Source organism: Maribacter sp., assembly GCA_020629415.1.
Taxonomy (GTDB): domain Bacteria; phylum Bacteroidota; class Bacteroidia; order Flavobacteriales; family Flavobacteriaceae; genus Maribacter; species Maribacter huludaoensis.
The window spans coordinates 189,942-247,612 of record JAHDDL010000001.1 but is presented as its reverse complement, the minus strand read 5'-3'; the positions used below and the strand labels follow the sequence as shown (position 1 = coordinate 247,612).

The window sequence follows — 57,671 nt, the reverse complement described above, 5'->3', positions numbered from 1 at the left end:
AAAATTTAAGCTGCAAATATACGATTTTGAAAAGCTAATTAAAACGGTTTATCGAATACAAATTGTAATAGTTATCAAAGACGAATTGTTGATATAAAATGCCAATTATTTCCTACCAAAATCGGCAGGAATTTCTCCCCAGGCTTTCGTCTCCCATTTTACAATAACGGTAGTATAGGTGTTCTTCTTAAGCCAATCTTCAGCCCTTGTTATAAGTTCAAAAAGGTTTTTATTTTTAGTAGATGCCGTTAGCTTGGTGTTACATTTCTTTTTTCGCACCCAGCTCATTGCGGTTCTGGAATCTGTGTAGATAATACGATCGCTATTTCGTTCTTTTAAAAATGCCAATCCGTGCACCAAGGCTAAAAACTCCCCAATGTTATTGGTGCCCTGCGGAAAAGGACCCTGTTTAAATAGTTTTTTACGTGTTTTGGTGTCTACACCCTGATATTCCATAACGCCGGGGTTACCGCTAGAAGCAGCATCAACAGAAATAGAATGATAATTTGGCAGGCCTATTTTTAAAAGTTCTTCTTTGGATAAAGTAGATGTTGTTTTTTTCTTTCCCTTAAAATCTGCGTAAGTACCGTTATATGCCTTTTTGGCTACCTCAAAAGATTCAAATGATTTGTATTCGGCACCGGCATGGCCGTCGATGGATTTTTTACATTCTTTCCATGTTTCATAAATACCCGGCTTTTTACCCTTCCAAACAACATAGAACTTTTTCTTTTTACCCATTACTGTTTAGATAATAATTCGTCTATGACCTTTGGAAAAAATTCATATTCCAACAGGTGTACTTTTGATGCGATATCCTCAGGGGCATCTTTTGGATCTACTACGGTTTTTGCCTGTTGTATAATAGCACCCTCATCATAATGTGCATTAACGTAATGGATGGTAATACCGGTTTCCGTCTCTTTGGCCTCTTTTACGGCATTATGAACATGCATACCGTACATGCCTTTGCCGCCGTATTTTGGTAATAGGGCAGGGTGTATGTTTATAATCTTATTGGGGAAGGCATTGGTAATGGCTTCGGGTATTTTCCATAGAAAGCCGGCCAACACTATTAGGTCGGGTTCTAATGACCGTAGCATATCTAGAATAAAATTACTGTTTGAAAACGCTTGCCTGTTAAAAAATAAAGCATTGATTTCAAGTCTGTTACAGCGTTCAATGACTTTGGCATCGCTTTTGTTGGTAAGTACACAGCATATAGTAACATCTTTGCGAAGCTTAAAATAATTGGCAATGTTTTCAACATTAGATCCAGAACCTGAGGCAAAAAGAATAATTTTCTTGGTTTTCAATAGAAAGGGTCTTTATAAGATAACGAACAATGAAATTAAGTTTGGCAAATAAAGCAAATTTAAAGCTTGTCAGAATTTAGAAAAAAACGATTAAATAGTATAGTTCTAATACCTCACTACTTTTCAATACCTTTTATCAACGTTACCGAAACAAAATATTAATACGGCAAAATTACAGCACATGTCTTTAATTTTATTAAATTACCATACATTTTAACCACAATTAGTGTAATTAAACCAAAGTTTTTTATTTTTGCCTTCAATTTAAATTTTTAAAACAAATATTATTATGTCAGACATTGCATCAAGAGTTAAAGCTATCATCGTTGATAAATTAGGAGTTGATGAGAACGAAGTGGTAACCGAGGCTAGCTTTACTAACGATTTAGGCGCAGATTCATTAGACACGGTAGAGTTGATAATGGAGTTCGAAAAAGAATTTGATATTCAAATTCCAGACGATCAAGCTGAGAATATCGCAACTGTTGGTCAAGCCATCAGCTATATAGAAGAAGCTAAGTAAAACATGTTTTCTTAAATAGAATTCAAATTATCCATGTGGTAAATGCTCCGCATGGATAATTTTTTTTAATTTACGCTTGGTTTAGATTTAAACAAATACAAAGTTAAATGCAGTTAAAGCGAGTTGTAGTTACAGGTTTGGGGGCACTTACCCCAATAGGTAATAATATTGAAGAGTATTGGGATGCTTTGGTAAACGGTAAAAGTGGATCAGCGCCCATTACTTATTATGATACAGAAAAGTTCAAAGTAAAATTCGCTTGTGAGCTTAAGAATTACAAGACAGAAGATCACTTTGATAGAAAAGAAGGCCGTAAGCTGGATAGATTTGCGCAGTACGCACTTGTATCATCAGATGAAGCTATTCGTGATTCTAAATTAGATTTAGAGAAACTAGATAAATTTCGCGTAGGTGTTATTTGGGGAGCGGGTATTGGAGGTTTGGAAACTTTTCAGAACGAGGTAATGAATTTTGCCAACGGAGACGGTACACCAAGATTCAATCCGTTCTTTATTCCAAAAATGATCGCTGATATTGCCCCGGGTAACATATCCATTAAGCATGGTTTTATGGGACCTAATTATACCACCGTTTCCGCTTGTGCATCATCGGCAAATGCAATGATAGATGCATTGAACTATATACGATTGGGTCATTGTGACGTCATTGTAACAGGTGGTAGTGAAGCTGCGGTAACTATTGCTGGTATGGGAGGTTTTGGTGCAATGCACGCATTATCAACAAGAAACGATAGTCCTGAGACAGCTTCTAGACCTTTTGATGCAACCAGGGATGGTTTTGTTCTAGGTGAAGGTGCAGGAGCCTTGGTTCTTGAAGAGTATGAGCATGCCGTTGCCAGAGGTGCTAAAATATATGCGGAAGTTGCAGGTGGCGGTATGTCAAGTGATGCTTACCATATGACGGCTCCGCACCCAGATGGTATTGGGGTTGTTAGAGTAATGGAAAACTGTCTAAGGGATGCAGGTATGTCCATTGAAGATGTAGATGCTATTAATACACATGGTACTTCAACACCTTTGGGCGATGTTGCGGAACTTAAGGCAATAACCAAAGTTTTTGGTGAGCACGCAAAGAAAATAAATATTAATTCTACAAAATCTATGACCGGTCACCTGCTAGGAGCAGCGGGCGCTATCGAAGCAATAGCATCGATATTGGCTATGGAACATGGTATGGTGCCACCAACTATAAACCACACCACGGTAGATGAAAATATAGATCCTAGTTTAAACCTAACATTGAACAAAGCTCAAAAACGAGATGTAAAAGTTGCCATGAGCAACACATTTGGCTTTGGCGGACACAATGCATGTGTGGTTTTCAAAAAAATAGATTAATTAGTTTTATGTCATTTCCCTCAAACTTATTTAATTCCCATCCAAAGGAGGATGGGGATTTTTTTTGGGGAATAACTAAAATTTTAGGTTTTAAACCTAAGACCTTGTCCATATATAAAAAAGCCTTTCTTCATAGGTCCATGAATAAAAAGGACGACAAAGGTAATCCTATGAATTATGAGCGTCTAGAGTTTTTGGGAGATTCAATGCTAGGCACTATAATATCTAAACATTTATATAGCGAGGTACCTGCAGGTGATGAAGGTTATTTAACTAAAATGCGTTCTAAAATTGTAAGTAGGGAGCACTTGAACGAGTTAGGAAAAGATCTTGGACTTATAAATTTTGTGGAAAGTAGAATACCAAAATCTCACTTTGGTCAAAATATCCATGGCAACGTCTTTGAAGCTTTAGTTGGCGCAATTTACTTAGATCGTGGCTATAAGTATTGTGAAAAATTTATTTACAAGAGAGTAGTAGATCCTTATGTTGATATTGAGCAACTAGAAGGTAGGGTCATTAGTTACAAGAGTTTGGTAATCGAATGGTGTCAAAAGAAAAAGAAATCTTTCGATTTTGATGTTTATGAAGATACGGGCAATGATCCCCTTAAGCATTTTGCCGTAAAACTCTCCATAGGTGGAGATGTAGTTGCCAAGGCAAGGGCAACCTCAAAAAAGAAAGCTGAAGAGAGAGCGTCAAAAAGAGCATTTTTTGCCTTACAGGATAAAATGGGTAGCTAATCATTTAACAAAATGATAAAAAGCTAACATTTTAATAACTTTTAATGTGTTTTTATCAATTTATCTAACTAGGCTTTATAGCATAGAAGTTCTATATTTACCGTTTTGTTGAGGTATGGCTACGACTTATAAAATAAATGAGGATTTTTATGATGAATCTTTTAGCCTTATAGCTTTACACACTACCTTAGAAGATTTTTCATTGGCCTATGGCTTGAACAAAACTCTAAAGGCAAAATTTGTAAGAGCAAAAAAAAATTATATTCTTGATGAAAACAAATCGTTTCCCATTTTTGAATGGGAAGATGAGTATAATGATATGTATTGGGTATTGATTGCCAATCATAGTACTGAAAAGGAACTCATAGTTCATGACGATTTATTTAAGAATGAAACAACATATAAAATGCCAAGGCTCATACCTGAGTATAAGGATGTTGATTACCTTATAAAAATTGAAACGGATAAGGAAGTTGATATAAACTCCTTCATAAAAAATATACTAATGTTGCCTAGGGTCATGGCAGCATATGAAATAAGTACTGACAAACTAAAATCAAAGAACAATCTAATTTTTTAAATATGCCAACTGTAAAAAAGACGAAAATTGTAGCGACCCTGGGTCCTGCAACTAGCAAAAAAGAAGTGCTCAGAAGCATGATTGATGCAGGAGTAGATGTATTCAGGATAAACTTTTCCCATGCAGATTATGAAGATGTTAAGGAGCGTGTAAATATGATACGTGAATTAAATGCCGAAATGGAAACCAACACTTCTATTTTAGCTGATTTACAAGGTCCTAAATTACGTGTAGGCGTAATGGCAGGTGACGTTGTAGTAAGTCCTGGTGATGAAATAACATTTGTAACCGGTAAGCCTTTTGAAGGTAATGCAGAACGCGTTTACATGAACTACAAAGAGTTTCCAAGAGATGTAAAAGCTGGGGAACGTATTCTTTTAGATGATGGTAAATTAATGTTCGAGGTTGTTAAAACTAATGGTGAAGATGAAGTTTTGGCAAAGGTTATACAAGGAGGTCCATTAAAATCTAAAAAGGGTGTTAACTTACCTAATACAAATATCTCTTTACCGGCACTTACCCCAAAGGATATTAAAGATGCTGAATTTGCCATTTCTTTAGAGGTAGATTGGATCGCACTTTCTTTTGTACGTTTTAGTCAAGATTTAATTGATCTGCAGAATATTATAAATAAACATTCTGAGCATAAAATTCCAATAATAGCTAAGATTGAAAAACCGGAAGCTGTAGAGAATATTGATAAAATTGTTGCGTATTGTGATGGTTTAATGGTGGCACGTGGTGATTTGGGTGTTGAAGTTCCTGCACAAGAGGTTCCATTAATTCAAAAGCAATTAGTATTAAGAGCCAAAAAAGCTAGAATACCTGTAATTATAGCAACCCAAATGATGGAGACTATGATAACTAGTCTTACACCAACAAGGGCAGAGGTAAACGACGTTGCCAATTCCGTAATGGATGGTGCGGATGCGGTAATGCTATCAGGTGAAACCTCTGTGGGTAATTACCCTGTACAGGTTATTGAAAAAATGTCTAGTATCTTGGAGAGTGTAGAAGGTTCTGATTTAATTCATGTACCACATGATCCACCACATATTCGTACCAAAAGATTTATTACCAAGTCTATTTGTTATCATGCCGCAACAATGGCAAACGATATTAAGGCGAAAGCAATTTCAACTTTGACAAATAGTGGTTATACCGCTTTTCAAATTTCAGCATGGAGACCAAGTGCGCATATCTTGGTGTTTACATCAAACAGAAGAATACTTACACAACTTAATTTATTATGGGGTGTAAAAGCTTTTTATTATGACAAATTTGTATCTACCGATGATACAGTTGATGATGTTAACCGCATTGCCTTCAATAAAGGTTATTTACAGGTAGGGGATATGATAATTAGTCTTGCAGCAATGCCTATTAAGGATAAAGGTATGGTAAATACCTTAAGGGTAAGTGAAATAGAGTCGGGCGATATTTAGTCTGTTTCAATATAATGTATAAAAAAAGGGTCGCTAATAGCGACCCTTTTTTTATAAACACTTACATCTTAGGCAACTTCTTTTTCAAAGGCAATAAAGTTGACAATTTTACCTTTTTTGTCAAATATTGGATGCCCTTGTATCCAACAATGGTATGTTGAACCGTCTTTTCTATAATTGACTACCGTAACTTCAAAAGGCTTTTGTTCTTTAACTGCATCAGAAACTATTTTTAAGGTAGATTTGGATGTTAAGTTACCTTGGAACATTTTAGGGCTTTTACCAATAATTTCTTCTGGGTAGTATTGACTCATATTCCACATATTCTTGGTTGCAAAAACAATGTTTAATTGAGCATCTGTAACTACCACAATATTCTTATCGGACTTTAACTTGGTATCAAGAATATTTGTATCAAAATCCCAAGAATTGTTAGAAACCAAATTTAAAAGTGTAACCGAATCTTCTTCCGTTTGTTTTATTACTTCGTAATTAGGCGCGTAAAAGTCCCAGGAAAGAACTGGCAATAAATTGTAGTTTAAACTTTTTCTAAACTTAATCACGGCATTATCGTAATCCTTTAATTCTATCATTCTGTGTAGTTTAGAGAGATAAATAATTTTTTTTTCATAGCAATTTGTGATAAAGCTAAAAATTTACTTTTCAGGATTAAAATTTTAAGACAGGATTAGCATTAATGTTTAAGACTTCGTAACTAATACTTTAGAAAGTAAATGTAAAGGTTGAACATTAATAAAGATGTTTTTCTCTAAAAATGCACTATTTTATGAGAAAAACGTGTATTTGAAAGTTGTTTTTAGTCTATAGATATGCCAGTTTTGTTTTATACAACGGATATCATTAATATGCTAAAAGCTTAGTTTAAGAAATTGTTTTTGTTAAGTATGATAGTAATTAAAAATCAAACTTTAATTGCACTAAAATTGATTTATCATCAACTTTTTTAGTCTTCTTATTTTCTGTATTTAAATTGGATAAAGAGATGCCTAATAGTCGAACAGAGTTTTGTAATTCCTCTTGATAGAGAAGGTCTTTAGCCGTTTCTAAAATAAGGTCTTTGTCCGCAATAAAATAGGGCATAGTTTTACTTCTGGTGTTTAAAGTGAAATCGCTGTATTTTATTTTTAGCGTAACAGTTTTTCCTGCTACCTTAGATTTCGTTAGTCTTCTTTCTAGTTCTTGAGCAATATGCTCTAACCTTTCCAGCATAAAAATTTCACTGCTGAGGTTTTCGTTGAATGTACGTTCCGCTCCAACAGATTTTGGTATGCGGTGCGGTTTAACTTCACTATTATGAATGCCACGTACTACATGATAATAGTATGGACCGCTTTTGCCAAAATTTTCGGCTAGAAATTCAATGGATTTTGATTTTAAGTCCTTACCCGTAAAAATGCCCAACTTGTACATTTTTTCAGCAGTGACTTTACCTACACCGTAAAATTTACGTATATCTAATTCTTCTAAAAACGGAATTACCTCTTCTGGATTTACTGTTTTTTGTCCGTTAGGTTTATTGATATCACTGGCGACTTTGGCAATGAATTTATTGATCGAGATTCCTGCGGATGCATTTAAGCCTGTTTTTTCTAGAATACGTTGCCTAATTTCTGTGGCAAGCATAGTGGCAGAAGGGTTTCCTTTTTTATTTATGGTTACATCTAGGTATGCTTCATCTAGCGACAATGGTTCTACCAAATCTGTATACTCAAAGAAAATAGATCGTATTTGTTTTGAAATTTCTTTGTACCGTTCAAAACGAGGTTTTACAAAGGTTAAGTGCGGACAGTTTTTTCTAGCTTGAAATCCGCTCATAGCACTTCGCACACCAAACTTACGGGCTTCATAATTTGCTGCCGATACCACGCCTCTTTTCTCACTGCCACCAACGGCCAAGGGCTTGCCCTTTAATTCTGGGTTGTCCAACTCTTCTACGGACGCATAAAAGGCATCCATATCAACATGAATAATTTTTCGAAGAGGCATTTCATTGGGCATAAGCAAATTTAAGACTTATCTTAGTTTATGGATAGTAGTTTTAACCATTCATATGATAGAAATAGAGCGTAAGTTTTTAGTAAAATCTGATGATTATAAATCTGAGGCAAGGTCTAAAACACGAATTGTTCAAGGTTTTTTAAATACAGATCCTGATAGAACGGTAAGAGTAAGAATAAAGGGCGAAACCGGATTTATTACCGTAAAGGGGAAATCCAATACTTCAGGCACATCTAGGTTTGAATGGGAAAAGGAAATTTCTGTAGTAGATGCCGAAAATCTATTGAAGTTGTGTGAAAAAGGAATTCTAGATAAACATAGATATGAAGTGCCGGTAGGGAACCATGTGTATGAGGTAGATGAATTCCATGATGAAAATGAAGGGTTGACAGTAGCTGAAATTGAATTGAACGATGAGAATGAATTATTTGAAAAACCAGCTTGGTTGGGGGTAGAGGTCACCGGTGAGGTAAAATATTATAACTCCCAATTAAGTAAAACACCTTTTAATCTATGGTAGTCCTTTATATTATATACGTCTACTTATAAATTAAAAAAGATGCCAAGGGTCTTTGCGACATCATCAATTTTGACCCTTTGGCATCTATTTTAAAGCATTGTATTCATGCTCATCTATACAATTTATACTTCGCAATAATATTCTTATCAAATGATTTATTGCCATCCACCACCAAGAGAACGGTATAATTCAACTGTTGCGGACAATTGTGATAATTTGTTGTTTACTAAATTCAATTCTGCATTCAAAGAATTCTCTCTTGCGGTCAACAAATCTAAATAGGTTAGGTAACCACTATTCAATAATTCTTCAGAATTACTTTCGGCTCTTTTTAAAGCCGAAACCTGTTTAGAGATATATGTCTCTTTTTCAATAGCAATATTGTAATCATATAAGGCTTCAGAAACTTCTTTGCCAGCATTTAAGAGCATTTTTTTGAAGCTTAATAAAGATTGTTCTTGTTGCACTTTTGCCACTTCGTAAGCTGTTCTAATTTTTCTACCGTTAAATATTGGCTGTGTTAAACCACCAACTAGATTAGCGAATATTGAACTGGAATCTATCCAATTATCAAAATCTAAACTTTGAAATCCACCTTGTGCAGATAGCGTTATGGATGGATAAAAATTACTTCTGGCAACGTTCGTTAATTCAAAACTATTTACTAAGCTATATTCCGCTTGCATAATATCTGGTCTGTTACGAAGTAAAAGCGCAGGTACGCCTAATTGCATTTCGTTAGCTAAAGACTGCTCATCTAATGAACTGCGTTCATAAGTTTGTGGTTCTTCACTTAATAAAATACTTAAGGTATTTTCCGCTTGATAAAGTAAATTTTTAAGGTCTAACAATTGACTTTGTGCACTATATAATTGTGCTGCAGTTTGGTCAACACCAACCTGATTTGCTTGCCCAGCCTCTTTTAGTGCAGAAATGGTCTCTAAACTTTTTGCACGGTTTTCAATGGTTTCTTCAGTAACTGAAATTTGCTTATCCAAAGCCAATATTTGATAGTAGGTAGTAGCAATTTGCGCCACCAAACTAGTTTTTACAGCTTTATGTGCCGCTACGGTTTGTAAATAATTGGCATCGCTGGCACGTTTGGTACTTCTTATTTTTCCCCAAATATCCGCTTCCCAAGAAGCTGTTCCAGAAGTTTCATATTGATTAAAAGGCTGAGTGAAAAAACTACCAAACTGTCCGTTTTCACTTGTTCTAGCGGTTCTAGTGGCACTTGCGGCACCGTTAATTGTAGGTAAATAACCAGCTTTTCCCTGTTTAACATAAGCCTCTGCAGCCGAAATACTCTGTAGAGCAATGCGGATGTCAAGGTTATTTTCCAATCCTTTTTGAATATATGTTTTCAAATAAGAATCTGTAAAAAGGTCTTGGTAAGAAACCGAAGCAAAAGATATGCTGTCCTGAGGCAGATTATCTGTTCTGTAAAGTTTTTCGGTTTCTACATTTGGTCGTTCATATGTTTTAGCGGTAAAACAAGACTGCAACAAAAGTGGCAGAAAGACGACCAATATTATTTTATTGGATACTAATTTATTCATGATTTCTTTAGTTCTTAGATTCTTCAATAACTTCTTGTGGAGCACCTGTAATACGTTCCTGTATTGTTTGGAAAATAACATACAATGCCGGTATAACGAATACACCGAATATGGTGCCTATTAACATACCCCCAACGGCACTCATACCAATAGAGCGGTTACCTACTGCGCCTATACCAGATGATAGTGCCAACGGCATTAAACCAAGTATAAAGGCAAATGAGGTCATTAAAATTGGTCTAAGCCTAGCTTTTGCACCATCTATGGCAGAATCTATAATAGACATACCGTGCTTTCTACGTTGTAATGCAAACTCTACAATAAGAATGGCATTTTTGGAAAGTAGACCAATAAGCATGATCAATGCAATCTGGAAATAGATGTTATTTTCAAGTTCGGCCATGCTTACGAAACCAATAGCACCTGCAATACCAACCGGTAATGAAAGTAAAATTGCCAATGGTAAAATATAAGATTCATACTGGGCACTTAACAAGAAGTATACAAATACCAAACTCAAAATGAATATGATAATAGTTTGGCTACCTGCGCTATTTTCTTCTTTGGTAAGACCGGAATATTCAAACGTATAGTTATTCGGTAAAACTTCTGCGGCTACTTCTTCTATTGCCTTAATGGCATCTCCTGTAGAATAGCCAGGGTTCATTGCACCGTTTATTTTTACAGAGCTTAATAGATTAAATCTACTAACAACTTCAGGGCCATAAATTTTCTTCAACGATACAAACTGTGATACTGCAACAGATTCACCGTTCGCGTTCGTTACAAATATATGGTTCAGTGAATTTTCATCTGCTCTATCTTCTGGTTTAGCTTGGATCATAACACGATATTGCTTACCAAACTTATTGAAGTCAGTTGTATACAATCCTCCATAGTATCCTTGCATAGCACTGAAAACATCGGTAACCGCCAAACCTGCCATTTTTGTTTTTTCAACATCCACATCTAATTCATACTGAGGGAAATTTGCGTTGAAGTTTGTAATGGCATATTGTACCTCTGGCCTTGCGTTTATGGCACCTAAAAACTCATTGGTAACTTTATTTACGGTCTGCCAATCATCGGCATCTTTACTTTGCAGGTTCATTTCAAAACCGGTAGAATTACCAAAACCACGAACACTTGGCGGAGTAAAGAAGAATATTTTGGCATCTTTTAGTCCCGCTGTTTTTGCAAATAGGCTTCCTACTACTTCTTGGACAGATTCTCCTTCCCCTTCTCTTTTTCCCCAATCTTTAAGACGAAGTACGGAGAACCCGTAAGAACCACCGTTCACGCTGTTCAAAATACTGAAACCTGTAATGTTCATACGAGCTTCAATGATATCCATAGATTGGTAGATAGAATCTAATTTCTTTACCGTTTTCTGCGTCTGTTCCAAAGTAGTGCCAGGAGGCATTGTTACATCGGCAAATACAATAGCTTTGTCCTCATTTGGAATAAAACCTGTAGGGGTTGATTCGAACAGCAAAAAGGCAATAACAGCAAAAACGGCAAGAGATCCCCATGTTATCCATTTTCTTTGGGTAATATATTTTACGGAACCAATATACTTATCCGTAACAGCATCAAAACCGGTGTTGAAAGCAGAGAAAAAACGTTTTACCACGCTTTTTTTCTTTTCTTCGGAATTATGATGTGGTTTTAATAAAAGTGCGGCCAATGCCGGACTTAAAGTCAACGCATTAACGGCAGAAATAAGAATTGCGATTGCCAATGTTATACCAAACTGTTGGTAGAACACACCCGACGAACCACTAATAAATGATACCGGAATAAATACCGCAGACATAACCAAAGTGATGGAAATTATAGCACCTGATATTTCTGACATAGCAGATTTAGTCGCCGTTTTTGCATTGGTAGCACCTTCTTCCATCTTGGCATGTACCGCTTCCACAACAACTATGGCATCATCTACCACAATACCAATTGCCAGGATCATTGCGAACAAAGTTAACATGTTGATCGAAAATCCGAATAAGGATAAGAAGAAGAACGTACCAACAATTGCCACCGGAACGGCAATAGCAGGAATTAAAGTAGATCTAAAATCTTGAAGGAATATAAAAACTACTAGGAATACCAATAAGAATGCCTCTATCAATGTTTGTACAACATGCTCAATAGATGCGCTTAGGAAATCTTTAGTATTGTACGGGATCACGTAGTCCAATCCTTTAGGAAAATCCTGACTACTCTCATCTAGTATTGTCTGAATTTCATCAATTATGGCATTTGCATTAGACCCGGAAGTTTGAAAAATACCGACTGCTGTACCGGGTTTGCGCATACCTTCGTTCTTGGTACCATAATTAAAGGCGCCCAGCTCAACATCGGCAACATCCTTTAGGCGTAGGAATTGACCATTTTCTTGAGCTCTTATAATGATATTTTCATATTCGGCCTCATTAGAAAGACGACCTTTATATTTTAATACGTATTCATAAACACCATCGGCATTCTCACCAATTTTACCGGTAGCGGCTTCAAGGTTTTGTTCGTTAAGTGCAGCCTGTATATCTGATGGCATAAGTTTATAAGCAGCCATCTTTTCAGGATTTAACCAAATACGCATAGAGTAATCTTTAGCGCCAAAAACGGTTACGTTACCTACACCTTCTATACGTTGAAGTTTAGGTACAAGATTAATTCTGGCATAATTCTCTACAAATGTTGCATCATATTCCTCATTATCTGAAAACAGGGAAAAGAATAATAGCGCACTAGTTTGAGATTTTTGGGTAATGACACCAGTTTGTACAACGGCCTGTGGCAAAACACTATTAGCCCTGGCAACCCTGTTTTGAACGTTTACGGCGGCAATATCTGGATCTGTACCTAGTTTAAAAAAGACATTTATGGTCGCAGCACCGTCGTTACTGGCATTAGAAGTCATATACAACATGTCTTCAACACCGTTGATCTGCTCCTCTAATGGTATAACAACACTTTTAAGTACGGTCTCTGCATTGGCACCTGTATATGTACTGGTTACCTGCACCGTAGGCGGTGCTATTTCCGGATATTCTTCAATAGGTAAGGTCGATAACCCTAAAACACCTAAAATGACGATAATGATCGATATGACCGTAGAAAGAACGGGTCGATCTATAAATTTTTGAAACATTGTTCTTTATTTGTATGTTATGTTTATTGGTGGATGCTTACTTGATCGGATCAATGGTCATTCCGTCCCTTAGTTTAGAGGCCCCTTCTAATACAATATATGTACCCTCATCAATTCCATTTTCAACAATAAATCCTTTTTGTGTAGTAGTGATAATGTTTAATGGCATTGTTGTTACCGTATTATCATCTTTGACTACGTAAACCAATTTTTTACCTTGAAGGTCTATAGTTGCTGTTTGCGGTATTTCATAAGCACCTTCATACACAGTTGGTATTCTGATTTTACCGGTACTACCGCTGCTGAGTAAATTGCCTTCATTGTCAAAATCTGCCCTTGCGGTAACACTACCCGTGGTGCTATTGATTATTGTATTGATCATGGCAATTTTTCCGGGTTCGGCATATTCTTCGCCATTGATCATAATAAGTGAAACTTTTGGAGCTTTATCAAGGTCTATAACATTTTTGTCATTTTTTGGCATTGATTCCTTAAGCTTCAATAATTCTTTTTCATTCATAGAAAAATAGGCACGAACTTCACTAACATCAGATACCGTAGTTAAAGGTTTACTCATGGCAGAACTTACCAATGCACCTATTTTATATGGTATTTCTCCTATATAACCGTCTACCGGACTAGTAATACGTGAGTAGCCTATATTAGATGCCACACTCTGGTAATTGGCCTTGGCCTGCTCTAATTGTGCCTTTGCGGTTTCTAATTGTACATTACTAATTATATTCTTTTCTACAAGTGGCTTCAGTTTATCTACTTCTACTTGCGCTACGTTTACAGATGCTTTGGCCGCATTGGCATCTTGGTTCAACGTTTGTGTTTCCAGTTTAAAAAGTAATTGGCCCTTTTTAATTTTTTGACCTTCCTCAACATACACTTCTTGTACAAATCCCGAAACTTTAGGCCAAATTTCTACATTTTGCTTCCCCTCAAGGGTAGTAGAAAATTCATTATAAACAGTTAGGTTCTGTTTGGTCAATTGAGCAATTTTTAAGCTTGGTGGTGGAGGTGCCGCTGCCGCTTGTGCCGGTTTTTCAGATGAACCAAAGCATGAACTCAAAAGAAGAGCTGCACTTATTATTCCTATAATTGATAACTTTCTCATTTTAATTGGATGTTTACGTATATAAATCGTTGTTGTTTTCTGTTAAGGTTTTGTTAATTCAGTAAGTTCGGTAAAAAACGAACTATGTGTTCAAATTTTTTTATATTAATTTTTTTAAAGCTTCTATCGTTTCTTTGTACGTAGTTTCATTTTCACTTAAGCAATGCATATAAGCGTCTATTTTAGCTTTGTTAGAATTATATTTTTCAGTATTAAATTCTTTATCGTATGCAGCTACCTTTTGTATCATTTTAGATTCGTTAGCAGCCTTTTTAAGTGCCTGCTCTAATTTTTTAATAAAAAAAGTGCTCTTGTCAGAAATTTGAAAATATCTTCTTCTATCTCCAGATTTTGTGAAATAGGTAATCATACCTAATTGTAAAAGCAAATTTAGAGAGGTTGAAATTGAGCTCTTACTGGCACCTCTTTTATTTTGACAATCATCAAAAGTTAAACCTACTTCCTCTGTAACTACTAGATTTCCAAAAATTCTGGCTGCCAAAGGGGGTAAATTATATTCAGCTTCAAAATGAACACCTAGTTCCTCTATTAACTTTTGTTTACGTTCTTCTTTCTCCATAATTCCTAATTTGAGGCTACAAAGGTATAGTTAGTTCGGTAGTAAACAAACTAAAAGAACTTAAATTTTGTTAAATCTTTTTAAACTATGATTTACTGTGTAAAATTAAATCATAACTAATTGAAAATTAATTCAATAGAAACAATTTTTAACGGTATTTTAAATTTGAAGGTGCAATTATTTTTGTGAAGTATGATAGAATTTTAAATTCTAAACATTTTAAAAAAAAGTCTATTTGGCAAGAATACCCTCTTTCTCAATCAAAAGAATTTGTGTTAAATTGGTTTCCCTAACTGTGTTCTTTTCGAATAAAAATCGTTTCTCAAACAATTTGTTGTCCGCAAAGAAAGTGACAAAAAACTCATTGTTCAAGGCCAAAACATCTTCTTGAACCACCTCGATCTTTTTAAATGATTTTGGTGGTATATCGCCAATGCCGTGTCTCATGGTGGAAGTTTTGCGATCACCATCATAACCTTTTGATACTGCAATGGTCATTTCAATAGGCGTATCCTTATCGTTTATAATATATGCATTCCAGTCTTTGTCCAAGAATTCTTCGTTCCATTCACGGATCATGGCAACGTAAACATCTTTAACAATAGGTATTTCAATATCTTTTTTCACTAAGAAATCTTAAAGGGCGCTTTTAAATTGCTCTAAAAAGCGTAGGTCATTTTCACTCAGTAAGCGAATATCTGTAATTTGATGTAATAACATGGCAATACGATCAATACCTACACCAAAAGCAAAGCCAGAATATATCTCAGGGTCAAGTCCACAATTTGTAAGTACATTAGGGTCTACCATACCGCAGCCACCAATTTCTAGCCAACCGGTACCTTTGGTAATTTTGTAATCAGATTCAGTCTCCAAACCCCAGTATACATCAACTTCTGCACTTGGTTCCGTAAATGGGAAATAAGAGGGCCTTAACCTAATTTTAGATTTTCCAAAAAGCTCTGCCGTAAAGTATTGAAGTGTTTGTTTTAAATCTGCAAAAGAAACATCCTTGTCTATATACAAGCCTTCTATTTGGTGAAAGAAGCAGTGAGATCTAGCAGAAATAGCTTCATTCCTATATACTCTACCTGGTGATATGGTACGAATAGGAGGTTGATTATTTTCCATATAACGCACTTGTACCGAAGACGTATGTGTACGCAATAAGATATCTGGATCTGTTTGTACAAAGAAAGTATCTTGCATATCTCTTGCAGGATGATACTCAGGTAAGTTCAATGCGGTAAAATTATGCCAATCATCCTCTATTTCAGGACCTTCGGATACATTGAAACCAATTCTTGAAAAAATATCGATAATCTTGTTTTTAACTATGGATATAGGATGACGTGAACCTAGTTCAATAGGGTTTCCAGGTCTGGTTAAATCACCATAAACCTGCTCATCGGTCTGGTTGCTCTCTAATACTTGTTTTAAAGATTCTACCTTTTCTGTAGCGGCATTTTTAAGTTCGTTAATAGTTTGGCCAAACTCTTTTTTCTGGTCGTTCGGTATATTTTTAAACGCTGCAAAGAATTCGTTGAGGATACCTTTTTTTCCTAAATATTTTATACGAAACGTTTCTACGGCTTCCATATTGTCAGCAGTAAACGATGCTACTGTAGAGATTTCTTCTTTTATCTTATCAATCATGAATGTTGATTAAAGTCGCAAATTTAAAACTTTTAGAACAGGTATGATATGTTTTTATATGTTTTGATGCCTATGCACGTATAAATTATAATAGTATAGGTAGTGTTGATCATAATTAATAAACTTGATGTAGGCTATATCCGAAAATAAAGAAGCTTCTATTTTTTTAAAAAGTTAGAAAACATTTTTAAAATAGAGCATATCGTAAAAAAAAACCGATGCGTAGGCACCGGTTTTTTTATTTAAAAGTTTATGGTCTTAACTATAGAATTCAACTGCTCCAGACGCAATATCGTACATTGCCCCAACAATCATTATTTCACCGTTTTCTTCCATTTCGGCTAAAACGGGACTATCTTTTCTAATGTTTTCAATAGTCATTTCCACATTTTTAGCCGCAACTTTATCTACAAAATCTAAATTTTTAGAGTTTCTTTGACTCTCATCTGTAGGTTCTTTAACAGCGTCTACTGCCGGTTCAATTTTATTGATCAAAGCGGTCAAATTACCCAATCTTGCATGATCACAGGCCCCTTTAATAGCTCCACAGCTAGTATGGCCCAATACTACGATTAATTTGGTTCCCGCTAGTTTGCATCCAAATTCCATGCTTCCAAGAATATCTTCGTTTACGAAATTTCCTGCTATTCTTACACTGAAAATATCACCAAGGCCTTGGTCAAAGACCAATTCGGCAGAAACTCTAGAGTCAATACAGCTTAGTATGGTAGCAAAGGGAAACTGACCTTCGCTAGTATCGTTTACCTGCTCTAAAAGATTTCTATTTGCTTTCAGGTTATTTTGAAACCTTTGATTTCCTTCCTTCAAAAAATCCAATGATTTAGAAGGGGTCATTGTTGCTTGGGTTTCTTTAGTATGTGCTTTCATAATATTATAATAGATTTTAAAATGATTCTTTATCAATGATATGCTTGTTCCATTGAAAAAGGATCAATAATAATACATTTAGTTATTTTAAACTTAGGTTTGACTTTTCAGGTTGTTGAAAAAACTCAATATAACTGGGTGGGTTTTCAACTATGCCTCTATTAGAAATTAGCTTTATATCAATATTTCGTTCTTTGGCCTTTAAACTAAAGTCCTCTAAAATTTCAATAATGTCATAATCTAAATATTTAGTCTTCATAATATCTATTGAAAGATGCGTGTCATTCGGCAAATTATCAAGTTCCTTTAAAATGGCACCTTTATTAATAAAGGTAACTTCTTCTGCCAAGGTCATATTGATTCTGTGTTTACCATCGCTTTTATCTTCAATATGCAAAAAATGAGAGTTTTGATAGTTCTTTAAAAGAATTACAATGATACCTACGGCTAGACCAAGGCTTATACCTATTAACAAATCTGTAAAAACAATTCCTAGAACGGTAACAAAAAATGGTATGGATTGTTTCCAGCCAAGCTTGTACATTTTTATGAATAAAGCAGGCTTTGCCAACTTATATCCTACAATAAATAGTATGGCCGCCAGGACCGATAAAGGAATCATGTTCAACAATGTTGGTATCAGAATTACGGATATCAATAATAAAAAACCATGAATTATTGCCGATAATTTAGTTCTTCCACCAGACTGTATATTGGCAGAACTACGAACGATAACTTGAGTGATCGGTAGACCGCCTATCATACCGGAAATTATATTACCGGTACCTTGCGCCAATAATTCTCTGTTGGTAGGAGTAACATTTTTATGAGGGTCTAGCTTGTCCGTAGCTTCAACACAAAGTAAAGTTTCTAGACTTGCTACCAATGCTATGGTAAAACCGGTAATCCAAACCTGCGGATTAGTTATTGCACTAAAATTTGGAAAACTGAACTGACCAAGAAAAGAAGAAACATCTTCTGGTACTGGTACTTTCACTAGATGGTCTGCCGATATACCAAATACTTCGCTATCCTTGGTAAATACATAAAACAAAATACCGGTAACAACTGCCACCAATGGACCCTGTACCAACTGAAAGATTTTACCTTTTTTAGAAAGTACTTTGTCCCATAACAAAAGAATAGCCAAACCTATAATTGCTATTATGGTTGCCCCGGGACTAATATTGTTTATGGTATTTAAAATTTCTGAAAAGGTGTTTTCCCCATCTACTTGAAAAAATGCCCAGTCACCCTCAGGATCGGGATCATAGCCAAAAAAGTGCGGAATTTGTTTAAGAATAATGATAATACCAATACCGGTAAGCATTCCTTTAATTACGGAAGAAGGAAAGTAATAGCCAATAACACCAGCTTTTAAAATACCAAATACTATTTGGATAATACCACCTAATACAACGGCTACCAAAAAATTTTCATAACCGCCAAGTGTACCTATTGCGGTCAATACAATAGCGGCCAGACCGGCAGCCGGACCACTAACTCCAATTTTAGATCCGCTCATGGCACCTACAACAATACCACCTATGATACCTGCTATTAGACCTGAGAATAATGGTGCTCCACTTGCAAGGGCAATACCTAGACATAATGGTAATGCGACGAAAAATACAACAATACTCGAAGGAATATCGCTCTTAATATGTTTAAACATGTGTATAATATAATTTGGTCCTAAACCGGTTAGGACATTTAGATTAGTTATTTAGTAAATGCAGATAATTATATGATTTCATCGGGCGGGGGAGATACTATTTCTAAATATAGGTCCAAATAACCTAATTTATGAGTGTTACTGATGATAGAATTTTCTGAGATAGATACAATTGAAAATACTAAGGAATTTTCTTTGACAAACTTTTCTTCACCTATAGATTTCTTACCGGATTCTTGTTCTTCTTCGTTCAGATTTGTGAGGACTATAGGGTTCTCAATATCGCATAACGTAATTATGCTTGGCGCAGTAACTGCAAAAAGCCATAATAGGAGTAAAGTTATGCGTGCTACCAGCTTCATATATAAATGTATGATTTATAAAGATAGTGTGCAAATAGTTAACAATTATGCACTATTGGCTAAAAATCCTTTAACAATTTTAGATCATTGTTTTTGACCCATCCGGTTTTACCGTCCGTAAGTTTAATTTTTTTCCAATTATTCAATTCATCCAGTACATTTAACTTGGTCCCTGCATGAATAAGAAAAACTTGTTCGCTTTTACTGTTCGGTTCAGATTTTACAGCACTTTCCTCAGCAAAAATAATAGCTGGTCTATGTTGGTCAAAATCATTGCGCTGCACATATGCGAACACTACCGATAAAAGACATAACAACAAAGCGAACATACTTCCTATAAAAGTTAATCTCTTTCTTGAAGAATAAACAGCATAATAAAATAAAATGTATAGCACTACAAATACGATCATGAACCCTACGGCCGTGTATGCCCACTCGTCAAAAGTTAATTTGCCGGTAACGTTTTTGTACAATTTAGATAGACCAGTCTCTGGCATTATATCTATGGCATCAATGGTCATATTTTGAGCATAGCTAAGATTTGTTTTTATCTCCTCATCATTAGGCGATAGTAACAGGGCTTTTTCAAAATAATAAATGCTTTCCGCAATTTTATTTTGTTTGTAGTAAGAATTTCCAAGATTGAAGTACACTGCAGATGAATGTTTGCCGTTTTCAAGAATATCCAAATAATAATTAGTGGCATCTTCGTAGTCACCGGCATTATAGGACGCTGTAGCCTTTTCAAACAATTGTTCGTTCTGGGCGGTACAAACTAGCACTGCAAAAAGGCCGATAAAAGTAATGAGCTTTTTGAACATGTTTATAATTGTTTATCCATTATAGAAATTACCTCACTAGCTTTGTCATAGTCGGCTTGCATCTGTACATTTGAAAAAGGACTATATCTTGCCGCTTCACAGTTCTTTAATAATGCAATGAAACTGTCCGTACTGGTGTCGTCTACCTGTTTTGCCCTTAGTAACTCTGTAATTTTATCTTTACTGAACTCAGAGGTTTCAATCTTTAATTTTGCTTTTAAATAATTGTGCAATGCACGTTCTAGAGCAACATAAAAAGACTCTTTGTTACCTAATTGTTTTCTTGCAGCAGATAAATATTTTCGAGCCAGTTTGTTTGCTTTTCGAATTTTGTTGCCTACCACATCTCCCGCAATGGCATCTCTTTTCTTTCTCAAAACTATAGCTAGGGGAATGAGTAGTAAAGGACACAAGAGCCATAAATAAAATGAGGTTGATCCAAAGAAATATGAAACGGATTTACCGGTTAAATTGGGGTTTAATTTTATAAAATTAAACTCATTGCCGTTACTTACTACAGATTGTTTATTGCTATTTGCATTTCCTACGGCATTGGACGATGCACTTAAAGGACCTTCCAAAACATTAATAACAATTTCATTGGATGTTAACGTAGAATATTTTCCTGTAGATGGGTTAAAATAGCTAAAGCTTAACGGGGCAATTGGATATTTTCCTCTAAAAGAAGGTACAATGGTATATTGGTTGCTAACCTTGCCTTGCATTCCTGCCAAGGTTGTTCTAACACCCTCCGTAAATTCCGGTTCATAGACTTCTAAAGCACTTGGCAATTCTAATACAGGAAGTTTAAATAATTTTAGGTTTCCTTTACCACTGACCTCCACGGTTGCCTGTAAAGATTCCGATGCATTTAAACTGGTCTTGCTAGTAGTCACTGAAAAATCAAAATCCCCAACGGCTCCATTAAAATCTGCAGGTTGGTTTTCAATAGGCAAAGGTTTTACATTAATTGTTCTTTTGCCGGCAGATACCGTTTTGTTGGTTTGGGCATACATTTTTTGTCCAAAAAAGTCTCTTCTACCCGTTGGTACATCTACGGTTACATCTAGTGAAAGTGGTTCTATGTCCAGTTTTCCGGATTTCTGCGGATAAAGAACTACACGTTTTAAAATAGCATACCGGTAAGGCTTGCCTTTATAAGTTCCATTTTGCGCACTAAGCCCGTTTACCTTTATATCTTGGCTCCAGAAATTATTATAGGTTGGATTATCTAAAGGTTGATAATTTGATACGCTAATATTAGGACTAACATATAATTTGTAAATTACTGTTATAGCTTCGTTTAAATACGGATTTGTTTTTGAAATCTCGGCTACCAAATGTAAATTTTCATCTGCTATATCATCGGCGGTCATTTGATCGCTGGGTTTGTCTACTGCCGCTGTAACTTCAACATTTTGTGCCAATGACTTATAGGTTTCGCCATCAATTACTATAGAAGCTTGTTTAATGGTAAATTTACCTCTGGCAGTAGGTGCTAGTGTATATGAATATGATTTAGAATAGCTTCTTACTCCATTGATCCAAGAAGAACTTATAGATTGAGAAGGTCCCATGATTACTTTAAAACCTGCAAAATCTGGCGGACTAAAATTATCGCCATCGCGGTTCATGGTAAAATCTACTCGTAATCTTTCATTTAGACCAAGCTTTGGTTTACTCAGTTTCATTTCAAAAGTTACCCCACCGTTATTTTGGCCCATCATGCATATTGAAGACAGGAATACGGTCAATACTAACCCAAGTTTTGCTATGGATTTAAAATCTACCAATCTTTTTCGGTTTTAATTTTTGCTCCTTTTACTTTTTTGGCATCGATTTTATCTTGAACCTTTTTCTCTGCATTTTGCATGGCTCTCAATAAATTTTCGACTTGTTGTTTAGAGAGTTGATTAGGTTTAGGTTGTTGTTGATTCTGCTGGTTTTCACCATCACCCTGTTCCGGCTTTTTCTTTTGATCAGATTCATTGTCGCCTTCACCTTCGTTATTATCATCTTTGTTCTCTTTGTCTTTATCGCCTTCATCTCCCTTGTCGCCATCTTCACCTTGATCTTTTTTATCCTCGTTCTCGCCTTCGTCTTTTTGATCTTGGTCTTTGTTTTCGTCCTTGTTGTCTTTGTCTTTGTCTTTTTCGTTTTGGTCTTGTTTGTTCTCGTCTTGATCCTTTTTCAAAAGTTCTTTGGCCAAAGCTAGATTATAACGGGTTTCTTCGTCAGTAGGATCATTGCGTAAAGCTTCTTTATAAGCTTCTACCGCCTTGGCATAATCTTTACGTTTCATGAAAACATTACCCATATTATGGTAAGCTTTATGTTTGTCAGTTTTAGTTGTAGAAGCTTCACCAGCTTCTTTAAACCTGCCAAACGCCTCATTATACGTTTCATTTTCATAGTAGGCATTACCTAAGTTATAAGGCGCTGCGCTATTATCTGTACTTTTTGATATTGCTTTTCTATAATTCACCTCTGCGGCAATAAAATCATCTTCTGACAATGCCTTGTTGGCATCCCAGGTTAAATTGGTAGATAATCTTAAAGCTTTTTCTTTTTCCTTTTCGTCATTCTCTTGAGCAAAAGAGGACAAACAAACAAAAAGCAATAGTAGTACCGTGTTTATCTTATTCATTTCTTTTCTCATTGAACAGATTAAGTTTTTTTAACCAGCTTGTCTTGCGGTCCAAGATAAAAATATCTAAAAAGAGAAGCAACAATGCCGCGCCTACAAACCACTGAAATTGATCTTTGTATTCTGCGAATTGTTTGGCTTCAAATTCCTTTTTATCCATTTTCAATAATTCTTCTTTAATATACTCTACTGCGGCATCTGTATTGGAGCCATCAATATATTGTCCATTACCTTCGCTTGCAATTTCCGCTAATACAGTTTCGTTTAATCTGGTGATTACGGTTTCACCTTGGCTATCTTTCTTTAGGCTTTCTAAAATACCATTTCTTTTTATTGGTATAGGCGCCCCTTTTTCTTTACCTACCCCAATAGTGTATATGATAATGCCTTCTTCAACGGCTTCTTCTACGGCATCTAGTGTTGAGCCCTCTGAATGATCTTCACCATCAGAGATAATGAACAGTACACGGTTGGTCTGTTCCACATCATCATAATAGGTAGATGCCAGTTCAATGGCTTGGTCAATAGCGGTACCTTGAGATGTAAGCATGTCAGTATTCATACCCTGTAAGAACATTTTTGCCGCACCGTAATCTGTGGTTATGGGTAATTGTGGGTATGCTTGTCCCGCATAGGCTATAATACCAATTCTATCACTTGCTAATTGATTAATGATTTCAGAAACCAATCTTTTAGCTTTTTCTATTCTATTAGGGGCAATATCTTCCGCCAACATACTTTTACTGACATCTACCGCAAAAACAATATCTACACCTTCTCTTTTTACGGTTTCTAATTTTGTGCCAATTTTTGGGTTTACCAAACCAATGACCAGCAATGCCAAGGCAAGTGTAAAGACTATTAATTTTAGTCCGCCCTTATTGTAAGAGCGGTTTGGTGTCAATCTTTTTAAAAGTTCAGGATCCGCAAATTTCTTTTGCGTTCTCTTTTTCCAGACCAATAGTAAAAAGAACAGCACTATTATCACCGGAATGATAAAGAGTAAATAAAAGTATATTTTTTCGTCGTACTGTATCATATTAAACAAAGCTTCTAAAAAGCGTATTTCTTAAAATCCATTCTAACAAAAGCAAACCTCCTGCTAATAATACCCAAATTCTAAATTTTTCCTCGTAGCGGTAGTATTTGAATTCTTCTACCTCGGTTTTTTCCAGTTTATTGATTTCGTCATAGATTTCTTCTAGAGATTCGTTATCGGTTGCTCTAAAATATCTTCCTCCGGTGGTACTGGCTATATCTTTAAGTAGTTCTTCATCTATTTCTACCTGACGCATTCCAAATCTGAAAGAGCCATCGGCATTATACGAAACTGGTGAAAGTGCATTTCCATTTGTACCTAAACCAATGGTGTATGTTTTAATACCAAATTCAAGGGCTAGGTCAGATGCTGTTTGTGGTTCTATAAAACCGGAATTGTTGACCCCGTCGGTCAGCAATATGATAATTTTACTTTTTGCCTTGCTATCCTTTAAACGGTTCACGGAAGTTGCCAGCCCCATACCAATTGCCGTACCGTCATCTAATTGGCCATATGAAATTTCTGAGAGTGCGTTCAGTACAATGGCTTTATCTGTGGTAATAGGTGTTTTGGTATATCCTTCACCGGCATATGCAACAATACCTATACGGTCGTTGGGCCTATTTTTTATAAAATCTGCGGCAACATCTTTAAGTGCGGCCAACCTATTTGGTTTTAGGTCTCTTGCCAACATACTGGAAGACACATCTATTGCCATGACAATATCTATACCTTTTGTAGTCTTTGAACGGGTAGAGATATCTTCTGTCTGTGGTCTTGCAAGAGCTACTATAATAGCACTCAAGGCCAATAAGCGTAATATGAACAATGCGGGTTTGAACTTGGGTAAAATGCTACTGTAGCTAAAACCTTTTGTGCTAGATATACGTAATGATGCGTTTTGCTCTTTTTGCTTAAAGATATACCACAAAATTGCCAATGGCAGTAATAAGAACAGCCAAAAGAAATCAGGGTTTGCAAATGATATATTCTCTAACATTTATGCTTCTGTTTTTACTTCTACCGATGATAAGATGCGGTCTACTATTTCTTGTGCGTATGTATCTTCTTCTAGCCAGGTTAATATTACATATTGTTGAAAGCCTTTTCCGCCAAAAAGTAACACCGCATATTCGCCATCAATTAGTTCTTCCGATCCGGGCATAGGAAATTTACCGCTACCAAAAATTTTAACACCTTCTACCCCGCTAATTGTATTGAATTCCTCTTGTTTGGTAATGATGTTCTTTGCTCCCTGACTTTCAAAATTTGATAGTATTCGTTCAATGGTCTTATCAAATTCTGGTTCAACATCTTGTTGTGCCAAAGTGATGCTGGTAGTACCAATGTTAAAAAGTGCAATTGGACTTCTATATTCAAAAGCTTGAATATCAGCTATGGCAGCTTTTGCTTCTGCCGGTAATTTTATCTTTTGGCGTACCAGCACTTGTGGGGTCTCTAATTGTATTGGCGGAAAACCATAACTACTCCGTACCCATTCTTCTTCTAAAAGCTCTTTTGTTGGATGGCCCAAAACGGTATCCTTTAAATAACCGAATCCGAATTTAATACCTGCAATCGTTATTCCAATAAGTACTAACGCAACGGTAGAAATAACCGCTATTTTAATTTTTTTCTTTTTTGCCTTACGTTCAAGTTCTTCTTGGTATTCGGCTTGCTCTAATAGCTCTTCCTGCGTTGGTTCCGGGAGGGCTTCATGAGTTTTTTCAACAATCTGTTCAACCAGCTTTCTATCTTGTTCGGCAACAGCGGTAGAAGGTTTGTTCTTGGCAAATTTCACTAAATCTGCCGTTTGTAATATTTGTTGAAATTGTTTTATGGTATCGTTATCCAAATTCAGTTCGCCGGCATCTTTTAGTAGTTCTAATTTTTCGATCAATTGACCGGTGGTACTTTCCAGAGCGGTTACATTGGCATCTTCTTCAAGGTAAGAACGTACAATTGTAGTTAGTTCAGAATAGTATTCTTTGTATTCGTCCTGTATTAGGTATCTAGAATTTTCTAATCGCTTCAATTCTAGTAAAGCCCTGTCATATGGTGGTAAGAGTGCAACCTTTTCTTCTTCGCTAAGTGGTTTTTTACGGAAGACGAACCAATAAAGTAAAAAGCCAAGAATTAATAAGATTAACAGACCTATAAGCATGTATTTCCAAAAAGTATAATTACTTTTTTCAACATTGATCAACGGTTTAATGTCATACATTTTCTGATTCAAGGTATCTACAGGAACCGTAGCTACATTGATCAAAGAAGAATCGGTCATAAAACCAGTGCCGTTAATGTCAATACGCTGAGAAGGCAGTTTATAGGCGCCAGAATCAAATTGGGTTAAAGCATATATTTTTTGAAGTGTAAGCCGATCTTTATTTCTAGTGGTATCCGTTGCAAAGGCCTCCACCGTTTCTAGAGGAGAAAAGGTTTGTCCTTCAGGAAAAATAACAAAATCCGTAGGGTCTATATCTACGGTCACTTTCCATTGTATCTGTTCACCAATTTTAATAAAGGTAGTATCTACCTCAGTGGATATTCGCGGACTTTCTTGAGCGCTCATGTTAGAGCCCCATAATAGAAGTATGAATACCGGTATAATACGTAAAATGTACGATACACCTATTTTATTTGCTCTATTAGTATAACTCATTCGTATCAACCTCTTCTTTTAAAATAGCCCAATAATTTTTTTACATAGCTTTCATCTACCCTGCAGTCTAGTACACCGCATCCAGATTTTGTAAAAGACTCCTTGAAATAGGTAACACGCTCTCTGTGATATTCCGCATAGGAGTTACGAACTTTTTTAGAATTTGTATTTACCAATTGCAATTTTCCGGTTTCAACATCTTCTACTTGCACCATGCCCAAGTTAGGTATAGACTCTTCACGTTCGTCATAAACTCTAATACCTGTTACATCATGCTTGCTACCAGTAATTTTTAACGTTTTTTCGTAATTGTCGTCTATAAAATCAGAAAGAACAAAAACAATGGCTTTTTTCTTCATGACACTGCTTAAGAATTTCATGGCCTGGGCAATATCCGTTCTATTGCTTTTTGGTTTAAACTCCAATAACTCCCTAATGATACGGAGAACGTGGGTCTTTCCTTTTTTAGGCGGAATAAAAAGTTCAATTTGGTCAGAGAACAGAATAACACCGACTTTGTCATTGTTTTGCAATGCGCTAAAAGCTAACGTTGCGGATATTTCTGTAACGATCTCGTTCTTAAATTGGTTGGTAGTGCCAAATAGTTCAGATCCACTAATGTCCACCATCAACATCATGGTAAGTTCTCGTTCCTCTTCAAATACTTTTATGTAAGGCTCGTTGTAACGTGCGGTAACATTCCAATCAATATTTCTTACATCATCACCAAATTGATACTGGCGCACTTCACTAAAAGTCATACCACGACCTTTAAAGGTAGAGTGATATTCCCCGCCAAATATGTGGTCAGAAAGACGCCTTGTCTTTATTTCAATTTTCCGTACTTTTTTGAGTAGCTCTTTGGTGTCCATTTTTTAGTAAACAGTTTACAGTCTCCGTTAGCAGTAATCTTATATTCTTCCATACAATAATTGGATTTCCGAATATGGCAACTGTATTAAGGTACTTCTATCTCGTTTACAATTTTATTGATGATATCAACAGAAGTAATGTTTTCTGCTTCTGCCTCGTAAGTAATGCCTATTCTGTGTCTAAGAACATCTAATACCACGGCACGTACATCTTCAGGTACAACGTAACCCCTTCTTTTTATAAAAGCATAACATTTTGCTGCGGTACCAAGGTTGATGCTACCTCTTGGAGATGCACCAAAACTGATTAACGGCTTTAAGCTTTCTAAGTTATATTTCTCTGGATATCTTGTGGCAAATACAATATCAAGAATGTATTTTTCAATTTTTTCGTCCATGTACACTTCACGAACCGCTTTTTGTGCGCTAAGTATTTGGTCTATGGATACCACGGCGTTTACAGTTTCATAGCTGCCTTTTAAATTTTGGCGCATAATCAACTGTTCTTCGTTAATTTTAGGATAATCAATAACCGTCTTCAGCATAAAACGATCCACCTGTGCTTCGGGTAACGGGTAGGTTCCTTCTTGCTCTACCGGGTTTTGGGTAGCCATCACCAAAAAGGGTTTGTCAAGAATAAAAGTTTCATCACCAATGGTCACTTGCTTTTCTTGCATGGCCTCTAATAATGCAGATTGTACCTTGGCAGGAGCACGGTTAATTTCATCTGCAAGAACAAAGTTTGCAAAAATAGGACCTTTCTTAATGGAGAAATCGTTCAGTTTCATATTGTAGATCAATGTACCTACCACATCTGCCGGAAGTAAATCTGGAGTAAACTGAATTCTACTAAAACTACCTTTAACAGCTTTTGAAAGAGTGTTTATCGCTAAGGTCTTTGCCAAGCCGGGTACACCTTCAAGCAATATATGCCCTTGGCCTAAAAGTCCGATCAATAACCGTTCAACCATATATTTTTGGCCAACGATCACTTTATTCATTTCAAGCATCAGTAAATCGATAAAAGCGCTTTCTTTTGCTATTTTTTCATTAACGGCACTAATATCAATTGAAGTATTTTCTTCCATTTAAAACTATATATTATTGATTGTTAAGGTTTCTAATTTTAACAGTTACGCAAATTGAAAATTTATTCACTCAGTCGCTGTTAATGATAGGTTAAAAAATTGGAAAACCCCTTATTTTTATGAACGTTTTAAGGGATTTCTTTTTAATTTCATTAATCAAAATACAATATATTGAAATATTCTAGAATAATTGCAGGTACTATGACCTGGGGCAAATGGGGCAAACAGCATTCTACCAAAGATATGATATCACTTATGAATCATTGCATAGATCATAGAATTACTACTTTCGACCATGCCGATATTTATGGCGACTATACTACTGAAGAGGATTTTGGCAAGGCCTTGAAAGAGAGTTCAATTAAAAGGGAGGATATTCAATTGATCAGCAAATGCGGTATACAGTTTTATGTAAAAGAACGATCGAACAGGGTTAAGCATTATGACTATAGTACAGCATATATTATATCATCTGTTGAACGCTCGTTAAAAAAGCTACAAACGGATCATTTAGATTTATTGCTGCTGCACAGACCAAGTCCTTTGATGAATCCATCGGAAATTGCAGAAGCTGTAGATAAATTGAAGCAGGATGGTAAGATCAGACAATTTGGAGTGTCAAACTTTACGCCAGCACAAATTCAGTTAATAGAAAAGGAGATACAGGTAGAGGCAAACCAAGTAGAGTTTTCACTTTCTGCAAATGAAGTAATGAGCAACGGTACTTTGGATGACTGCGTTGCATTTGACCGCCTGGCCATGAGCTGGAGTCCGCTAGGCAGTTATTTTAGGGAAGAATCTCAGGCAAATACACGGGTCAAAAAGGTTTTGGCAGATTTTACCGAAAAATACAACGCCACAGAAGATCAACTGTTGTTGGCTTGGATTTTAAAACACCCATCTAAAATTCATCCTGTAGTGGGTACGGCAACTCCAAAACGATTAAAAATGGCAATGGATGCCGTTTCCATTGATATGGATATACAAGATTGGTTTATTTTATTAGAGGCTAACGAAGGTCATGAAGTGGCATAATTAAAATATAAAATGACAAAAACAGCGTTTATTACAGGAGCTACTAGCGGTATAGGAAAGTCAACGGCTATTCATTTTGCCCTTAACGGAATAAATTTGATTTTGTGCGGAAGACGCCAAGATCGGCTAGATGCCCTTAAAAAAGAACTTGGTAAAGAGGTTCTGGTACATACCTTGAATTTTGATATTCGTAATAGGGAGTCTGTTCAAGAAGCGGTGAATTCGCTGCCAAAAGAGTTTTCACAGATAGATATTCTAATAAATAACGCCGGCAATGCCCATGGAATGGATGTCATACAAGAGGGAAGCATTGATGATTGGGACGCCATGTTGGACATTAACGTTAAAGGCTTGTTATATGTTTCAAAAGCGATAATTCCGCAAATGGTGGCACGTGGGTCGGGCCATATTATCAATATAGGATCTACCGCTGGCAAAGAGGTATATCCAAAAGGAAATGTGTATTGTGCAAGCAAACATGCTGTGGATGCCATTAACCAAGGAATGAGGATAGACCTTAATGGTACGGGTGTACGGGTTGGTGCCGTAAATCCGGGATTGGTGGAAACTGAGTTCAGTAATGTGCGTTTTAAGGGAGATGAAGATAGGGCGGATAAGGTTTATACCGGTTTTCAACCTTTAAAACCAGAAGATATTGCTGATATTATTCATTTTGTAGTCACAAGACCGTATCATGTTAATATTGCCGATTTGGTAGTAATGCCAACGGCGCAGGCATCTTCAACTATTGTAGATAAAAATTAATGCTATGAAAAGAATTTAGAATACCTTCTTTGAAAGCTAAAATTTAAAATAATGATCAATAAACGCCTTTTGGTAAAAAACTTGCTTGCGCATAATGACGAGAATAGTTTTTACGATAAAAAGCGATTTATTTCTATAGGCGAAAAAGAAGGTAAAGGTAAATTTTTGAAGCATGTTTGTGCATTGGCAAATAGCAATCCCGCTAATAATTCTTTCATAGTAATTGGTGTTGAAGATGAGGACAATAAAATAGTAGGCGTTGACTTTTTTGATGACAGTAAGATTCAGAATTTGGTAAATGCCTATCTAGAAAACCCACCGCTTATATCTTACGAGAACATACCCTTTCCGCATTTACCGGAAGGTAAGGTAGTAGGTTTGGTCACCATAAAATCTATTGGAAAAATCTGCTCTTTGAGAAAGAACATTTGGAAATATTATGGCGGTTCCGTGTTCTTTAGGGAAGGCAGTATTAGTTTGCCAAGAGTATTCGATATTGAATTAAAAGATACCAATTCAGAAGCTGTTGCTACTATTGAACAACATGCTAAAAACAATATTGAGCTGACTTTGGACGGTGTTATCGACTTTATAAACCACAGGCATAAAGATTTAGAGAGCGATTATAAAGTATTTAAAGAACAGTTTGTAGTATGTTGGGCAGGTAATAAAAAAGTGGTCAATGGAGAAACCTATTTTTATAGGGTAGATATTGAATTGATCAATGAGCAGGTAAAATTGTTCTATTCCAATCTAGATGAAGTAACTATAACCTATGACAATGATTCATTTACTACCATTGAATATGTACAGCTTGGTCTGGCAGCAAAGCAGCGGTATTATCCTTTAGAAAAAGTGGTAATATATTTTAGTGAAAACGGCACCTATCAGATTACTAGCGATCTACTTTTTAAACCTCCCGTGCATGATAAAGAAGAGCTGGAAAGAATATATGAGGGAAATAATGCTTTAGTGGCAAAGGCAAAAAAGACAACTGAATTGAGCATACTAGAGGTAAAACAATTAAAATATTTGGCAGATTCTTATTTAATATGTTTTCTAAATGGTTTTGAAGAAGCAAAAGAACGAATGGAAAAAGCGAGGCAAGTATTGAAGCCTAATTATCCGGATATAAATGCTTCTTTGAAAGAAGCGCTTCGCGTAATTAGGAAGGTTAAATATTCTTGATCCAAAGTTGCTCGTAAGGCTTTAGCGGAAGCTCGTTTTGTATTAAGTGAATTGGTTCTCCTGTAAGAAGATCAACAGTATTTTTATCTGTATGAATACCTATAGAAAGTAACCAACCTATATTTAAAGTTTCTGTGACTTCGTTAAAATTGGACAATACCCAAATACTTTTATTCTCATCTATTCTTTGATAAACAAATATATGCTCGTTGGGGCAGCTAAAAACCTTTATATTGTTTGTATCGGCAAATACACTGTGATCCTTTCGTAAGCGGATCATTTTTTTTAGTCCGTTATGTATAATGCTAGATGGCTTGTCTTTTTGTTTGTTCAGTGAAGTTACGGTCTTCCAATTTTGCATTGGTCTGTTTACCCAACGGTTATCGTTTACTTGATCTTCATTTTGTTGGTAAGAATAGTCGTTTAAGGTTGCAATTTCGTCGCCGGCATATATCATGGGAATTCCTCCGTAAGTAAGAATAATGCCATGCAGCATTAAAATTTTACAAATAGCGTAATCAATGATATTCTTGTTATTTTGTTCTAAGGCTGTTTCTAACCCAAGTAAAGAAGCGGCGCTACCCGTAATTCTGCCATCGCCGTTTTTAGGATTGTACATGAACATTAGGCCCTTGGCGGGAGACCACTCAAGTTTGCCACAATAATAGTTTAAGATAAACTGCTTGTGTGCGTAAGGGTCGTAGCCCGTAGCCCGTACAATATCATCTTCATAACCAAGACCGATATCATCATGGCAACGAATATAATTGATCCAAGTGGCATCACTAGGTTTTGTGGGAATTTCGGTAACACTTTTAACCATCAACGATGCTTTCTTAGTAGCAATAGAATTCCATAATAGGGCCATTAAGGAAGCATTATATGCAACCTCACATTCATTACCTTCTGCCGCGCCTTCTCCAAAATATTTAATGATATTTCTTGGTGCCACAATAGCTTCGGCCAAAAGAATAACCCCGGGTGCAATAACCTGTAGGCACATTCTAAAAAGTGAAATCAATGTGTGCGCTTCGGGTAGATTTTGAGAAGATGTACCTATTTTTTTCCATAGAAAGGCTAGAGCATCAAAACGGATAACATCTACGCCCAAATTGGCCAACGACATTAAATTGCCAAGCATTTCAATGAAAACTTCCGGGTTCCTATAATTTAAATCCCACTGATAGGTGTTAAAACAGGTCATCACCCATTTTTCCATATCATTATTATAGGAAAAGTTACCTGGTGCCGATTGGGGAAATATTTCAGGAAGCGTTTTTTCAAACTCATCTGGTATATGCCGATCAGAATAGGTGTAATAGTAATTTTGATAGTGCTGACTGCCTTCTTTTGCTTTCTTGGCCCATATAAACTCATCTGAGGTATGGTTGACAACAAAATCTAACATTAAGAACATATTTTTTTCACGTGCCTTTTTGCTAAAGGCCAAAAAATCTTCTTTTGTACCGTATTCAGGGTCAATGTCATGATAACTGTTCACTGCATAGCCGCCATCATTTTCGCCTTTTGGTCTTGTGGTTATAGGCATTAAATGTAAAAAGTTAATACCTAGATCCTCTAAATAAGGTATCTTCTCTTGTAGTCCCTTTATGTTTTTATTGAACCTATCTACATACAGTTGCATACCGGTCATTTGTTCGCTTTGGTACCAGTTGCCGGAATTTAAGCGTGCAATATCTTGATTTTGTAGGTCTTTTGGACGGTCATTATATAGCGTTTCCAATTTATCTAATAGGGTGTAGAAAAAGGCTTTATGCTCTTTCTCTTGATATAATGAAAAAAACTGTGTTTTAATGAGTGAAAGATTGACGGCCAATCTTTGTTCATAAGATGATAAAAGTATGTTACCTTTTCTTTCTTGACTTTTTGCCGTCAACAACCGGTGTAATTCAGCCTGGTTCATTTAAGAGTCTAATTGTTGCGCTGTAGGTAACGATTGTATAGCTCCAAAATTTTCTGTTGTAATGGCACCGGCCTTATTGGCTCTTGAAACCATGTTAGAGATAAGATTTTCGTTGACCAGAACATCTTCTATTTTAGAATGTTCTGCAAGTTGTTGTAAAAGACAGCCTATAAAAGCATCGCCGGCACCGGTGGTATCTTTAGGCGTAACTTTTATGCTAGGTATAGTTTTGTAAATATCTTTTGTACTTAGCAGTGTACCCTCGCTACCTAAGGTAACCACTATAATTTGTGTGCCCATTTCATGAAAAAATTTACAGGCATCTTCAAGTTCACTTTTTCCTGAAAGCAGTTGTGCTTCCTCTAGGCTAAATTTACATAAATGAGATTTCTCTATGAAAGAATGACATTTACGAATGAAAACATCTTCTTTGTTCTTCCAAAGATCAACTCTATAATTTGGATCAAAACTAATGAATGCATTTTTGGTCAGCCCATCAAACAAATACCTGTTGTAGGTCTCCTCTAAAGAACCGCCCAAAAGAGCCGTTGCAGCGCCAAAGTGCAAAATGTTATTTTCAAAATTAGATTTTAAGGATGAGTCATAGGTTAGTTCCTTATCCGCACCACGGCTAAAAACAAAATCACGTTCCCCATCGTCATCAATAGAGACAAATGCTAAAGTTGTAAACGTATCGCATTTTTGAGCTAAAGAAATGTCTACTCCTTCATTTTCAAGTATACTTCGTAGAAAAGTACCAAAAGGATCGTCGCCAACTGCTCCGATAAAAAAGCTGTCGCCGCCAAGTTTGCTAATTGCGCAGGCTACATTGGCCGGTGCACCACCTGCTTTTTTAGAAAATTCTTTTGCCTTGGATAAATCTTTGCCCTGGTTTTCGGCCACAAAATCAATCAGCAATTCCCCTATACAGAATACTTTTTTCATACGTTTAAAAAAAATTAGGAAGTCTAAGTTAATTAGAAAAAACACCTATTTCCTAAAAAATCTTAAGTAAATATTAAATTACGGTTGAAGTCATATTATTTTTATGAATTAATGACCTGGGTATTTTGGGTCTGTTATTGAATTGCATATCTTGAATAACACATTTTAAAACACATATTGACCATGAGCATTTTTGATGAAATTAAGAAAAAACTGAGCCACGAGTTTATTGACATTGTTGAATGGCTAGATACCACAAACGATACTATTGTACATAGATTTGAGCGTTATCAAAATGAAATTAAGAACAATGCACAATTGATCGTTAGAGAAGGGCAAACGGCGGTCTTTATCAATGAAGGTCAGTTGGCGGATGTTTTTAAACCAGGTACATATACTTTAAATACGCAAAACTTGCCAATCTTAACAACGTTAAAAGGTTGGAAATACGGATTTGATAGTCCGTTCAAGGCAGAGGTATATTTTGTGAACACCCGTTTGTTCACAGATGAAAAATGGGGCACTAAAAATCCGTTCATGTTAAGTGATGACCGATTTGGTTTGGTAGAAATTCGGGCTTTTGGAACGTATAGTTTTAGAGTCAATGACCCGGGAAAGTTCGTTGTAGATGTAGTGGGTACAGATGGTAATTTTACAAGCTATGAAGTAAATGAACATTTAAAAAGCTTAATAGTAACACGTTTTACAGATACAATAGGTGAAGCCAATTTGCCCATTGAGTTATATGCTGCAAATACAAGCGAGCTATCTGAAACCTGCCAAGAAGTAATGCAGCCAGAGTTTAATAGGGTAGGTATAGAACTAGAGAAATTCTACATTGAAAATGTATCAATGCCAGAAGAGCTTAAAAAGGAAATATTTGAATACAGCCGATTGGATAAATTGGACATGGGCAAACTGGCACAGTTTAAAGCGGCCAAAGCAATGGAGTTAGCTGCCAAGAATGAAGGTGGCACCGCCGGGGCCGGTATGGGCATGGGCATGGGCTTTGTATTGGCACAACAAATGGGCGGTTTAATGGGGCAGCCTGCGGCACAACCCATGGGCGGTCAAACTACACAACAGCCTCAAGCGCCACCGCCGATACCTGCACAAACAACTTATTTTTATGCCGTAAACGGTCAGCAATTGGGACCTGTTACTTTTGATAAGCTTAAAGAATTGTTCGCCAGTAGAACCGTTAACAGAGATTCGTTGATCTGGAAACAAGGTATGGCAAGCTGGGCTGCCTTAAAAGAGGTAGAAGAGCTAAAATCTTTCTTGGGAGGTAATACACCACCGCCATTGCCAACAGCATAATTTTAAGCAAAACCTTTCTAAGATAAGGGATACTTTCTATGGACGATATTCAAAAATCAGAATATAAAAAGGCATGTGCCAATTGTGGTGCCGAGCTAAAATTTAAGCCCGGATCCAATCAATTGACATGTGAGTACTGTGGTTATGAAGAGTTTATTGAGCAATCTAAGACTAATTTTGAAGAACTAGAACTAGAGCATTACTTGAAAATTGTTGGTGAAAATGCGTATACTGAAACAATAGACCTGTTGCATTGTAAAAATTGCGGAGCCAATCAGCATGTAGAGGAGAACTATAAATCGCTTAACTGTGTATATTGTAGCGAGCCTTTAATACGAGAAGATATTGAAAAAGAAGGTTGGATATTGCCTGGGGCGCTAGTTCCGTTTCAATTTGATACTAATAAGGCACAATCAATATTTAAAGCTTGGGTAGATAAAATTTGGTTTGCACCGGATAATCTTAAAAAAGCGGCTTTAGATCCAGAAGGGTTGCATGGGTTGTATATACCTTATTGGACGTTCGATGCCAATCTCTTTGCCTCTTACCAAGGTCAACGAGGCGATTATTATTACGAGACACAAAGCTATAACAGCAACAAGGCAAGAAAAACCAGACGTGTTAGAAAGACAAGGTGGACGTATGCATCGGGCAGGGTAGATGGTTTTGTAGATGATATTTTAATAAGTGCATCAGAAAAAAAACGAAAAGAAATTCCGTCTAAGGTCGCCTTTTGGAATTTAAAAGATTTAGTGGTCTTTAATTCCAAATATCTATCTGGTTTTGTGACTGAAAAGTATACGGTTTCCTTAAAGGAAGGTCATCATAAGTCATTTCAAGAAGCCAAGAATATAGCTTACAATTGGATTAGACGTGATATTGGTGGTGATACCCAAAGGGTAGCTAATGCAGATATAAAACTGTCAAATGAAAAATTCAAGCATATTTTACTTCCTATCTATATAAGTTCATATAGGTATGATGGTAAAGAGTTTAGTTTTTATATAAATGGGCAAACAGGGGTATTAAGCGGTAACAGGCCTTATTCATTCTGGAAAATCTTTTTTTTAGTGATATTTATTCTTGCTATGATAACCATAATTGCGATTTTTGCTAAATGAGTACAAATAGAACACTGGTAGTAGGTGATATTCATTCAGGGTTACAAGCTTTAAAACAAGTACTTGAAAAAGCTGCTATAATCAAAGATGATACTATAATTTTTTTGGGTGATTATATAGATGGATGGAGCGAAGCTGTGGAAACAGTAAACTACCTCATAAAATTAAAAGAAAGCTACAACTGTATATATTTAAGAGGCAACCATGATGAACTTTGTTATGAATGGTTGACGGGTAAGGCAGACAACCCAACATGGTTTATGCATGGAGGTGAAGCAACTTCAAATTCATACGGTAAAGCTTCTAAAGAAACTAAAGAAATGCATCTTAAGTTTTATGAAAGCTTGGAGAATTATTATTTAGATTCGGAGAACAGATTGTTCTTGCATGCAGGGTTTACCAACTTAAAGGGTATTGAGCATGAATATTTTAAAAAGACGTTCTATTGGGATCGTACGTTGTGGGAATTGGCGCTTTCATTGAATACAGATTTAGATGAAGGGCATATTCATTATCCAAAGCGATTAAAAAATTATTCTGAAATTTATATTGGCCATACTCCTGTTACGCGTATAGGGAAAACAACACCGCAAAAAGCCGCCAATGTGTGGAACATAGATACAGGTGCGGCCTTTAAAGGACCGTTAACTGTATTTAATGCCAGTTCCAAAGAATATTGGCAAAGTGATCCAGTTTATACCTTTTATCCTAATGAAACGGGCAGAAACTAAGAAAACCGTTAACTTTACTGAAAAACAGATTGCTTTATTGACAATCTTTAATAGAAATTAAAAATATGTCTACTAAAAATATAAGATTAGAAGTGATGCAGGCCTTAGAGCCTAAAGTAGAAAGTTTTATGGAGTCTTTCCTTATAAAACCAGAGGATATATGGCAACCTACAGATTTTCTGCCAGATTCTGAGAAAGACACTTTTTTAGAAGAGGTAAAAGATATACGTGAAGAGTCTAAGGAATTAGGTTATGATTTCTGGGTGACCATGGTAGCAGATACCATTACCGAAGAAGCGTTACCAACTTATGAATCTTGGTTAATGGACGTTGTTGGTATAGACCAGCATGGTGATCATAAAACAAATGGTTGGGCTAAGTGGGTGCGTGCTTGGACAGCTGAGGAAAATAGACATGGAGATGTTTTGAACAAATACCTTTACTTATCTGGAAGGGTAAATATGAGGGAAATTGAAATTACGACCCAACATTTAATCTCTGATGGTTTTGACATAGGTACAGATCGTGATCCATATAAAAACTTTGTGTATACTTCTTTTCAAGAATTAGCTACCAATATATCGCACAAGCGTGTGGGGCAAATGGCGAAGAAAAAAGGAAATGCCTTATTAGGTAAAATGTGTACTATAATTGCCGGTGATGAAATGAGACACCATTTGGCGTACAGAGAATTCGTGAAGACTATTTTAGGTGAAGATCCATCTGGTATGATGATAGCATTTGCAGATATGATGAAGAAGAAGATTGTAATGCCGGCACATTTTTTACGTGAGTCTGGTGGTACAATTGGTTCTGCTTTTGAGAACTTCTCTAACTGTGCACAGCGTTTAGGTGTATATACGGCACAAGATTATGTTGATATTCTAAGTAAGCTGAATGCATATTGGGAGATAGATTCTGTTCGTTCGTTGAACGAGGAAGCTGAAAAGGCTCGTGACTACTTGATCAAATTACCATCTAGATTGGAGCGGATTGCAGAAAGAATGAAATTTCCACAAGACCAATATCATTTTAAATGGGTAGAGGCGAACGGAGCATTATAAATAAAAAAATCCCGATCAGTTATAATCGGGATTTTTTTTTGCTTTAAACAGTAAGCTATAGTTTACCGTGTTTATGTTCTTGTTGCCATTTAACAAGTTCTGCCCACTTGCCTTCGTAGCACATTTTCGCCTGCATAGGCCATGACGCAGGGTCGTGAATCTTGTAACGTGTTCCACCTGTGTCCAATATTTTTTGACAAGTTTCCAAGCTGGCCTCAGAAAGTTCTTTCCAAGTTTTAATACCGTGGTCTTTGAACATTCCTTCAATTTTTGGGCCAATACCTTCAACAAGTTTTAGATCGTCTTGCTTAATTGTTTTTCCAAATGCAGCCTTAGCAGCAGAACCATCAAAAGCTAGAGCGCTACTGGTAGCGGCGCCGGCAGCAAAAGAGGCGGCAGAAGCACCTAAATTAGTGCTTGGCGCGGCAGGAGCCGGTGGTACAACCTTACTTGCGGCTATTACTTTTTGGTTACAAGCTTCTAGATCAGCTTTCAATTTACTATTGCTCGCTTTTAGATTGTTTAATTCTGAAAGTTCGTTTTTCAGTTTTGTATTACTGGCGGTAAGACTGTTGATTTCAGCAGAGTTGTCTATTACCTTAGAAGAACGGCTACCAAGTAGATAACCTAAAATACCGCAGATAAGACCTACTAACAATGGAATTATCCAGCACCAAATGTTCATATTTTCAAAATTCATGATTTTACTTATTTATAGGATTAGTGTATGTTTTATTTTAATGTAATAACTGTTCGTCTATTTTTTACTCTGCCTTCTTCAGTGGCATTTGTGGCAATTGGTTGCGTTTGTCCTTTAGACGTAGCAATTATTTTGTCTGCAGCTATTCCGTTTTGCATTAAGTAATTTTTGGCAAATTCTGCTCTATCTTGACCTAGTCTCATATTAGTGCTTGCTTGACCAGTTGCATCTGTATGACCAACAACGCTTGCGGTAGCATCAGAAACTTTATCTAAATATCTAGAAATATCGGCAACCTTTTGTCTCTGAGCGGCATCTAAGTGAATTGATGCTTCTGCAGTATTGAAGTAAAGAATTAACGGATCAGCATTTATTTTTTCATATAATGCCTTTAACTCATCTTCTGCGGTAGCGGATTTTTCTACTAGGCCAAAAGATGCTGCACCCCAATAGGTTCCTTCTTTTGGTATCATTTCGTCCATAAGTTTTCCTTGCGTATTAATTTGAGCGGTAGGAATACCTTTAGATGCTAAATCGTTTTTAATGGAATTGGCTCTTGCAAGACCCAAATTAGGGAAAGCGGTATTGTTCTCTTCTTGGCTGGTATAATATCCCGTAACGTTAATAACATTATTTGCGTTAGAGGACAAATGACTTTGTAAACCTGTAATCCCTTTGGTAAGATCTGCACTTAGTGGAGTTAAAAAGTTATGGGATGACACATTAAAATTATAATTGTCATTCGTGTTATAGGCAAATCCGTTACCGTCGATAGCGAAGGGGTAAGATGTAGCAGAGGGCTCTTTAATGATTTCCTTTTCTGTAGTAGGCGCTGTGCTTGTAACTCCCGCGCCGCATTCGCTGCAACAGGTGATAAAGAAGTAGGTGCCGACTACAATGGTGATCAACATCAAAAATAAATACTTGATTGTTCTTGTCATTGTACGAAATGTTTAGTGTTTAGCGCACAATTTATTAAAAAAAACTTAAAAATGTTAAAAGATTGGCTGCTAATTACCTTACAATCAATCATTATGTAAAATCCGGATATATAAAATACTGAACGAACTATACAATCTTTGAGTTAGTTGGTAAAAAAAGTGTAGACATCGACAACTATTAATTGCATTTTTGCGTATGTATAGAAACGATATGCATCTCCCCACAAAGATTGGGCATTGATGATATATTTCAAGTTTTGAGTTAGTTGGTTAAAAAATCCTGTTTACGTTGGTCGACAGGATTTTTTTTGCTTTAAAGTGAAGGAATTTATAATCCAACTATACAATATTTGTGTAAACCTGTACAGAAATTGTTGAATTAAGTGCAACTTTTTACTAGTTTAATACAGAGGAAATTACACTATAAAATGAAGAAAAAAATAAAAGGTATTATTAATTTTCTTTGCATGTTCATTATTCTGGGAATACAGGCTTTGCTTCATGGCAGTTGGTCAAATGAAACTACCAATTCATAAACGACCTGGTATTGAACATAACATGCAAAGAAAATTATGAGCTTATTATAGATCGAACTTTATTCCTTGTGCTAAAGGAAGTTCGGTAGTATAATTAATAGTATTTGTCTGTCTTCTCATATATACTTTCCAAGCGTCCGATCCACTCTCACGGCCACCGCCGGTTTCTTTTTCACCGCCAAAGGCTCCACCTATTTCAGCTCCTGATGTACCAATGTTTACATTTGCTATACCGCAATCACTGCCCCAAGCGGAAAGAAAACGTTCTGCCTCTCTTAAATTATTGGTCATAATTGCAGATGAAAGACCTTGAACAACACCATTTTGAATAGCAATGGCATTTTCTACATCACCTGAATATTTTAATAAGTAAAGTACAGGTGCAAACGTTTCGTGCTGTACAATTTCAAAATTGTTTTCGGCTTCGGCAATGGCAGGTTTTACATAGCAACCGCTTTCATAACCTTCACCTTCCAACACACCGCCTTCAACGATAAGTTTACCACCTTCGTCTACTACTTTTTCCAATGCTTTGTTATATTGTGCGACAGCATCTGTATCGATCAATGGACCAACATGATTGTTTTCATCCAATGGGTTACCTATTCTTAGTTGCTGGTAAGCGGCAACAACGGCATCTTTAACCTTATCGTACATAGACTCATGGATGATTAATCTTCTAGTAGAAGTACAACGTTGACCGGCTGTGCCCACGGCACCGAATACAGCACCTATAACCGTCATTTTCAAATCGGCGTCCGGTGTAACTATAATGGCATTGTTACCGCCAAGCTCCAGTAAAGATTTTCCAAGACGGGCAGCAACTGCCTGAGCTACTATTTTACCCATTCTTATAGATCCCGTTGCAGATACCAAAGGTATTCTTTTATCTTGTGTCATTAACTCACCGATGTTGTAATCCCCATTAATTAAACAAGAAATACCTTCCGGTAAATTGTTTGCCTTAAATACTTCAGCAGCAATATTTTGACAAGCTACTCCGCATAAAGGTGTTTTTTCCGATGGTTTCCAAACACAAACATCCCCACAGATCCATGCAAGTGCCGTGTTCCATGCCCAAACGGCAACAGGAAAATTAAATGCAGATATAATTCCTACAACCCCTAACGGATGATATTGCTCGTACATTCTATGACCAGGTCTTTCTGAATGCATAGTAAGACCATGTAACTGACGGGAGAGACCAACTGCAAAATCACAAATATCTATCATTTCTTGAACTTCTCCCAGGCCCTCTTGGTAGCTTTTCCCCATTTCATAAGAAACAAGTTTGCCAAGGGGTTCTTTTAGTTCTCTAAGTTTTTCTCCAAATTGTCTAACAATTTCTCCACGTTGCGGAGCAGGCTTTGTTCTCCATTCCTTAAAAGCTATGGTTGCGGTAGACATTACTTTTTCATAGTCGGCTTCTGTAGTTGATTTTACTTTAGCTATTAATGAACCGTCTACCGGTGAGTATGATGATATTATTTCGCCAGATGAAAATTGATGTGTCCCCGTTGAGGTACCTTCGTTAATATCTTTTATTCCCAACGCTTTCAAGGCGTCATGTATTCCGAAATCTGTTGCTATTTTTGACATATTATAACTTTTTGCGTATTTATTGTTAGATATGTTACAAAAATACAAAGAATTTTATCCTTGTAAAGAACAATTTGAAGCTAAGCGAGTTTTATAATACACCATAGAATAATTCCTATAAGCGCAGGCACACTTTGGACAATGAATATTTTTTTACTTACGGTGGTAGCGCCATATATACCGGCTATGGCAACACAGCTTAAAAAGAAGAGTGCAACATTTGCGGACCATTCTATATTGGTGATGAAAAAAGACCAAATTAAACCTGCTGCCAAAAAGCCATTGTACAGCCCTTGGTTTGCCGCCATAGATTTTGTGGGCTCAAATAAATCTTTCGGAAAATTTCTAAAAACCTTTCTACCGGTCGTGGTCCATGCGAACATTTCAAACCAAAAAATATAAATATGGATGAACGCTACAAGAGCTGTAACTAATTTTGTGGCTATTACCATTATTCTTTAGCTATAAAACGTTCATCAACTGGCATTACAGTACCGCAATTATCGCAGGTTCTTAATTCTTCTGAGCTATAAAAATGTTTAAAATGGGATAAAAAATCTTTTTCAATATCATGAAGGGTAAAATAAGCTTCATATAACTTGTGGTTGCAATTATCGCAAAACCATAAAAGACCGTCGTCAACATTCATATGGTTACGCTTACGTTCTATGACCAAGCCGATAGAGCCTTCTTTGCGAACCGGGGAATGTGGAACTTTTGCCGGATGCAAATACATATCTCCAGGTCCTAATTGCATGGTACGCTTTTTACCGTCTTCTTGAATATGAACTTCTATGTTTCCTTCAAGTTGATAGAAAAGCTCTTCGGTTTCGTTATAGTGATAGTCTTTTCTTGCATTTGGTCCGGCAACGATCATAACAATGTAATCGCCGGCATCTTTATATAAATTTTTGTTTCCAACAGGGGGCTTAAGTGAAGCTCTGTTTTCTTCAATCCAATTATTAAGATTAAAGGGTGCTCGTATACTCATTTCTGTGAATTTAAGTGAAAGTTAAAGAAACGGTTCTTTTTCACCTAAAAGGTAAGCATAAAAAATGCCTTTGCAGCGCAAAGGCATATATGGAAAATGAGTAATCAATTTTGTTATTGTACAAATATTTGCGTGAAATAATACTCCCCGTTGTTGTCTTGATTAATACTGATTGCCGAATAGATGAAATTGCCTTCAATATTTTTTTTGTGTCCGGGGTTTTTTAACCATGCAGCAAAAGCATCCTCTATGGTTTCATAGTTACGAGCAACATTTTCAGACACAAAATCGGCGTCCAATTGTTCAGAAATATATTCTGCGCGTTTACTAAAATTATCATGACTTGTGTTTTTTTTAGAAATCATATAATTGGTATGAAGGCTTGCATAGTAGTAAGTGGCGTTTTCAAAAACCAGTTCATTTAAACCAAGTTCTATTCTATAGTTATTTATTAATTGAAAAAGTTCTGCTTCAATTGTGCTATGATTTTTAGAAGAAGCTAGGGTGTATTTTGTTAATATATATTCAGAATTTTCTTCGTAATCCGTAGAATTTTGGTTTTTTGAACAAGATGATAAAAGGGCTAAAATTAGAGCTGAATAGATGAAGGTGGATTTCATGTAGGGAAACTATTTTTTAGTGAGTGCCAAAAATAGTCTTGTTGATTAGCGCTAGTATTAAATCATCTACACAGGGTCTTAAAAATTCGTTAAGCTACCCATAATGGTGATATTCAGGTCTCTCGCTAAATTGTATTTAATATTACACCGTAGAAAAGTGCATTTCATATAATTTATTGCCGGCATCTACATTTAAAATACTCCAGCTATATATAATTATTAAAAGCCTTTGAATAGGTAGAAAAGTTATATGGATTTACTGCTTATAGAATAGTTGGGTAAAGTAGAAGTTGCCAAAGTCATCTTTCTTGACACTTATTCCGGTATGGGTAAAATCGCCCTCCATTGTTTTTTTATGACTACTACTTATATACCATCCTTCAAAAGCTTCTAGGGCAGTTTGATAATCTTTGGCTACATTTTCTGCAACCATTTCAACACTTATTTCAGAATCAATTTTAGATGCTCTTGAACTGAAGTTGTCATGACTAATGCTACCTTTAGAAATCATATAATCTGTATGGAGATTGGCATATCTGTAAGCTACGTCACTAAAAGCCAATGTATTAGTGTTTATGCTTAATCTGTGTTCATTAACAATGTCAAGTAGGTCCTGTTCTATAGTTAAAACGTTTTCAGCTTCAAGCACTGGCGCTTCATCAAGAGATTCGCTAGTACAAGAACCAAGAAAAAGCAATAAAAAGACAGGGACCGCATAAAGCAATCTCATTTTCATATAGGTGTCTTTTAAATATATAGCCTCTCGGCGTAGCGACGTAGGTAAAAAGTTAAGAGTGTTCTAAGCTCTCGTAATCGATTTGGGTTATCGATAGAGTAATATTATAGAAAAATTAAATGCTGGGTATCAACAAAAATGCATATTCGATAAAGTGTATAAAAAGTAAGATTAGCGGATAATGCCATTATATGATTATTGGCTTCTCTGAAGTCTGACTTGGAGGAGCTTCACGTACCAGAACGGTGTCAAAAATTAGGGCTCCAATATCTTTTATAGGTTGATATAAGATAGATTCCGCTTTAGTTTCTTCTGTAATCACATTAAAGGTGCTGTCCATGCGATCAATAAATATGAAAGCGGCACCTAATAAAATGGCAATTTTTAAAGTTCCGAAAATACCGCCCGCAATTTTATTCAACGTACCAAGCATAGCAAAATTGGCAACTTTGGTCAATAGCTTTCCAATTAAATTTACAATGATAATGATAAGCACTAGCGTAATTACAAAGGCAATGATACTCATATTGCGTTCATTCCAATTCAAGTGCTCGGATAAATGTTCACCTGTGATATATGAAAAATGGATAGCTCCAAAAATACCTGCAATAAGTGCAACAATAGAGGCTATTTCCATAAAAAGTCCGTTCTTATATCCTTTCCATAGACCCCATATTAAAGGTAATCCAAGTAAAATATCCAAAAGCCCCATTTGTAAAGTGTTTTAACAAATATAGAACTTTGATTTGTACCTTTGCAAGGTCTGTAGCATACTACAGTTGATGTTAATATTATGGCTAGGGATATACAATTAAAAGAACGGTGGGAATTATTGGTAGAAAAGCTTTCAACAAAGTTTTCTGACGGTGACCCTCTAGAATTAGATGCTATTGTTTACTTGGTTGGAGTTCAGGAATTAGGACAGTACCACAGAAAATATAAAAAGGACGATAAGTTAGATTTAATGCATATAGCTATATGTCGTCTTTTAGAACCTTATGGCTTCTATGAATTTAGTTTTTTCGATGAAGACGGTTGGCCTCATTACAATGTGCTTGAAGAATTACCTTCTTTAAAGGCAGGGGAACAAACCGTACTTATGAAAGAAGCTATCGTAAATTATTTTATAGAAAAAGGGTTTATCAAGTAAACGATTTAAAAAGCCTGTTACACGTACATTTTTACCTCTATTGGAATAATAGGGAATAATAGCTATGGCAATATGGCCGAGTGCTTTAGTTGATAGGAAGAAATAAGCCTTATGGCATGAGGATGTAGTTTTAGTAATAGTAGGTACAAGTCTGCCAATTGTTGCACTGTTCGCTGCTTTGTAATGAGTTTTATTTCCGCTATATTTAGAGAAATAACTTAAAGCACATGTCAAGGCAATTTATAGTATCATTAGATCAGGGAACTACAAGCTCTAGGGCTTTGTTGGTAGACCATGACGGTACCATTAAAGGTATGGTCCAAAAAGAATTCAAACAGATTTTTCCAAAATCGGGTTGGGTAGAACATGACCCAAAAGAAATCCTATCCTCTCAGATGGCTGTTTTAAAAGAGCTTCTTGAAAAGGAAAATGTACAGCCTAAAGAGATAGTAGGTATAGGGATCACCAACCAAAGGGAAACAACGGTAGTTTGGGACAAAAATACGGGAGAACCGGTATATAATGCCATTGTTTGGCAAGACAAACGAACGGCGGATATTTGTGAACACCTAAAGAAAATAGGGTTGACAGAACATGTAAAGAAAACTACGGGGCTGGTAATTGATTCCTATTTTTCAGGTACCAAAGTAAAGTGGATATTGGATAATGTTGATGGCGCCAAAGAAAAAGCCAAGGCTGGAGATTTGTTAATGGGTACTATTGATACTTGGTTGGTATGGAACATGACCAAGGACCACAACCACCTAACCGATTATACGAACGCTTCTAGAACCATGATCTATGATATCGTAAATTTAAAATGGGACGATAAAATGCTAAAAGCGTTGGATATACCCAAAACAATGTTGCCGGAAGTAAAGCCATCTTCTGCCCATTTTGGCGATTATGAGTTAAAGGGAGTTAAGATACCAATTGCAGGTATAGCGGGCGATCAGCAGGCAGCATTATTTGGGCAAGCTTGTTTTAAAAATGGATCGGCAAAGAATACCTACGGTACGGGCTGTTTTATGCTAATGAATACTGGCGAAAAACCCCAGTTCTCAAAAAACGGATTGTTGACGACTATAGCCTATGGTCTAGATGGTAAAGTTAATTATGCTTTAGAAGGAAGTATTTTTATTGCAGGAGCAGCGATCCAATGGTTAAGAGATGGTTTGGAACTTATTAAGGATGCCAAAGAAACCGAAGAATTGGCAAATTCTATTGAGGGGGAGAATCCGGTTTACGTGGTGCCGGCATTTGCAGGTCTTGGAGCACCTTATTGGGATATGTATGCTAGAGGCGCGGTTTTTGGTCTAACTAGGGATACCGGTAAAGCACATTTGGCAAAGGCAACATTAGAGGCATTGGCATACCAAACCAAAGATATATTAAAGGCAATGGAAGATGATTCTGGTATTCAATTAAAGAATCTAAGGGTTGACGGCGGTGCCTGTGCAAATAATCATTTAATGCAGTTCCAGGCAGATATTTTAGATTCTGAGGTTCACCGACCAGAAATTATTGAATCTACAGCAATGGGTGCAGCTTTTCTTGCAGGAATTCAAGTTGACTTTTGGAAGCAAACTGACATTGATCAAAGTCGACCAATGGACCGAATTTTTAAGCCTACTTTTGATCGGGTAAAAAGAAAGCGTTTGTACAAAAAATGGCAAAAGGCTGTAGTACGATCAAAAGGTTGGGAAGAAGAAGAGTAGCATAAATATCAATTTTACAATTTATTAATTTTATAGAGCATAGAATAGCATAACACTAGTTCTATCTTTGCCTATAAATGTTAGGTTTTGGTCCAATATAGACCAAAATGAACGTTTTAATCAAAACAGACATCTACTGATGAAGAATATAAAATTTACCAATTTAGAACGTCAAAAAACAATAGATCAACTAGAATCTGAAGATTTTGATTTAGTAGTAATAGGAGGGGGAATTACCGGCGGCGGTATTGCATTAGATGCTGCATCACGTGGGTTAAAAGTAGCGGTATTCGAAAAAGGGGATTTTGCTTCTGGTACCAGTAGTAAGTCTACCAAGCTAATACATGGCGGACTTCGATATTTAAAGCAATTTGATTTTTGGTTGGTTAAAGAAGTAGGCTCAGAACGTGCAATTGTACATAAATTGGCGCCTCATTTGGTATTGCCCGAAAAAATGTTACTGCCATTAATAGAAAATGGATCTTATGGTAAATGGTTAACATCCATTGGTCTTAAAGTATATGATATTCTTGCTCAGGTAACGGGTGATGATAAGCGAAAGATGCTTGAAAAGAAGGAAGCCTTAAAATTGGAACCTTTATTACCTAAAAAGATCTTGAACGGAGCGGGATATTATGCCGAATATAGGACCGATGATGCTCGTTTAACAATCGAAAATATAAAAACTAGCCTTTTGTTCGGTGCACAAGCATTGAATTATGCCAAGGTAAATGAGTTTATATATGATAACGAAAAAGTTGCCGGGGTCAAAGTTATAGATGAGCTTACGGGTAAGGAATTTACGGTTAAATCTAAATATGTAATCAGCGCAGCTGGTCCATGGGTAGATGAATTAAGAAGCCTTAATAATTCTAAAAAAGGAAAACAGCTTCATTTAACAAAAGGGGTGCATTTAGTTTTTCCATATGAAAAATTACCTGTAAAACAATCTTGTTATTTTGATATACCAGATGGTAGAATGATGTTTGCCATTCCTAGAGGTAAAATAACTTATGTGGGTACTACGGATACCAACTATAATGATAATAAGAACAAGGTAAGAACAGATCTGGCCGATGCTATTTATTTGATTTCAGCGGTTAATAATATGTTCCCTGATATTAATCTTGAATTGGAAGATATAGTTTCCTCTTGGGCAGGTTTACGTCCTCTTATTCATGAAGAAGGTAAATCTGCTTCAGAACTTTCCCGAAAAGATGAGATTTTTGTGTCCGATACAGGTTTAATAAGTATAGCCGGTGGTAAATTAACGGGTTATAGAAAAATGGCAGAAAGAGTGGTTGATCGCATTGCCAAAAAAATGGAAGAGGACCATGACATTAAATTAAAGGAATGTTACACAGAGAAAATATTTTTATGCGGTAATGTAGATTTTAAGAAATTCAAGCATGTTAAAAAGTACATTGAAGAGGTATATGTAAAAATTAAAGATGACGGTTTTACAAAGCATGATGCTTGGTTTTTGGTAACTAATTACGGTAAGCAAACAGAGACTATTCTAGAGAATTATAAGGGGATAGTAGAAGCCGATAATTATGTGAGATTGGCCAAAGCAGAATTGGCGTTCGGTATTAATTTTGAAATGGTACAAACCCCTATGGATTTCTTTATTAGAAGAACAGGGAGACTTTATTTTGATATAGACAGTGTTAGAACGCTAATGGAGCCTTTACTGGCAGAGTTTCAAAATAAGTTTAAGGTAAGCGATGAGGTCGTTGAGGATTGGAGGACTACTTTAAACGCGGAATTGAAAGAGCATTCAGATTTTTCACTAGAGAGACGTTAATCTAACTTATCGGTTAAATCAAGAAATACCTTTTTAGGGTTTTTATTTTCATAGAGAACTTTATAAACTGCGTCAATTATAGGAGTTTTGACCTTTTTTGTAAAGTTCTCTTTTATATTATAAGCACTTTTTGCGGCATAGTATCCTTCGGCGATCATATTCATTTCCATTTGTGCACTTTTTACGGTGTAGCCCTTTCCGATCATATTGCCGAACATTCTGTTTCGGCTAAATATAGAATATCCGGTAACCAGTAAATCTCCTAAATAGGCAGATTTATTAATGTTACGGTCTAGCTTATGAATGCGTTTTGTATACCGTTTCATTTCACGAATGGCATTACTCATTAACACACTTTGAAAGTTGTCGCCATATCCCAATCCGTGGGCTATACCAGCTGCTATGGCATAGATGTTCTTTAACATAGCAGCATATTCGGTACCGATAATATCTTTGCTTATACTGGTTTTAATATAATTACTGGATAAATTATGGGCTATCAATTCTGCCTTTTCAGTATCTGCACAGGCAATGGTTAAATATGATAGGCGCTCCATTGCCACTTCTTCTGCATGGCAAGGGCCTGTAATAACACCAATATTTTCAAAAGGAATATCATAAGTAGTATGAAAATGCTCGCCAACTATCAATCCTGATTCTGGCACGATACCTTTAATTGCCGAAAAGATAATTTTATCTTTCAAAGAAGCTTCTAATTTTTCTAATTCTCCGACTAAAAATGCAGAAGGAATTGCAAAAATTAAAACATCTGCAAAGTTAGCTGCTTCATTAATATCATCTGTCAAGAACAGTTGCTCTGGTTGAAACTCTACCGAAGTAAGGTAATTTGGGTTATGTTTTTGAGTTTTAATATGCTCCATAGCATCTGCATTGCGCATATACCAGCCTATTTTTTCTTGATTGTTGGTCAACATTTTTACAATGGCCGTAGCCCAACTTCCTCCTCCTAAAACCGCAAATTTCGCATTCTCGTTCATGGTGTAAATTTACCAATTATTTAGATGATCATAATATGATTAGAATCAGTCTTGTAAAAATTTTGGCATGGAGATTGTTTCTAGGTAGGTAACCTATTAAATGAAATCTTATGAAAACAATAAAACTACTTACAGGATATTTCCTATTGGCAACTTTAATGGTCTCTTGTTATACAGAAGTAATTATTGAAGATGATTTTATAGAGGAATCGGCATTCAATACCGATCAAGTTTTACAAAGTTATGATTTATGGTATGTAGATATTAATGCAACTAGAGGTAATGGCGAAGTGCCTTTTTTGCAAAGGGCATTTACGGTTTCTTTTGATCGCGGAGTGCTTTATGCCAACAATAATATTGTGGGAATTGGTAAAACAGGTGGTGGCTATGGTATTGATGTAGGTACTTATGGTACACTTAGGGGTACCGTAGACATAGCTCATGATATTGACGGTTCTTGGTTTTTAGAGGTTTATGCGGTAAACAATAATACAATAGAGTTGTACGATGCCGGTACGGATACCTCATACTATCTTAAAGGATATCAGATCAATAACTTTGACTATGATATGGTGTTCTACGACAATATCAATTATTTCATACAGGAATATGATGCTTGGGAGAAAATTTACACCAGTGAAGCAGGTGCGTTGAATGATTTTGACAACGAAAATTACTTACAGTTTTTGCCAAGCTTTTTCAGGTCTTCCGTAAATGCGCCAAATACTAATGTTTCTAATTTACAGTGGGATTTTGAAGGGGAATATCAAGTCTATAATATACAAGGAGATAACACATTAAAAACCTTGACTTTAGATTATGATTTCTTTGGTAACGATTACTTTGAGCTATATGTTATTAATGATAGTACTATAGAACTATACCACCCAGATAGCGGTACAACGTATGAATTTAGAGGTAGAGGATACCAAGAGTATTTAAAATCTGCAAAAGGTTCTGAAAGTAAAAAAAGAGTTAAATCTTCTAACCCTACGATGAAGGTAGAACGTAAGAAGGCAAAATAGTTTTTAGGTTGATTGTCTCAAAAGTGTCCTATAAGGTATATATAGGGCACTTTTTTATGCACTTTTCTTAACGTCTTCCATTATTATAGAATCAACATCTAATTCTTTGTCCGTATGTAGAACAGAGATATCACCTGTAGTTTCAAATATAACGGCTTTTACTTCAGAGAGCTGTAGAACGTTTGCTTCACGTAATTTTCCCATTAAATCAGCTTGGCTTACCAATGCTTTTTTTAAGTTCTCTGAAAGAATAGTTCCATTTTCCATTAACAGTATTGGTGAATTGGTCATAACCTTTTGTGCCGCATTTGATGATGACAACAATTTAGCGAACAAAGCTTGTAGCCCTGCTAACAAAGCAATTGAAACCAAGGCGGGCATTAAACTGGAAACGGGCTTGTTTACCGCATCGGCTAAAATTGATCCCATAGCAATAGTTACCGCAAAGTCAAAACTTGTCATTTTGGCAAACGTTCTTTTACCGGTTACCCTAGTAATGAACATCATATATAAATAGACAAAGACTGCCGCAATACAAATTTGAAAAACAGTTTTTAGGGTAAGAGGATCAAAAATTTCCATGGTTGAATTTTAGAGGTTGTACACTTTACTTAAGAGTTGAAAAAGTGTATGCATTATGCTTTGCTAAAATTAACACGGTATGGTTTTAATTGTTTCCTCTATAGGTTATAATACTATTGCAATTAATTATTTTGAAGTCTTTTTTTAAATGCTGATGGATTTTCTCCTGTTACCTTTTTAAAAGTTCTGTTGAAGTACGATAGACTTTCAAATCCACATTCAAAACAGGTTTCGCTCACATTTTTTCCGTTCAGTAATAAACGTTGCGATTGACTGATGCGATATTGATTTAAGAATTCAATAAAGGTACTACCCGTTGCTTTTTTAAAATAGCGACAAAAAGCAGGTTTGGTCAAATTACAGAATTTGGCAACTTCATCCACAGAAATTTTACCCTGGTAGCGTTCATCGATCAATGCATAAATATCACGAATTCTACTTTGCTCCTTTTTGCTGTATCTGTTTTTGTAAGGTTTTTTATGTAATAATTCAAATTCGTTGCTTTGAGAAAGTCTTTTAAGAATATTCATGATAGCCATAAAATATTCAAAAGGTTTTAAGGTGTGGAGTTCTTTTAATAATTCGCCTACCACTTTTTTAGTTTCTCCATGAAAAGCAATTCCGTATCTGGATAGATCTAATAACCTGTTTAAGTTTTTTAATTCTGGAATAGGGTCTACAAAAGTGTCTTTAAAAGTAGGTTTAATATGTAAAACCTCTTCACGATAGGTAGTCTTAACACCGTAGTCAAAATTTAGATGTGGTATGTTAGAGCCAATAAGAACCAAATCTGTTTCTTCATACTCAGAAATGTGGTCTCCTACATGTCTTGTGCCGTTGGCGCCTTCAATATATACCAGTTCATATTCCGGATGAAAATGCCAATAAAAAAGATGGCTAAGTTTAGGGTCATGTAACAGCCTAAACGGGCTTTTAGAAGCGGGGTCAATAGTTTCTAATTCTACCTTCATAAGATTAAATGTAACAAAATTGCAGTTAAATTTAATGAGGTGTACCTAAAAAATCAATATCGTTCAAATTATGGTCAATACAACGGTAGTTCAAATTGCTAATGCTCAGTAGTTTTATAAACATATCAACCTTAAAATTCTTAAACGATGCAACAGACAAATAATAAAGTTGAGCAGGGTAATAAAGCACATAAAGATATGCCAGGTAATCCATCAACAGCAACAAGCAGTAAACAAAAATTGAACGATAGATCTAATGGAAAACCACTTCGTGTACTCAGCGAAGAAGATTGGAAATTCTGGATAGAAAATGGGTATATAGTAATAAAGAATGCGGTGTCCCTAAAGCAAGCAAAAGCAACTGCAGATTTTCTTTGGGAGTTTGATGAAAAGAGCCCTACAGATTCTTCAACATGGTACGCTCCGCCAAGGGCAGAAATGCAAATGAAAGAATTAACGGGAACGGGAATGGTTGAGGTGTATAACCATCAACACTTATGGAACAATAGACAAACGAAAAGAGTATATGATGCCTTTGTAGATGTTTGGGGAACAGATAAACTTTGGGTGACTATTGATCGTGCAAATTTGAATTTTCCATTGCCGGCAGGTGTAGACAAGAAAGGATTTATACATTGGGATTATGACCCGGAAACAAAACCACAAAATGTTCAAGGAGTATTGGCTCTAGCAGACCAAGATGACGAAAATATGGGAGGCTTTCAATGTATACCGTGGTTATATCGCAATTATGATTCATGGAAACTGACACAGCCAGAGGACCGTGATCGTTTTCAGCCTTCATTGGTTGGTTTGGAGGATAAAATTGTAAAAGTGAAAATGAAGGCGGGCGATCTGTTAATTTTTAACAGTACGGAACCCCATGGCATTAGACCCAATAAGTCTAAGGATAAAGTTAGAATAGCACAGTACATTTCAATGATGCCTGCCGAGCCAGAAAATGAAGAAATGCGCCTTTGGAGAGTCAATTCCTGGAAAAACAGAATTGCACCAGAAGGGTATGCTTTTCCGGGTGATCCACGTAAATGGGAGCAAACCAAATATGATACTGCTAAATTATCACCTTTAGGAGAGAAGTTATTGGGATTAAAAGCCTGGTAGACAGATAATATGGTAATATTCTGTTAGTTAGTGGTGAGGCCGGTAAATATGACTTATTTTTGCGCCCTTAAATTCATCGAGCATGCAGAAGTACCTCAATATTTTCGATTTCAACCAAAAAGTAGATTATAAGAATGAAATTTTAGCAGGATTAACGGTTGCAATGACAATGATTCCTGAATCGTTGATGTTCGCTATTCTTGCAGGGTTTTCTCCATTAGTAGGTTTGTATGGGGCATTTATAATGGGTTTGGTTACCGCGATATTTGGGGGTAGGCCTGGGTTAATTTCTGGTGGTGCCGGGGCAACGGTAGTTGTACTAATGGCATTAATGAACTCTCATGGTTTAGAATATGTTTTTGCCGCGGTTGCTATGGCCGGTGTTTTTCAATTGATCGTGGGCTTTTTAAAGTTGGGTAAATTTATACGTTTGGTTCCACAGCCGGTAATGTTCGGGTTTGTTAACGGTTTGGCCATTATCATTTTTATGGCTCAAATGGATCAATTTAAAGTAGGTGTGGGCGATGCCGCAGTTTGGTTAACAGGTACCACATTGTATACCATGGTAGGCTTGGTGCTGTTTACCATTGCAATAATTGTTTTTGTTCCTAAACTTACTAAAGCTGTACCGGCTTCATTGATAGGTATTATTGTAGTTTTTCTAATAGTATATTTTTTAGATATTGAGACCAAACAAGTAGTTGATATCATTAATCAAGATACGTTGCCTGGAGAAAAATTAAAGTCACTTAGTGGGTCGTTACCTTCTTTTCACATTCCATCTATTCCTTTTACATTAGAAGCTTTTAAGATTATCTTGCCTTATGGATTGATTATGGCTGCTGTTGGTCTTACAGAAGGGCTGTTGACCTTGAATTTGGTAGATGAAATTACGAATACCAAAGGTAACAGTAATAGAGAATGTTTGGCACAAGGTGGAGCAAACATATTAAATGGTTTCTTTGGCGGTATGGGCGGTTGTCCAATGATCGCACAAACATTGGTTAACCTTTCTGCCGGTTCAAGAGCACGGTTATCTGGTATTATTGCAGCGTTGACCATATTATTGATAATATTGTTTGGTGCCCCGGTAATAGAGTTGGTACCTATAGCGGCCTTGGTAGGTGTTATGGTCATGGTTTCCGTTGGTACGTTTGAGTGGGCAAGTTTTAAAGCTTTAAGAAGAATGCCAAGATCAGATATTTTTGTAATGATATTGGTTACGTTGATCACGGTATTCCTGCATAATTTGGCATTGGCGGTATTGATCGGTGTAATCATTTCGGCATTGGTATTTGCTTGGGAAAGTGCCAAGAGAATTAGGGCTAGAAAGTATGTAGATGAGCATGGCGTAAAGCACTATGAAATCTACGGTCCTTTATTCTTTGGTTCCACAACGCTTTTTAATGAAAAATTTGATGTACAAGGGGACCCCAGCGAAGTAATTATCGATTTTAAAGAAAGCCGTGTTTCCGACATGAGCGGTATAGAGGCTTTGAACAAAATTACCGAGCGCTATGCCCAAGTAGGTAAAAAGGTTCATTTACGACACTTAAGTAATGATTGTATACGGTTGTTGGCCGCTGCAGATGACATTATCGATGTCAACGTAATGGAAGACCCTACGTACAAGGTTATGGTAGATAAACCTCTTTCCAAGTCAAAGGATGATGATCCAGAAACAAAAAATCCATTTAAGCTGTGGGGCTTATAAAAGCATGTATCTGGTAATTGCTATGACACAAATTTATAAATAGCATAAAAAGTACCTAGAACTATAGCTATAGAAATTATGTAGATTCCTATTTCTTGTAAGCTGTCTTTTTTTGCTTGCGCTCTTATTTTGTCACGCACTAATTTACGCTCAAAATCGGTGAGTTCTTTGAAGTGTAATTTGGTTTCCTGTGTATAATCTAAATAATCTTTGCGTAATTCTCTAAAGCTTCTACTTTTTTTAAGTAGTGCTCTGTTCGCTTTTATTACTTTCATTGGTTGTCCTCCGTATCCCATCGTTCTTTCTTTCTTATATGTAGTAAAAACGGCTATTTTGTTACAGAAAATTGAATTAATCGTATTTTTTGAACGATTCTTTTATATTTTTATCAATCAATATAAGTTCTCTCTTATTCAATTTTCAGAATTGATTTTTGAATTTTATATCCAAAAAATAAAGAATAAAATAGGTTTATTTACTATAATTATAGGGTTGATTATTTTAAACAGTTGTAAGGTGGAAGAGTTAAAAAATGAGCAAGTTCTCTTTGTAGGAACATATACCGATAATGGTAGCGAGGGAATATATAAGTTCAATTTCAACCCGGATACGGGCGAATTGACAAATAAGACGTTGGCTGCTAAAATTAAAAATCCCTCTTATATAGCATTTTCGCCTGATAGAAATTCTTTATATGCAGTTAGCGAGGTAGATGATTATAAGGAGAACAATGGTTCTATCACAGCTTTTAACGTAAAGGATACAGCTTTGGTTAAAATAAATGAGCAATCCACTTATGGCGCAAACCCATGTTATGTAGGGGTAAGTGATAGTGGTCAATTGGTAGCTGTGGCAAATTACACGGGAGGAAACGTAGCAGTATATGGGGCATCGGTTAATGGATTGAATTCAGATGCCCAAATTATTGATCACAAGTTGCTTGATTCTACTAAAAAAGCACATGCACACATGGCCTCTTTTATTAACGACGAGTTAGTTGTTTCCGATCTTGGATTAGATCGTATTAAAAAATATACGCAAGCAAATGGTGGTTTTGTGGAAAGCAAGCAGAAAGAATTGATACTTGCGGAAGGTGCAGGTCCTAGACATTTTGTAACCTCTGCCGGTGAAGAATTTCTTTATGTAATCAATGAATTGAATTCTACCATAACCATGTTCAGGAAAGAGGCTGGTAAGTATCACGGCAAAGATACTTATGCTACAGTAGCATCAAATTTTGAAGGGGAAAGCTATTGTGCAGATCTTCACTTATCGCCTGATGGTAAATACCTTTATGGTACAAATAGAGGGGAGAATACTATGGTCATATTTAAGGTCGATGCAACTACCGGTAACTTAGAATTAGTAGGTAGGGAGTCTGTAAAGGGCGATTGGCCAAGAAACTTTACTATTGACCCTACGGGTAAATATGTACTGGTAGCAAATCAACGTAGTAACAATATAGTTGTTTTTAATAGAGATGCGGAAAATGGCACGCTACGTTTTGTTAGCCAGGTTGATTTGCCTAGTCCAGTATGTTTAATATTCTATTAATTAGATTTAATAATATGTAATAGATCATTTTTAGGTACTACACCAGATTGTCTCCAAACCTGTTTGCCGTCTTTAAAAAGAATCATAGTAGGTATACCCCTAACTTGGTACTGAGAAGCTAAAGTTTGATTTTTATCTACGTCTATTTTAACAATTTTAATAGCGTCGCCTAAATCTCCTTTTA

At 36.1% G+C, this 57,671-nt stretch carries 56 protein-coding genes; 20 read left to right on the top strand and 36 right to left on the bottom strand.

The window, feature by feature from the left end; genetic code table 11:
* Window positions 1-105: 105 nt before the first annotated feature.
* Complete coding sequence (locus QZ657_RS01160; protein WP_291959713.1) at window positions 106-741, bottom strand: ribonuclease H family protein; 636 nt, start codon at window positions 739-741, stop codon at window positions 106-108.
* The gene (locus QZ657_RS01155; protein WP_291964411.1) at window positions 741-1,316 is read right to left on the bottom strand and encodes a phosphoribosylglycinamide formyltransferase; all 576 of its coding nucleotides are present in this window, start codon (window positions 1,314-1,316) and stop codon (window positions 741-743) included. The genes QZ657_RS01160 and QZ657_RS01155 overlap by 1 nt, the downstream gene beginning before the upstream one ends.
* A 289-nt stretch (window positions 1,317-1,605) precedes the next feature.
* Here QZ657_RS01155 and QZ657_RS01150 point away from each other — a divergent pair, with 289 nt between their 5' ends.
* The 5 genes from QZ657_RS01150 (at window position 1,606) to pyk (ending at window position 5,965) form a co-directional block, all read left to right on the top strand.
* Entirely contained in the window at window positions 1,606-1,839 is a 234-nt protein-coding gene (locus QZ657_RS01150; protein WP_008269813.1) for an acyl carrier protein, read from the top strand.
* 107 nt (window positions 1,840-1,946) lie between these two features.
* Window positions 1,947-3,197: a beta-ketoacyl-ACP synthase II gene (fabF, locus tag QZ657_RS01145; RefSeq protein WP_276470745.1), complete on the top strand. Its 1,251-nt coding sequence runs from the start codon at window positions 1,947-1,949 to the stop codon at window positions 3,195-3,197.
* Between the two features lie 8 nt (window positions 3,198-3,205).
* Entirely contained in the window at window positions 3,206-3,940 is a 735-nt protein-coding gene (rnc, locus tag QZ657_RS01140; protein WP_291959708.1) for a ribonuclease III, read from the top strand.
* A 115-nt stretch (window positions 3,941-4,055) separates the two neighbouring features.
* Window positions 4,056-4,520 carry an IPExxxVDY family protein gene (locus QZ657_RS01135; RefSeq protein WP_276470747.1) on the top strand — a complete coding sequence of 155 codons (465 nt, stop codon included), beginning with the start codon at window positions 4,056-4,058 and terminating at the stop codon, window positions 4,518-4,520.
* A gap of 2 nt (window positions 4,521-4,522) precedes the next feature.
* Window positions 4,523-5,965: a pyruvate kinase gene (gene pyk / locus QZ657_RS01130; RefSeq protein ID WP_291959707.1), complete on the top strand. Its 1,443-nt coding sequence runs from the start codon at window positions 4,523-4,525 to the stop codon at window positions 5,963-5,965.
* A gap of 68 nt (window positions 5,966-6,033) precedes the next feature.
* Here pyk and QZ657_RS01125 read toward each other — a convergent pair whose 3' ends face one another.
* The gene (locus QZ657_RS01125; protein ID WP_291959705.1) at window positions 6,034-6,558 is read right to left on the bottom strand and encodes a PAS domain-containing protein; all 525 of its coding nucleotides are present in this window, start codon (window positions 6,556-6,558) and stop codon (window positions 6,034-6,036) included.
* Window positions 6,559-6,880: 322 nt separating this feature from the next.
* A complete protein-coding gene (dinB, locus tag QZ657_RS01120) occupies window positions 6,881-7,984 on the bottom strand; it encodes a DNA polymerase IV (protein ID WP_291964410.1) in 1,104 nt (367 codons plus the stop codon).
* Between the two features lie 52 nt (window positions 7,985-8,036).
* Between dinB and QZ657_RS01115 the strand changes: the two genes are divergently transcribed.
* The gene (locus QZ657_RS01115) at window positions 8,037-8,504 is read left to right on the top strand and encodes a CYTH domain-containing protein (protein ID WP_291964409.1); all 468 of its coding nucleotides are present in this window, start codon (window positions 8,037-8,039) and stop codon (window positions 8,502-8,504) included.
* Between the two features lie 155 nt (window positions 8,505-8,659).
* On the opposite strand, the gene QZ657_RS01110 is transcribed toward QZ657_RS01115, so the two are convergent.
* The 17 genes from QZ657_RS01110 to QZ657_RS01030 all read right to left on the bottom strand — a co-directional run bounded on the left by QZ657_RS01110 (window position 8,660) and on the right by QZ657_RS01030 (window position 28,630).
* On the bottom strand, window positions 8,660-10,063 hold the full coding sequence (locus tag QZ657_RS01110) for a TolC family protein (RefSeq protein WP_291964406.1): 1,404 nt from the start codon (window positions 10,061-10,063) through the stop codon (window positions 8,660-8,662).
* A gap of 7 nt (window positions 10,064-10,070) precedes the next feature.
* Window positions 10,071-13,217, bottom strand: a complete 3,147-nt coding sequence (locus tag QZ657_RS01105; RefSeq protein ID WP_291964404.1) for an efflux RND transporter permease subunit — start codon at window positions 13,215-13,217, stop codon at window positions 10,071-10,073.
* 37 nt (window positions 13,218-13,254) lie between these two features.
* Window positions 13,255-14,340 (bottom strand): efflux RND transporter periplasmic adaptor subunit, encoded by a 1,086-nt coding sequence (locus tag QZ657_RS01100; protein WP_291964402.1) that lies wholly within the window; start codon window positions 14,338-14,340, stop codon window positions 13,255-13,257.
* 100 nt (window positions 14,341-14,440) lie between these two features.
* Complete coding sequence (locus QZ657_RS01095; RefSeq protein ID WP_276470755.1) at window positions 14,441-14,920, bottom strand: GbsR/MarR family transcriptional regulator; 480 nt, start codon at window positions 14,918-14,920, stop codon at window positions 14,441-14,443.
* 231 nt (window positions 14,921-15,151) lie between these two features.
* Window positions 15,152-15,547: a hypothetical protein gene (locus QZ657_RS01090; RefSeq protein ID WP_291959694.1), complete on the bottom strand. Its 396-nt coding sequence runs from the start codon at window positions 15,545-15,547 to the stop codon at window positions 15,152-15,154.
* 9 nt (window positions 15,548-15,556) lie between these two features.
* Window positions 15,557-16,576 carry a phenylalanine--tRNA ligase subunit alpha gene (pheS, locus tag QZ657_RS01085; RefSeq protein WP_276470757.1) on the bottom strand — a complete coding sequence of 340 codons (1,020 nt, stop codon included), beginning with the start codon at window positions 16,574-16,576 and terminating at the stop codon, window positions 15,557-15,559.
* A 258-nt stretch (window positions 16,577-16,834) separates the two neighbouring features.
* Entirely contained in the window at window positions 16,835-17,464 is a 630-nt protein-coding gene (locus QZ657_RS01080; RefSeq protein WP_276470758.1) for a carbonic anhydrase family protein, read from the bottom strand.
* An 82-nt stretch (window positions 17,465-17,546) separates the two neighbouring features.
* Window positions 17,547-19,139, bottom strand: coding sequence for a SulP family inorganic anion transporter (locus tag QZ657_RS01075; RefSeq protein WP_291959689.1), 1,593 nt, complete (start codon window positions 19,137-19,139; stop codon window positions 17,547-17,549).
* 68 nt (window positions 19,140-19,207) lie between these two features.
* Window positions 19,208-19,501, bottom strand: a complete 294-nt coding sequence (locus tag QZ657_RS01070; protein WP_276470760.1) for a hypothetical protein — start codon at window positions 19,499-19,501, stop codon at window positions 19,208-19,210.
* 59 nt (window positions 19,502-19,560) lie between these two features.
* The gene (locus QZ657_RS01065; protein WP_291964401.1) at window positions 19,561-20,322 is read right to left on the bottom strand and encodes a tetratricopeptide repeat protein; all 762 of its coding nucleotides are present in this window, start codon (window positions 20,320-20,322) and stop codon (window positions 19,561-19,563) included.
* Between the two features lie 2 nt (window positions 20,323-20,324).
* The gene (locus QZ657_RS01060; RefSeq protein ID WP_291959717.1) at window positions 20,325-22,049 is read right to left on the bottom strand and encodes a BatD family protein; all 1,725 of its coding nucleotides are present in this window, start codon (window positions 22,047-22,049) and stop codon (window positions 20,325-20,327) included.
* A gap of 59 nt (window positions 22,050-22,108) precedes the next feature.
* The gene (locus QZ657_RS01055; RefSeq protein WP_291964400.1) at window positions 22,109-22,969 is read right to left on the bottom strand and encodes a tetratricopeptide repeat protein; all 861 of its coding nucleotides are present in this window, start codon (window positions 22,967-22,969) and stop codon (window positions 22,109-22,111) included.
* Window positions 22,962-24,008, bottom strand: a complete 1,047-nt coding sequence (locus QZ657_RS01050; protein ID WP_291959683.1) for a vWA domain-containing protein — start codon at window positions 24,006-24,008, stop codon at window positions 22,962-22,964. Before QZ657_RS01050 ends, QZ657_RS01055 begins: the two co-directional genes overlap by 8 nt.
* 1 nt (window position 24,009) lies before the next feature.
* Complete coding sequence (locus QZ657_RS01045) at window positions 24,010-25,008, bottom strand: vWA domain-containing protein (protein ID WP_291964398.1); 999 nt, start codon at window positions 25,006-25,008, stop codon at window positions 24,010-24,012.
* A complete protein-coding gene (locus QZ657_RS01040; RefSeq protein WP_291964396.1) occupies window positions 25,009-26,670 on the bottom strand; it encodes a hypothetical protein in 1,662 nt (553 codons plus the stop codon).
* A 5-nt stretch (window positions 26,671-26,675) separates the two neighbouring features.
* The gene (locus QZ657_RS01035) at window positions 26,676-27,542 is read right to left on the bottom strand and encodes a DUF58 domain-containing protein (RefSeq protein ID WP_276470766.1); all 867 of its coding nucleotides are present in this window, start codon (window positions 27,540-27,542) and stop codon (window positions 26,676-26,678) included.
* Between the two features lie 86 nt (window positions 27,543-27,628).
* The gene (locus tag QZ657_RS01030) at window positions 27,629-28,630 is read right to left on the bottom strand and encodes an AAA family ATPase (RefSeq protein WP_276470767.1); all 1,002 of its coding nucleotides are present in this window, start codon (window positions 28,628-28,630) and stop codon (window positions 27,629-27,631) included.
* A gap of 171 nt (window positions 28,631-28,801) precedes the next feature.
* On the opposite strand from QZ657_RS01030, the gene QZ657_RS01025 reads away from it, so the two are divergent.
* The 3 genes from QZ657_RS01025 to QZ657_RS01015 are packed head-to-tail and all read left to right on the top strand — an operon-like array spanning window position 28,802 to window position 31,618.
* The gene (locus QZ657_RS01025; RefSeq protein WP_291964395.1) at window positions 28,802-29,665 is read left to right on the top strand and encodes an aldo/keto reductase; all 864 of its coding nucleotides are present in this window, start codon (window positions 28,802-28,804) and stop codon (window positions 29,663-29,665) included.
* 12 nt (window positions 29,666-29,677) lie between these two features.
* Window positions 29,678-30,430 carry an SDR family NAD(P)-dependent oxidoreductase gene (locus QZ657_RS01020; RefSeq protein ID WP_291959677.1) on the top strand — a complete coding sequence of 251 codons (753 nt, stop codon included), beginning with the start codon at window positions 29,678-29,680 and terminating at the stop codon, window positions 30,428-30,430.
* Window positions 30,431-30,481: 51 nt separating this feature from the next.
* Window positions 30,482-31,618, top strand: coding sequence for an ATP-binding protein (locus QZ657_RS01015; protein ID WP_291964393.1), 1,137 nt, complete (start codon window positions 30,482-30,484; stop codon window positions 31,616-31,618).
* Here the strand turns inward: QZ657_RS01015 and QZ657_RS01010 are convergent.
* Together QZ657_RS01010 and QZ657_RS01005 are read right to left on the bottom strand one after the other, a co-directional pair.
* Window positions 31,605-33,542 (bottom strand): alpha-amylase family protein, encoded by a 1,938-nt coding sequence (locus QZ657_RS01010; protein WP_291964391.1) that lies wholly within the window; start codon window positions 33,540-33,542, stop codon window positions 31,605-31,607. The genes QZ657_RS01015 and QZ657_RS01010 overlap by 14 nt on opposite strands.
* Window positions 33,543-34,487, bottom strand: a complete 945-nt coding sequence (locus QZ657_RS01005; protein WP_291964390.1) for a carbohydrate kinase family protein — start codon at window positions 34,485-34,487, stop codon at window positions 33,543-33,545.
* Window positions 34,488-34,670: 183 nt separating this feature from the next.
* Here QZ657_RS01005 and QZ657_RS01000 point away from each other — a divergent pair, with 183 nt between their 5' ends.
* The 4 genes from QZ657_RS01000 (at window position 34,671) to QZ657_RS00985 (ending at window position 38,723) form a co-directional block, all read left to right on the top strand.
* Complete coding sequence (locus tag QZ657_RS01000) at window positions 34,671-35,807, top strand: SPFH domain-containing protein (protein ID WP_291959669.1); 1,137 nt, start codon at window positions 34,671-34,673, stop codon at window positions 35,805-35,807.
* Between the two features lie 38 nt (window positions 35,808-35,845).
* On the top strand, window positions 35,846-36,928 hold the full coding sequence (locus tag QZ657_RS00995; protein WP_291964387.1) for a DNA helicase PriA: 1,083 nt from the start codon (window positions 35,846-35,848) through the stop codon (window positions 36,926-36,928).
* Complete coding sequence (locus tag QZ657_RS00990) at window positions 36,925-37,659, top strand: metallophosphoesterase family protein (protein WP_291964385.1); 735 nt, start codon at window positions 36,925-36,927, stop codon at window positions 37,657-37,659. The genes QZ657_RS00995 and QZ657_RS00990 overlap by 4 nt, the downstream gene beginning before the upstream one ends.
* A gap of 65 nt (window positions 37,660-37,724) precedes the next feature.
* On the top strand, window positions 37,725-38,723 hold the full coding sequence (locus QZ657_RS00985) for an acyl-ACP desaturase (protein ID WP_276470776.1): 999 nt from the start codon (window positions 37,725-37,727) through the stop codon (window positions 38,721-38,723).
* 55 nt (window positions 38,724-38,778) lie between these two features.
* Here the strand turns inward: QZ657_RS00985 and QZ657_RS00980 are convergent, their stop codons facing one another.
* The 8 genes from QZ657_RS00980 to QZ657_RS00945 form a co-directional block, all read right to left on the bottom strand.
* A complete protein-coding gene (locus QZ657_RS00980; protein WP_291959664.1) occupies window positions 38,779-39,423 on the bottom strand; it encodes a hypothetical protein in 645 nt (214 codons plus the stop codon).
* A 32-nt stretch (window positions 39,424-39,455) separates the two neighbouring features.
* Complete coding sequence (locus QZ657_RS00975) at window positions 39,456-40,364, bottom strand: OmpA family protein (RefSeq protein WP_291964383.1); 909 nt, start codon at window positions 40,362-40,364, stop codon at window positions 39,456-39,458.
* A gap of 581 nt (window positions 40,365-40,945) precedes the next feature.
* Window positions 40,946-42,499 (bottom strand): aldehyde dehydrogenase family protein, encoded by a 1,554-nt coding sequence (locus tag QZ657_RS00970; RefSeq protein ID WP_291964381.1) that lies wholly within the window; start codon window positions 42,497-42,499, stop codon window positions 40,946-40,948.
* Window positions 42,500-42,579: 80 nt separating this feature from the next.
* Entirely contained in the window at window positions 42,580-42,951 is a 372-nt protein-coding gene (locus tag QZ657_RS00965) for a DUF1304 domain-containing protein (RefSeq protein WP_291964379.1), read from the bottom strand.
* Entirely contained in the window at window positions 42,951-43,490 is a 540-nt protein-coding gene (locus QZ657_RS00960; protein WP_276470781.1) for a 3-hydroxyanthranilate 3,4-dioxygenase, read from the bottom strand. The genes QZ657_RS00965 and QZ657_RS00960 overlap by 1 nt, the downstream gene beginning before the upstream one ends.
* A gap of 113 nt (window positions 43,491-43,603) precedes the next feature.
* Entirely contained in the window at window positions 43,604-44,110 is a 507-nt protein-coding gene (locus QZ657_RS00955; protein ID WP_291964377.1) for a CAP domain-containing protein, read from the bottom strand.
* 256 nt (window positions 44,111-44,366) lie between these two features.
* Window positions 44,367-44,846 (bottom strand): CAP domain-containing protein, encoded by a 480-nt coding sequence (locus QZ657_RS00950; RefSeq protein WP_291964375.1) that lies wholly within the window; start codon window positions 44,844-44,846, stop codon window positions 44,367-44,369.
* Between the two features lie 187 nt (window positions 44,847-45,033).
* Window positions 45,034-45,558 carry a CvpA family protein gene (locus QZ657_RS00945; RefSeq protein ID WP_291964373.1) on the bottom strand — a complete coding sequence of 175 codons (525 nt, stop codon included), beginning with the start codon at window positions 45,556-45,558 and terminating at the stop codon, window positions 45,034-45,036.
* Between the two features lie 81 nt (window positions 45,559-45,639).
* Here QZ657_RS00945 and QZ657_RS00940 point away from each other — a divergent pair, with 81 nt between their 5' ends.
* The 3 genes from QZ657_RS00940 (at window position 45,640) to QZ657_RS00930 (ending at window position 49,521) form a co-directional block, all read left to right on the top strand.
* The gene (locus tag QZ657_RS00940) at window positions 45,640-45,996 is read left to right on the top strand and encodes a hypothetical protein (RefSeq protein ID WP_291964372.1); all 357 of its coding nucleotides are present in this window, start codon (window positions 45,640-45,642) and stop codon (window positions 45,994-45,996) included.
* 227 nt (window positions 45,997-46,223) lie between these two features.
* On the top strand, window positions 46,224-47,714 hold the full coding sequence (gene glpK / locus QZ657_RS00935; protein ID WP_291964371.1) for a glycerol kinase GlpK: 1,491 nt from the start codon (window positions 46,224-46,226) through the stop codon (window positions 47,712-47,714).
* A gap of 139 nt (window positions 47,715-47,853) precedes the next feature.
* Window positions 47,854-49,521, top strand: a complete 1,668-nt coding sequence (locus tag QZ657_RS00930) for a glycerol-3-phosphate dehydrogenase/oxidase (RefSeq protein ID WP_291959646.1) — start codon at window positions 47,854-47,856, stop codon at window positions 49,519-49,521.
* On the opposite strand, the gene QZ657_RS00925 is transcribed toward QZ657_RS00930, so the two are convergent.
* The gene (locus tag QZ657_RS00925; RefSeq protein WP_291964369.1) at window positions 49,518-50,519 is read right to left on the bottom strand and encodes an NAD(P)H-dependent glycerol-3-phosphate dehydrogenase; all 1,002 of its coding nucleotides are present in this window, start codon (window positions 50,517-50,519) and stop codon (window positions 49,518-49,520) included. The genes QZ657_RS00930 and QZ657_RS00925 overlap by 4 nt on opposite strands.
* A 110-nt stretch (window positions 50,520-50,629) precedes the next feature.
* Here QZ657_RS00925 and QZ657_RS00920 point away from each other — a divergent pair, with 110 nt between their 5' ends.
* Window positions 50,630-51,544: a nicotinic acid mononucleotide adenyltransferase gene (locus tag QZ657_RS00920; RefSeq protein WP_291964368.1), complete on the top strand. Its 915-nt coding sequence runs from the start codon at window positions 50,630-50,632 to the stop codon at window positions 51,542-51,544.
* Between the two features lie 54 nt (window positions 51,545-51,598).
* Here QZ657_RS00920 and QZ657_RS00915 read toward each other — a convergent pair whose 3' ends face one another.
* Both QZ657_RS00915 and QZ657_RS00910 read right to left on the bottom strand, forming a co-directional pair.
* Window positions 51,599-52,126 (bottom strand): DUF421 domain-containing protein, encoded by a 528-nt coding sequence (locus QZ657_RS00915; RefSeq protein WP_291964366.1) that lies wholly within the window; start codon window positions 52,124-52,126, stop codon window positions 51,599-51,601.
* Window positions 52,127-52,248: 122 nt separating this feature from the next.
* Window positions 52,249-53,097: a helix-turn-helix domain-containing protein gene (locus tag QZ657_RS00910; protein WP_291959639.1), complete on the bottom strand. Its 849-nt coding sequence runs from the start codon at window positions 53,095-53,097 to the stop codon at window positions 52,249-52,251.
* Between the two features lie 147 nt (window positions 53,098-53,244).
* On the opposite strand from QZ657_RS00910, the gene QZ657_RS00905 reads away from it, so the two are divergent.
* Both QZ657_RS00905 and QZ657_RS00900 read left to right on the top strand, forming a co-directional pair.
* Entirely contained in the window at window positions 53,245-54,219 is a 975-nt protein-coding gene (locus tag QZ657_RS00905; protein ID WP_291964365.1) for a phytanoyl-CoA dioxygenase family protein, read from the top strand.
* An 82-nt stretch (window positions 54,220-54,301) separates the two neighbouring features.
* Window positions 54,302-55,933 (top strand): SulP family inorganic anion transporter, encoded by a 1,632-nt coding sequence (locus QZ657_RS00900; RefSeq protein ID WP_291959637.1) that lies wholly within the window; start codon window positions 54,302-54,304, stop codon window positions 55,931-55,933.
* A gap of 20 nt (window positions 55,934-55,953) precedes the next feature.
* Here the strand turns inward: QZ657_RS00900 and QZ657_RS00895 are convergent, their stop codons facing one another.
* A complete protein-coding gene (locus QZ657_RS00895; protein WP_291959635.1) occupies window positions 55,954-56,229 on the bottom strand; it encodes a hypothetical protein in 276 nt (91 codons plus the stop codon).
* A gap of 220 nt (window positions 56,230-56,449) precedes the next feature.
* On the opposite strand from QZ657_RS00895, the gene QZ657_RS00890 reads away from it, so the two are divergent.
* Window positions 56,450-57,487 carry a lactonase family protein gene (locus QZ657_RS00890; protein WP_291964363.1) on the top strand — a complete coding sequence of 346 codons (1,038 nt, stop codon included), beginning with the start codon at window positions 56,450-56,452 and terminating at the stop codon, window positions 57,485-57,487.
* Here the strand turns inward: QZ657_RS00890 and QZ657_RS00885 are convergent.
* On the bottom strand, window positions 57,484-57,671 hold a 188-nt coding region (locus QZ657_RS00885; RefSeq protein ID WP_291964361.1), incomplete at its 5' end, for a thioredoxin family protein. The genes QZ657_RS00890 and QZ657_RS00885 overlap by 4 nt on opposite strands.

Excerpts from the sequence above, each read along its gene's own strand:
- QZ657_RS01015 (WP_291964393.1), top strand. The coding sequence starts at position 30,482 with ATGATCAATAAACGCCTTTTGGTAAAAAACTTGCTTGCGCATAATGAC.
- QZ657_RS00955 (WP_291964377.1), bottom strand. The coding sequence starts at position 44,110 with ATGAAATCCACCTTCATCTATTCAGCTCTAATTTTAGCCCTTTTATCA.
- QZ657_RS00985 (WP_276470776.1), top strand. The coding sequence starts at position 37,725 with ATGTCTACTAAAAATATAAGATTAGAAGTGATGCAGGCCTTAGAGCCT.
- QZ657_RS00925 (WP_291964369.1), bottom strand. The coding sequence starts at position 50,519 with ATGAACGAGAATGCGAAATTTGCGGTTTTAGGAGGAGGAAGTTGGGCT.
- QZ657_RS01045 (WP_291964398.1), bottom strand. The coding sequence starts at position 25,008 with ATGTTAGAGAATATATCATTTGCAAACCCTGATTTCTTTTGGCTGTTC.
- glpK (WP_291964371.1), top strand. The coding sequence starts at position 46,224 with ATGTCAAGGCAATTTATAGTATCATTAGATCAGGGAACTACAAGCTCT.
- QZ657_RS00960 (WP_276470781.1), bottom strand. The coding sequence starts at position 43,490 with ATGAGTATACGAGCACCCTTTAATCTTAATAATTGGATTGAAGAAAAC.
- QZ657_RS01095 (WP_276470755.1), bottom strand. The coding sequence starts at position 14,920 with ATGGAGAAAGAAGAACGTAAACAAAAGTTAATAGAGGAACTAGGTGTT.
- QZ657_RS01005 (WP_291964390.1), bottom strand. The coding sequence starts at position 34,487 with ATGAAAAAAGTATTCTGTATAGGGGAATTGCTGATTGATTTTGTGGCC.
- QZ657_RS00940 (WP_291964372.1), top strand. The coding sequence starts at position 45,640 with ATGGCTAGGGATATACAATTAAAAGAACGGTGGGAATTATTGGTAGAA.
- QZ657_RS00970 (WP_291964381.1), bottom strand. The coding sequence starts at position 42,499 with ATGTCAAAAATAGCAACAGATTTCGGAATACATGACGCCTTGAAAGCG.
- QZ657_RS01070 (WP_276470760.1), bottom strand. The coding sequence starts at position 19,501 with ATGAAGCTGGTAGCACGCATAACTTTACTCCTATTATGGCTTTTTGCA.
- QZ657_RS01065 (WP_291964401.1), bottom strand. The coding sequence starts at position 20,322 with ATGTTCAAAAAGCTCATTACTTTTATCGGCCTTTTTGCAGTGCTAGTT.
- QZ657_RS00975 (WP_291964383.1), bottom strand. The coding sequence starts at position 40,364 with ATGACAAGAACAATCAAGTATTTATTTTTGATGTTGATCACCATTGTA.
- QZ657_RS01010 (WP_291964391.1), bottom strand. The coding sequence starts at position 33,542 with ATGAACCAGGCTGAATTACACCGGTTGTTGACGGCAAAAAGTCAAGAA.
- QZ657_RS00945 (WP_291964373.1), bottom strand. The coding sequence starts at position 45,558 with ATGGGGCTTTTGGATATTTTACTTGGATTACCTTTAATATGGGGTCTA.
- pheS (WP_276470757.1), bottom strand. The coding sequence starts at position 16,576 with ATGATTGATAAGATAAAAGAAGAAATCTCTACAGTAGCATCGTTTACT.
- fabF (WP_276470745.1), top strand. The coding sequence starts at position 1,947 with ATGCAGTTAAAGCGAGTTGTAGTTACAGGTTTGGGGGCACTTACCCCA.
- QZ657_RS01055 (WP_291964400.1), bottom strand. The coding sequence starts at position 22,969 with ATGAATAAGATAAACACGGTACTACTATTGCTTTTTGTTTGTTTGTCC.
- QZ657_RS01105 (WP_291964404.1), bottom strand. The coding sequence starts at position 13,217 with ATGTTTCAAAAATTTATAGATCGACCCGTTCTTTCTACGGTCATATCG.
- QZ657_RS00920 (WP_291964368.1), top strand. The coding sequence starts at position 50,630 with ATGAAAACAATAAAACTACTTACAGGATATTTCCTATTGGCAACTTTA.
- QZ657_RS01020 (WP_291959677.1), top strand. The coding sequence starts at position 29,678 with ATGACAAAAACAGCGTTTATTACAGGAGCTACTAGCGGTATAGGAAAG.
- QZ657_RS00990 (WP_291964385.1), top strand. The coding sequence starts at position 36,925 with ATGAGTACAAATAGAACACTGGTAGTAGGTGATATTCATTCAGGGTTA.
- QZ657_RS01060 (WP_291959717.1), bottom strand. The coding sequence starts at position 22,049 with ATGATGGGCCAAAATAACGGTGGGGTAACTTTTGAAATGAAACTGAGT.
- QZ657_RS00965 (WP_291964379.1), bottom strand. The coding sequence starts at position 42,951 with ATGGTAATAGCCACAAAATTAGTTACAGCTCTTGTAGCGTTCATCCAT.
- QZ657_RS01160 (WP_291959713.1), bottom strand. The coding sequence starts at position 741 with ATGGGTAAAAAGAAAAAGTTCTATGTTGTTTGGAAGGGTAAAAAGCCG.
- QZ657_RS00905 (WP_291964365.1), top strand. The coding sequence starts at position 53,245 with ATGCAACAGACAAATAATAAAGTTGAGCAGGGTAATAAAGCACATAAA.
- QZ657_RS01040 (WP_291964396.1), bottom strand. The coding sequence starts at position 26,670 with ATGAGTTATACTAATAGAGCAAATAAAATAGGTGTATCGTACATTTTA.
- QZ657_RS00930 (WP_291959646.1), top strand. The coding sequence starts at position 47,854 with ATGAAGAATATAAAATTTACCAATTTAGAACGTCAAAAAACAATAGAT.
- dinB (WP_291964410.1), bottom strand. The coding sequence starts at position 7,984 with ATGCCCAATGAAATGCCTCTTCGAAAAATTATTCATGTTGATATGGAT.
- QZ657_RS01125 (WP_291959705.1), bottom strand. The coding sequence starts at position 6,558 with ATGATAGAATTAAAGGATTACGATAATGCCGTGATTAAGTTTAGAAAA.
- QZ657_RS00995 (WP_291964387.1), top strand. The coding sequence starts at position 35,846 with ATGGACGATATTCAAAAATCAGAATATAAAAAGGCATGTGCCAATTGT.
- QZ657_RS01035 (WP_276470766.1), bottom strand. The coding sequence starts at position 27,542 with ATGGACACCAAAGAGCTACTCAAAAAAGTACGGAAAATTGAAATAAAG.
- rnc (WP_291959708.1), top strand. The coding sequence starts at position 3,206 with ATGTCATTTCCCTCAAACTTATTTAATTCCCATCCAAAGGAGGATGGG.
- QZ657_RS01000 (WP_291959669.1), top strand. The coding sequence starts at position 34,671 with ATGAGCATTTTTGATGAAATTAAGAAAAAACTGAGCCACGAGTTTATT.
- QZ657_RS01100 (WP_291964402.1), bottom strand. The coding sequence starts at position 14,340 with ATGAGAAAGTTATCAATTATAGGAATAATAAGTGCAGCTCTTCTTTTG.
- QZ657_RS01150 (WP_008269813.1), top strand. The coding sequence starts at position 1,606 with ATGTCAGACATTGCATCAAGAGTTAAAGCTATCATCGTTGATAAATTA.
- QZ657_RS01110 (WP_291964406.1), bottom strand. The coding sequence starts at position 10,063 with ATGAATAAATTAGTATCCAATAAAATAATATTGGTCGTCTTTCTGCCA.
- QZ657_RS00980 (WP_291959664.1), bottom strand. The coding sequence starts at position 39,423 with ATGAATTTTGAAAATATGAACATTTGGTGCTGGATAATTCCATTGTTA.
- QZ657_RS01135 (WP_276470747.1), top strand. The coding sequence starts at position 4,056 with ATGGCTACGACTTATAAAATAAATGAGGATTTTTATGATGAATCTTTT.
- QZ657_RS01075 (WP_291959689.1), bottom strand. The coding sequence starts at position 19,139 with ATGTTTAAACATATTAAGAGCGATATTCCTTCGAGTATTGTTGTATTT.
- QZ657_RS01050 (WP_291959683.1), bottom strand. The coding sequence starts at position 24,008 with ATGATACAGTACGACGAAAAAATATACTTTTATTTACTCTTTATCATT.
- pyk (WP_291959707.1), top strand. The coding sequence starts at position 4,523 with ATGCCAACTGTAAAAAAGACGAAAATTGTAGCGACCCTGGGTCCTGCA.
- QZ657_RS00915 (WP_291964366.1), bottom strand. The coding sequence starts at position 52,126 with ATGGAAATTTTTGATCCTCTTACCCTAAAAACTGTTTTTCAAATTTGT.
- QZ657_RS00910 (WP_291959639.1), bottom strand. The coding sequence starts at position 53,097 with ATGAAGGTAGAATTAGAAACTATTGACCCCGCTTCTAAAAGCCCGTTT.
- QZ657_RS00900 (WP_291959637.1), top strand. The coding sequence starts at position 54,302 with ATGCAGAAGTACCTCAATATTTTCGATTTCAACCAAAAAGTAGATTAT.
- QZ657_RS01030 (WP_276470767.1), bottom strand. The coding sequence starts at position 28,630 with ATGGAAGAAAATACTTCAATTGATATTAGTGCCGTTAATGAAAAAATA.
- QZ657_RS00950 (WP_291964375.1), bottom strand. The coding sequence starts at position 44,846 with ATGAAAATGAGATTGCTTTATGCGGTCCCTGTCTTTTTATTGCTTTTT.
- QZ657_RS01080 (WP_276470758.1), bottom strand. The coding sequence starts at position 17,464 with ATGAAAGCACATACTAAAGAAACCCAAGCAACAATGACCCCTTCTAAA.
- QZ657_RS01115 (WP_291964409.1), top strand. The coding sequence starts at position 8,037 with ATGATAGAAATAGAGCGTAAGTTTTTAGTAAAATCTGATGATTATAAA.
- QZ657_RS00895 (WP_291959635.1), bottom strand. The coding sequence starts at position 56,229 with ATGGGATACGGAGGACAACCAATGAAAGTAATAAAAGCGAACAGAGCA.